This window comes from Parafrankia sp. BMG5.11 (assembly GCF_004337455.1).
Map to the genome: position 1 here is coordinate 1 of NZ_SJXI01000015.1, position 56937 is coordinate 56937.

Annotated in this window: 55 protein-coding genes and 1 riboswitch; of the genes, 28 read left to right on the forward strand and 27 right to left on the reverse strand. The window is 63.3% G+C overall.

The window, feature by feature from the left end; translation table 11 throughout:
• Nucleotides 1-364: 364 nt before the first annotated feature.
• Complete coding sequence (locus E0504_RS10910) at nucleotides 365-1063, reverse strand: hypothetical protein (protein ID WP_131623972.1); 699 nt, start codon at nucleotides 1061-1063, stop codon at nucleotides 365-367.
• A 34-nt stretch (nucleotides 1064-1097) separates the two neighbouring features.
• On the reverse strand, nucleotides 1098-1367 hold the full coding sequence (locus E0504_RS54150) for an HGGxSTG domain-containing protein (protein ID WP_373693891.1): 270 nt from the start codon (nucleotides 1365-1367) through the stop codon (nucleotides 1098-1100).
• Between the two features lie 64 nt (nucleotides 1368-1431).
• Between E0504_RS54150 and E0504_RS54155 the strand changes: the two genes are divergently transcribed.
• Nucleotides 1432-1779 (forward strand): hypothetical protein, encoded by a 348-nt coding sequence (locus E0504_RS54155; protein ID WP_373693892.1) that lies wholly within the window; start codon nucleotides 1432-1434, stop codon nucleotides 1777-1779.
• Nucleotides 1780-1982: 203 nt separating this feature from the next.
• Here E0504_RS54155 and E0504_RS10920 read toward each other — a convergent pair whose 3' ends face one another.
• The 7 genes from E0504_RS10920 to E0504_RS10950 all read right to left on the reverse strand — a co-directional run bounded on the left by E0504_RS10920 (nucleotide 1983) and on the right by E0504_RS10950 (nucleotide 8181).
• On the reverse strand, nucleotides 1983-2450 hold the full coding sequence (locus E0504_RS10920) for a hypothetical protein (protein ID WP_131623976.1): 468 nt from the start codon (nucleotides 2448-2450) through the stop codon (nucleotides 1983-1985).
• Complete coding sequence (locus tag E0504_RS10925) at nucleotides 2450-3985, reverse strand: YfjI family protein (RefSeq protein WP_131623978.1); 1536 nt, start codon at nucleotides 3983-3985, stop codon at nucleotides 2450-2452. The genes E0504_RS10920 and E0504_RS10925 overlap by 1 nt, the downstream gene beginning before the upstream one ends.
• Nucleotides 3982-4944, reverse strand: coding sequence for a CHC2 zinc finger domain-containing protein (locus E0504_RS10930; RefSeq protein WP_131623980.1), 963 nt, complete (start codon nucleotides 4942-4944; stop codon nucleotides 3982-3984). Before E0504_RS10930 ends, E0504_RS10925 begins: the two co-directional genes overlap by 4 nt.
• Nucleotides 4941-5378, reverse strand: coding sequence for a hypothetical protein (locus E0504_RS10935; RefSeq protein WP_165938482.1), 438 nt, complete (start codon nucleotides 5376-5378; stop codon nucleotides 4941-4943). Before E0504_RS10935 ends, E0504_RS10930 begins: the two co-directional genes overlap by 4 nt.
• 263 nt (nucleotides 5379-5641) lie before the next feature.
• Nucleotides 5642-5845 carry a helix-turn-helix transcriptional regulator gene (locus tag E0504_RS54160; protein WP_373693893.1) on the reverse strand — a complete coding sequence of 68 codons (204 nt, stop codon included), beginning with the start codon at nucleotides 5843-5845 and terminating at the stop codon, nucleotides 5642-5644.
• A 159-nt stretch (nucleotides 5846-6004) separates the two neighbouring features.
• Nucleotides 6005-6736, reverse strand: a complete 732-nt coding sequence (locus E0504_RS10945) for a hypothetical protein (RefSeq protein ID WP_131623986.1) — start codon at nucleotides 6734-6736, stop codon at nucleotides 6005-6007.
• Between the two features lie 194 nt (nucleotides 6737-6930).
• Nucleotides 6931-8181 (reverse strand): site-specific integrase, encoded by a 1251-nt coding sequence (locus E0504_RS10950; protein ID WP_131623988.1) that lies wholly within the window; start codon nucleotides 8179-8181, stop codon nucleotides 6931-6933.
• Between the two features lie 836 nt (nucleotides 8182-9017).
• Here E0504_RS10950 and E0504_RS10955 point away from each other — a divergent pair.
• The 3 genes from E0504_RS10955 to E0504_RS10965 all read left to right on the forward strand — a co-directional run bounded on the left by E0504_RS10955 (nucleotide 9018) and on the right by E0504_RS10965 (nucleotide 9829).
• Nucleotides 9018-9218 carry a dodecin family protein gene (locus E0504_RS10955; RefSeq protein WP_131623990.1) on the forward strand — a complete coding sequence of 67 codons (201 nt, stop codon included), beginning with the start codon at nucleotides 9018-9020 and terminating at the stop codon, nucleotides 9216-9218.
• 18 nt (nucleotides 9219-9236) lie between these two features.
• Nucleotides 9237-9413, forward strand: coding sequence for a DUF1508 domain-containing protein (locus E0504_RS10960; protein ID WP_131623991.1), 177 nt, complete (start codon nucleotides 9237-9239; stop codon nucleotides 9411-9413).
• A gap of 143 nt (nucleotides 9414-9556) precedes the next feature.
• Nucleotides 9557-9829: a hypothetical protein gene (locus tag E0504_RS10965; RefSeq protein ID WP_131623993.1), complete on the forward strand. Its 273-nt coding sequence runs from the start codon at nucleotides 9557-9559 to the stop codon at nucleotides 9827-9829.
• 73 nt (nucleotides 9830-9902) lie between these two features.
• On the opposite strand, the gene E0504_RS10970 is transcribed toward E0504_RS10965, so the two are convergent.
• Both E0504_RS10970 and E0504_RS10975 read right to left on the reverse strand, forming a co-directional pair.
• A complete protein-coding gene (locus E0504_RS10970; RefSeq protein WP_131623995.1) occupies nucleotides 9903-10352 on the reverse strand; it encodes a MucR family transcriptional regulator in 450 nt (149 codons plus the stop codon).
• Between the two features lie 84 nt (nucleotides 10353-10436).
• Nucleotides 10437-10868 carry a hypothetical protein gene (locus tag E0504_RS10975; protein WP_131623997.1) on the reverse strand — a complete coding sequence of 144 codons (432 nt, stop codon included), beginning with the start codon at nucleotides 10866-10868 and terminating at the stop codon, nucleotides 10437-10439.
• 130 nt (nucleotides 10869-10998) lie between these two features.
• Here E0504_RS10975 and E0504_RS10980 point away from each other — a divergent pair, with 130 nt between their 5' ends.
• Together E0504_RS10980 and E0504_RS10985 are read left to right on the forward strand one after the other, a co-directional pair.
• Nucleotides 10999-11322, forward strand: coding sequence for a YnfA family protein (locus E0504_RS10980; RefSeq protein ID WP_131623998.1), 324 nt, complete (start codon nucleotides 10999-11001; stop codon nucleotides 11320-11322).
• A gap of 230 nt (nucleotides 11323-11552) precedes the next feature.
• Nucleotides 11553-13268, forward strand: a complete 1716-nt coding sequence (locus E0504_RS10985; RefSeq protein ID WP_131624000.1) for a serine hydrolase — start codon at nucleotides 11553-11555, stop codon at nucleotides 13266-13268.
• A gap of 222 nt (nucleotides 13269-13490) precedes the next feature.
• On the opposite strand, the gene E0504_RS10990 is transcribed toward E0504_RS10985, so the two are convergent.
• Entirely contained in the window at nucleotides 13491-14600 is a 1110-nt protein-coding gene (locus tag E0504_RS10990) for a sensor histidine kinase (protein WP_131624002.1), read from the reverse strand.
• A 429-nt stretch (nucleotides 14601-15029) separates the two neighbouring features.
• On the opposite strand from E0504_RS10990, the gene E0504_RS10995 reads away from it, so the two are divergent.
• The 5 genes from E0504_RS10995 (at nucleotide 15030) to E0504_RS11015 (ending at nucleotide 19798) form a co-directional block, all read left to right on the forward strand.
• Nucleotides 15030-16082, forward strand: a complete 1053-nt coding sequence (locus tag E0504_RS10995; RefSeq protein ID WP_165938483.1) for a PAS domain-containing protein — start codon at nucleotides 15030-15032, stop codon at nucleotides 16080-16082.
• 83 nt (nucleotides 16083-16165) lie between these two features.
• On the forward strand, nucleotides 16166-16516 hold the full coding sequence (locus E0504_RS54165) for a HAMP domain-containing sensor histidine kinase (RefSeq protein ID WP_131624006.1): 351 nt from the start codon (nucleotides 16166-16168) through the stop codon (nucleotides 16514-16516).
• A 560-nt stretch (nucleotides 16517-17076) separates the two neighbouring features.
• Complete coding sequence (locus E0504_RS11005) at nucleotides 17077-19182, forward strand: ATP-binding protein (protein ID WP_131624008.1); 2106 nt, start codon at nucleotides 17077-17079, stop codon at nucleotides 19180-19182.
• Nucleotides 19179-19535: a response regulator gene (locus tag E0504_RS11010; RefSeq protein ID WP_131624010.1), complete on the forward strand. Its 357-nt coding sequence runs from the start codon at nucleotides 19179-19181 to the stop codon at nucleotides 19533-19535. The genes E0504_RS11005 and E0504_RS11010 overlap by 4 nt, the downstream gene beginning before the upstream one ends.
• Nucleotides 19532-19798, forward strand: coding sequence for an Hpt domain-containing protein (locus E0504_RS11015; protein WP_131624012.1), 267 nt, complete (start codon nucleotides 19532-19534; stop codon nucleotides 19796-19798). Before E0504_RS11010 ends, E0504_RS11015 begins: the two co-directional genes overlap by 4 nt.
• Nucleotides 19799-19801: 3 nt before the next feature.
• On the opposite strand, the gene E0504_RS11020 is transcribed toward E0504_RS11015, so the two are convergent.
• The 5 genes from E0504_RS11020 to E0504_RS50325 form a co-directional block, all read right to left on the reverse strand.
• On the reverse strand, nucleotides 19802-21241 hold the full coding sequence (locus tag E0504_RS11020) for a glycosyltransferase (protein ID WP_207912465.1): 1440 nt from the start codon (nucleotides 21239-21241) through the stop codon (nucleotides 19802-19804).
• Nucleotides 21241-22272 (reverse strand): HEAT repeat domain-containing protein, encoded by a 1032-nt coding sequence (locus E0504_RS11025; protein WP_131624014.1) that lies wholly within the window; start codon nucleotides 22270-22272, stop codon nucleotides 21241-21243. The genes E0504_RS11020 and E0504_RS11025 overlap by 1 nt, the downstream gene beginning before the upstream one ends.
• Nucleotides 22269-23291: a YaiO family outer membrane beta-barrel protein gene (locus tag E0504_RS11030; protein WP_131624016.1), complete on the reverse strand. Its 1023-nt coding sequence runs from the start codon at nucleotides 23289-23291 to the stop codon at nucleotides 22269-22271. The genes E0504_RS11025 and E0504_RS11030 overlap by 4 nt, the downstream gene beginning before the upstream one ends.
• On the reverse strand, nucleotides 23288-23671 hold the full coding sequence (locus E0504_RS11035; protein ID WP_131624018.1) for a response regulator transcription factor: 384 nt from the start codon (nucleotides 23669-23671) through the stop codon (nucleotides 23288-23290). The genes E0504_RS11030 and E0504_RS11035 overlap by 4 nt, the downstream gene beginning before the upstream one ends.
• Nucleotides 23672-23764: 93 nt before the next feature.
• Nucleotides 23765-23923, reverse strand: a complete 159-nt coding sequence (locus E0504_RS50325) for a hypothetical protein (RefSeq protein WP_165938484.1) — start codon at nucleotides 23921-23923, stop codon at nucleotides 23765-23767.
• Nucleotides 23924-24048: 125 nt separating this feature from the next.
• On the opposite strand from E0504_RS50325, the gene E0504_RS11040 reads away from it, so the two are divergent.
• The 9 genes from E0504_RS11040 to E0504_RS11080 all read left to right on the forward strand — a co-directional run bounded on the left by E0504_RS11040 (nucleotide 24049) and on the right by E0504_RS11080 (nucleotide 35063).
• Complete coding sequence (locus E0504_RS11040) at nucleotides 24049-25038, forward strand: metalloregulator ArsR/SmtB family transcription factor (protein ID WP_131624523.1); 990 nt, start codon at nucleotides 24049-24051, stop codon at nucleotides 25036-25038.
• Nucleotides 25035-25940 (forward strand): methylenetetrahydrofolate reductase [NAD(P)H], encoded by a 906-nt coding sequence (gene metF, locus E0504_RS11045; RefSeq protein WP_131624020.1) that lies wholly within the window; start codon nucleotides 25035-25037, stop codon nucleotides 25938-25940. The genes E0504_RS11040 and metF overlap by 4 nt, the downstream gene beginning before the upstream one ends.
• The gene (locus E0504_RS52035; RefSeq protein WP_131624021.1) at nucleotides 25937-26983 is read left to right on the forward strand and encodes a homocysteine S-methyltransferase family protein; all 1047 of its coding nucleotides are present in this window, start codon (nucleotides 25937-25939) and stop codon (nucleotides 26981-26983) included. Before metF ends, E0504_RS52035 begins: the two co-directional genes overlap by 4 nt.
• 19 nt (nucleotides 26984-27002) lie before the next feature.
• Nucleotides 27003-29627, forward strand: a complete 2625-nt coding sequence (gene metH, locus E0504_RS11055) for a methionine synthase (RefSeq protein WP_131624023.1) — start codon at nucleotides 27003-27005, stop codon at nucleotides 29625-29627.
• A 51-nt stretch (nucleotides 29628-29678) separates the two neighbouring features.
• A riboswitch (glycine riboswitch) is annotated at nucleotides 29679-29782 on the forward strand.
• 169 nt (nucleotides 29783-29951) lie between these two features.
• Complete coding sequence (gene gcvT / locus E0504_RS11060; protein WP_131624025.1) at nucleotides 29952-31127, forward strand: glycine cleavage system aminomethyltransferase GcvT; 1176 nt, start codon at nucleotides 29952-29954, stop codon at nucleotides 31125-31127.
• Entirely contained in the window at nucleotides 31124-31495 is a 372-nt protein-coding gene (gene gcvH, locus E0504_RS11065; RefSeq protein WP_131624027.1) for a glycine cleavage system protein GcvH, read from the forward strand. The genes gcvT and gcvH overlap by 4 nt, the downstream gene beginning before the upstream one ends.
• A 120-nt stretch (nucleotides 31496-31615) precedes the next feature.
• Complete coding sequence (gene gcvPA, locus E0504_RS11070; RefSeq protein ID WP_131624029.1) at nucleotides 31616-32980, forward strand: aminomethyl-transferring glycine dehydrogenase subunit GcvPA; 1365 nt, start codon at nucleotides 31616-31618, stop codon at nucleotides 32978-32980.
• Nucleotides 32977-34572: an aminomethyl-transferring glycine dehydrogenase subunit GcvPB gene (gene gcvPB / locus E0504_RS11075; RefSeq protein WP_131624031.1), complete on the forward strand. Its 1596-nt coding sequence runs from the start codon at nucleotides 32977-32979 to the stop codon at nucleotides 34570-34572. Before gcvPA ends, gcvPB begins: the two co-directional genes overlap by 4 nt.
• A gap of 5 nt (nucleotides 34573-34577) precedes the next feature.
• Complete coding sequence (locus E0504_RS11080) at nucleotides 34578-35063, forward strand: ABA4-like family protein (RefSeq protein WP_131624033.1); 486 nt, start codon at nucleotides 34578-34580, stop codon at nucleotides 35061-35063.
• Nucleotides 35064-35123: 60 nt separating this feature from the next.
• Here E0504_RS11080 and E0504_RS11085 read toward each other — a convergent pair whose 3' ends face one another.
• Both E0504_RS11085 and E0504_RS11090 read right to left on the reverse strand, forming a co-directional pair.
• Nucleotides 35124-35252, reverse strand: coding sequence for an entericidin A/B family lipoprotein (locus E0504_RS11085; RefSeq protein ID WP_131624035.1), 129 nt, complete (start codon nucleotides 35250-35252; stop codon nucleotides 35124-35126).
• A gap of 70 nt (nucleotides 35253-35322) precedes the next feature.
• Nucleotides 35323-36231, reverse strand: coding sequence for a DMT family transporter (locus E0504_RS11090; RefSeq protein WP_207912468.1), 909 nt, complete (start codon nucleotides 36229-36231; stop codon nucleotides 35323-35325).
• 55 nt (nucleotides 36232-36286) lie between these two features.
• On the opposite strand from E0504_RS11090, the gene E0504_RS11095 reads away from it, so the two are divergent.
• On the forward strand, nucleotides 36287-36520 hold the full coding sequence (locus tag E0504_RS11095) for a hypothetical protein (protein WP_131624039.1): 234 nt from the start codon (nucleotides 36287-36289) through the stop codon (nucleotides 36518-36520).
• Nucleotides 36521-36561: 41 nt separating this feature from the next.
• Here E0504_RS11095 and E0504_RS11100 read toward each other — a convergent pair whose 3' ends face one another.
• The gene (locus E0504_RS11100) at nucleotides 36562-38094 is read right to left on the reverse strand and encodes a CpaF family protein (RefSeq protein ID WP_131624041.1); all 1533 of its coding nucleotides are present in this window, start codon (nucleotides 38092-38094) and stop codon (nucleotides 36562-36564) included.
• A 229-nt stretch (nucleotides 38095-38323) separates the two neighbouring features.
• On the opposite strand from E0504_RS11100, the gene E0504_RS11105 reads away from it, so the two are divergent.
• The 4 genes from E0504_RS11105 (at nucleotide 38324) to E0504_RS11120 (ending at nucleotide 43251) form a co-directional block, all read left to right on the forward strand.
• Nucleotides 38324-38569 (forward strand): ribbon-helix-helix protein, CopG family, encoded by a 246-nt coding sequence (locus E0504_RS11105; RefSeq protein ID WP_131624043.1) that lies wholly within the window; start codon nucleotides 38324-38326, stop codon nucleotides 38567-38569.
• A 2-nt stretch (nucleotides 38570-38571) separates the two neighbouring features.
• Entirely contained in the window at nucleotides 38572-38937 is a 366-nt protein-coding gene (locus E0504_RS11110) for a type II toxin-antitoxin system VapC family toxin (RefSeq protein ID WP_131624045.1), read from the forward strand.
• Nucleotides 38938-38952: 15 nt separating this feature from the next.
• A complete protein-coding gene (gene glmS, locus E0504_RS11115) occupies nucleotides 38953-40776 on the forward strand; it encodes a glutamine--fructose-6-phosphate transaminase (isomerizing) (RefSeq protein WP_131624046.1) in 1824 nt (607 codons plus the stop codon).
• Nucleotides 40777-40887: 111 nt separating this feature from the next.
• On the forward strand, nucleotides 40888-43251 hold the full coding sequence (locus E0504_RS11120) for a bifunctional diguanylate cyclase/phosphodiesterase (RefSeq protein WP_207912470.1): 2364 nt from the start codon (nucleotides 40888-40890) through the stop codon (nucleotides 43249-43251).
• On the opposite strand, the gene purQ is transcribed toward E0504_RS11120, so the two are convergent.
• From purQ to E0504_RS11135, 3 genes are all read right to left on the reverse strand, one after another.
• Nucleotides 43248-43925, reverse strand: a complete 678-nt coding sequence (gene purQ, locus E0504_RS11125; RefSeq protein ID WP_131624527.1) for a phosphoribosylformylglycinamidine synthase subunit PurQ — start codon at nucleotides 43923-43925, stop codon at nucleotides 43248-43250. The two genes, E0504_RS11120 and purQ, sit on opposite strands and share 4 nt — an antisense overlap.
• Nucleotides 43925-44164 carry a phosphoribosylformylglycinamidine synthase subunit PurS gene (purS, locus tag E0504_RS11130; protein WP_131624048.1) on the reverse strand — a complete coding sequence of 80 codons (240 nt, stop codon included), beginning with the start codon at nucleotides 44162-44164 and terminating at the stop codon, nucleotides 43925-43927. The genes purQ and purS overlap by 1 nt, the downstream gene beginning before the upstream one ends.
• Before the next feature lie 72 nt (nucleotides 44165-44236).
• Nucleotides 44237-47059 (reverse strand): pitrilysin family protein, encoded by a 2823-nt coding sequence (locus E0504_RS11135; protein ID WP_207912471.1) that lies wholly within the window; start codon nucleotides 47057-47059, stop codon nucleotides 44237-44239.
• A 51-nt stretch (nucleotides 47060-47110) separates the two neighbouring features.
• Here E0504_RS11135 and E0504_RS11140 point away from each other — a divergent pair, with 51 nt between their 5' ends.
• Nucleotides 47111-47986: a diacylglycerol kinase family protein gene (locus E0504_RS11140; protein WP_131624050.1), complete on the forward strand. Its 876-nt coding sequence runs from the start codon at nucleotides 47111-47113 to the stop codon at nucleotides 47984-47986.
• Between the two features lie 4 nt (nucleotides 47987-47990).
• Here E0504_RS11140 and purC read toward each other — a convergent pair whose 3' ends face one another.
• Nucleotides 47991-48797: a phosphoribosylaminoimidazolesuccinocarboxamide synthase gene (purC, locus tag E0504_RS11145; protein ID WP_131624052.1), complete on the reverse strand. Its 807-nt coding sequence runs from the start codon at nucleotides 48795-48797 to the stop codon at nucleotides 47991-47993.
• Nucleotides 48798-48960: 163 nt separating this feature from the next.
• Nucleotides 48961-51798, reverse strand: coding sequence for a PAS domain S-box protein (locus tag E0504_RS11150; RefSeq protein WP_131624054.1), 2838 nt, complete (start codon nucleotides 51796-51798; stop codon nucleotides 48961-48963).
• 398 nt (nucleotides 51799-52196) lie between these two features.
• Between E0504_RS11150 and E0504_RS11155 the strand changes: the two genes are divergently transcribed.
• A complete protein-coding gene (locus E0504_RS11155) occupies nucleotides 52197-52682 on the forward strand; it encodes a hypothetical protein (RefSeq protein ID WP_131624055.1) in 486 nt (161 codons plus the stop codon).
• A gap of 551 nt (nucleotides 52683-53233) precedes the next feature.
• A complete protein-coding gene (locus E0504_RS11160; RefSeq protein ID WP_131624057.1) occupies nucleotides 53234-53836 on the forward strand; it encodes a hypothetical protein in 603 nt (200 codons plus the stop codon).
• Here the strand turns inward: E0504_RS11160 and E0504_RS11165 are convergent.
• Both E0504_RS11165 and E0504_RS11170 read right to left on the reverse strand, forming a co-directional pair.
• The gene (locus E0504_RS11165; RefSeq protein ID WP_131624059.1) at nucleotides 53811-54122 is read right to left on the reverse strand and encodes a hypothetical protein; all 312 of its coding nucleotides are present in this window, start codon (nucleotides 54120-54122) and stop codon (nucleotides 53811-53813) included. The genes E0504_RS11160 and E0504_RS11165 overlap by 26 nt on opposite strands.
• A 1252-nt stretch (nucleotides 54123-55374) precedes the next feature.
• On the reverse strand, nucleotides 55375-56928 hold the full coding sequence (locus E0504_RS11170) for an MFS transporter (protein WP_131624061.1): 1554 nt from the start codon (nucleotides 56926-56928) through the stop codon (nucleotides 55375-55377).
• Nucleotides 56929-56937 lie beyond the last annotated feature (9 nt).

The window sequence follows — 56937 nt, forward strand, 5'->3', positions numbered from 1 at the left end:
ACAATTTTCTTCAGGCAGATCGGTGGCCCGAAGTTTCGACCGTGGCCTTCACGGTTAGCCTAGCGTCTGCTCTCCACCCCAAAGGTGGACGTTCGCGCCCGCTGATGCATTTGCCAGAAGCGGACCGGCTGCTTGCTGACCGTCGAGCCCGAAAGCGGATCGGGCAGCAAACGGCCCACTAGTGGCCGTATGAGCTGTCAGTGTAAGGTCTGCCCGCCACCTATTTTTGGACCTTAGCCCGAGAAGCAGCCCGCGCCAGTATGGCCGCCAAAAGTATCCTGTCCTTCCCAAGTCAGCCGTTCTCGCGAATGGCGCACATGGAGCGGCTCCCTGCAGCGCTATAGGGGCCTTCTCATTGGCTCACCTACATGCCGGTGCAGCGGGTAGTGCCATATGCGGTGGTGCAGGTTGCCGACCAGAGGCTGTTCTCCGGCGCGCTGTAGGAACTCAACGCAGCACCAATCGCGCCGAATATGCGGGCGCGGGCCTGACGGCGAGAAGCGTCCTCCTGACCTTTGGCCTGGAAGTAGGACCCCAAGTTAGCATCGACGAGGGTAAGCTCTTCCACCTGCCCCTGAAGCGTCGCGGCCATGATCAGCGCAGCGATCGTGTCGGTGAAGTAGCTGTCAGTCTCCCCCTGGCCCGCAGCGCTTCGCCTTTTGAGGTCAGCAAACTTCCCGTCCAAATCGCTCGATTGGGTGCGGACTGAATCCGCCTTCTCCTGCATCCAGAGATCAGTTCGCGCCGCAGTGGGTTTCTTGACCATGTGGATGCGCAAATCCCTGAGGATCATCCCACGCCCGTCGACGTAGGAAGCGGCCTTGATCGCCGCGATCATCTTTTCCAGCCGCGCCGCCGATTCAGCGGAAGCAGGATCTGCGTTGTCGAGGAAGGCAGCCGTTGCTGCGCGCGCTTCCTTATCGAGTGCGGCGTGCTTCTCGACATAGCGGGCGTCGCGCTCGGACCACGCAGTGGCGAAGTCGTCAAACGTCGACGACGCCGAAGCTGGCGCAGCAAATACCAACGCGAGCCCCACGGCGATGAACAGCCACAGATTGCGCATAGGTCCCTCCCGATTCGAGGGGCCAACGTCCACCTTATCCGGGGTCGAGGCAATCCCGGGCGGCACGCTGGAACTGACGGATCAGCGCCATCGCCTCACGGTGCGCCCGCGAATGGCGTCCGTGGACCAACCGGTTCTTGTTACCCACCGGAGCGCCGCCGCCTTGTGTTTTCCCGCCGTGGAGCTTGCAGCGGGTCCGCCCCCGGAGAGCCGGACACTGACAGAGAGTGCCCCGCCGCGTACGTGCCAGGCACCGGGGCGATGAATGCGCCTTGTTCATGGGGTTTGAAGCCGAGGTTTTCATTCTGAGGCCCCCCTACGTTGACCGTCTCAGCGACCACAGCTTGGCCGCCCTCATAGATATGCAGGTGACGAACAACCTGTTCACCGCCGCGGCGCCAGTCCGACAGGGCTTTAATCTGCGCTGTCATGGTGCGCTGAAGTTTCGTTGCGATGTTGCCGAAGTCGCGCATGAGCTCGGCTTGCTGCGCCGTTTTCGTCCGGGCGATCATTGCCATGCTCAGGTCGTGCGTTGCCGCGATCTGCGCCGCGAGGGCCGCTTCGAGCTCGTCCCGCGGAGCTATGGCGCCGATCAGCGCGAGGCTGGTGTTGATGCCCGGCACCGATGGCGCGCCGCCCTGGGCGGTTGCGTTGGCCAGGTGCATCAGCGTCGTGGATACGAAGTCGTCCGACCGGGTGGCGAACGTCTCGGCTAGGTGTACCGCGTTGCCTTGTTCATCGTCGTGGGGGCTCCCGAGCGCAAGAACGGTGCCTTCGGTCTCAGGCCGCTGTTGCACTTGTGCGTGGGCACCACGCTTGCCTCGTTCAACGCGAGCCCGTGCTATTGCAGTTTTCTCGGCTGGGTCGGCATCGCGCCGTGGCGGAAGCGGCTCGATCGGCGCGGCTTTTTTCTTGGTCATCAGTTTAGCTCCCACAACGGCACGCAGCCCTGGCCAATGCCCACGCCAATGTTGAGGGGCGCGCCGAATTGCGACCAGTACGCCTTGCCCCCGGACACCTTCAGGTTGCGGGCGCCGTCGAGAAGATCAGCAAGACCGCCGCGCTGCGGAAACCCGGGGCGGACGCCAAACAGGTCCAGCGCAGTCCAGCCGTGGCGCACCGCGTAACTTGCGTGTCCTTCATACAGCCATAAGGCTGTGTCGGTGAGCTTCAGCCAGTCACCCAAACTCCACTCGGGCGGCGTCACGAACTGGTCGATCTTCGACAGGTTCGCGTGCCACTCGCGCAGGAGCGCAGCCGGTTGAGGCGAAATGTGGACTACAGGGCTACTGACAGAACCGACAAAACCGGGTTCTGTCAGTTTTGTCAGTGCCTCATCGGGCGCATTTTCGGAAACGAAAGCCCGCAGTTCGTCGAGATAGCCCATTAGCCCCTCACCGCTGGATTGATGATGTAGGTAGGAAGCGCCGGGCGTCCGCCTCGCTCGCCAGGCTGGTCGGCGGGAACCTCGCGCAGCCAGCTATAGTCGACCAGCAGCCCGAGCCCGGCTTGGATGCGTTCAACGTTGGATTGAAGGCCCGCCCACCCGCGGCGTTCGATCTCGCGGCGGTTGAAGCCGTTCTCGAGATCGCCCGCTCGGATATGCCGCAGGATTGCCTTCGCAGCTTGGGCTGTGTCGTTGACCGCGGAGCCATAGATACGCCGGGCATGGCCCTCTAGGTAATCGCTCCAGGCGATACCCGACAAAACCGACAAAAGCCCGACCGACCCCGTCTTGCCGCTCATCAAATGATGCAGCAGGGCCATCGACGGGACCAGCGAACGGTACTTCGCGAAGTGGCTTTCGAGTGCCGGGTGCATGTCGTCCGCCCGCAGCCGTCGCATCAGGTCCGACAACCACACCTTGAACCGCTCGCCAGCTTCCGCATCGAAGCGCAGGTAAGGAAAGCGGGCATCATGTTCGTCCGTCACGGCGCCGACGCTGTCGGGCGTCAGACGGTCCAAGTGATCGAACACGTCAAAGGCTGCCTGCCGGTACTCGGCCCGGGGGAGACGGTCGACGTACTCCCACGATGGTGAAGCGTCCGGCCACACTGCGAGTGAGAACCGCTGCAACAGGCCATCGTCGCCGGACCCGCTCACCACGCCGTCGACGTAGCTCTGTATCTTCGCGGGCTGCGTCGACCCCAGCACCGAGATTGTCAGAGCCGGAACGTGAAGGTTCGCGCCTCGGCCAATGCGGTCAAAAGTGTAGCTGCCATCACCGTTCCAGCCTTGCAGGTAGAACGCTCGGGCCTCGCTGTTTTCCTCACGGTCGAGTGGCTTGAGCAGGCCCATGAGCTCGTCCTTGTACACCAGCAGGCCGTTGGTGTTGTGCCGCAGCAGATCGCCCAGCGCCTGGTAACTGGAATCGTTCGTGCTGTAGCGACGGAGAGTCGGGCCTTCCTCGTCGACAAAGCGAAGATTAGACACGTCCGCTTGAGCGTTGGTCGATAGCGCCTTCTTCATGGCCGCCTTGGACGCTTCTTTGCGCAGGTCGCGCTCCATATCTGCGGCATCGTATTCGGCGCGCTCCCGCTCGAAGCGTTCACCGGCGAAAGCGGAGAGCCGGTTAAGGGGCTTGAGCGCCTGGCCGATGGCGGGGGACTTCATCACACCAGGCCGACCGATGATGCAGCCCCACAGGTTGGGGACTTCCTTCCAGTCGTCTTGCTGCTTGGGACGGATGGCCAGCTTGCGCCCGACTACCGTGGCCGCGCCCACCATGGCAGGGATCGCGACATATTCAGGCGGGGTCTGCATCCGCTCCGAAATGTCATCCACCCAGTCCCGCAAGTGGGCCGGAAGTAACTCGCAGCTAAACTGCTCCACCGGATGAAGGCCGCCTGGCAGTTCCCGAGGCTCGCACCACAGATTGATCGTCTCGGCGCTCGCAAACGCCTCCTTGATGGCGGCAGTCATGCGCGCGCCCCTTCCATAAGCTCGTGGTTGAAATCTTTGCCGATGCGCGGGAAGAACACTCGCGCCTCGATGCCTCGGGCAACGTACGCGCGTGCCGCCTTGTCCGCGGCTTGGCGCCCGGCGTCGTCGTTGTCCCCACCGATCGCGACCGCTCGGATCTCCTGAGGAAACCGCATAGCAGGCAGCATCGACGCGCCAGCCGAGACCCACACCGGGCGACCGAGCGCTTGAAGCAACGAGAGGCCATCTTCTGCGCCTTCGCAGACGATAAGCTCGCTACCATCGAGCCCAGCCAGCCGTATGGCGCCCCCTGACACCTTGCCCAGGGACAGCTTCGGCTTGGGCACGCCGGCTTTCCCGCACCCATCCGAAGCGAGGTACGTACGCTGGATGCCGATGAGCGGGCCCTCGGCGCTCGATACGCACGCGACCAGGCACGGGTACACCGGCCCGCGGGCTCCGTACGGCAGATCGGCAAAGCGCAGTGATATTGGGGCAGGGATCGTGATCCCGCGCCAACGCAGATAGCGCTCGGCGACTGTGCCTTCGACTGGTCCCGCGCCCTGCCAGATCGCTAATGCCGCAGGCGTACGGTCGCTGTCGCGATTATCCGCGTGTTGGCCTGGTGCCACTTCAACCACAGGCAGGTCGCCGCCGCCGAGCATGTCAGCGGCATCGCGCAGACCCACCCCGTGAAGCCGCATAACGAAGTCCAGCACATCCCCGGATGCCCCGCAGCCGAAGCAATGGAAGCGCTTACCGCTCGAGAAGATCGTGAAGGATGGCGAACGATCGCTATGGAATGGGCAGCACGCCTTCCATTCACCGCCGAACGCCTTGAGCTTGACCACCGCGCCAGCCACAGCCGGGAGCGGGTTGTCGCGCCGTATGGCGTTGAGATCGAGCCGCGGGGGCGGGGAGCGTCCTTCGCCGCGGTAAACGCGCTGTGCGAGGCTCACAGCGGCACCCGCCCCAGCCGCGAAGGCTGGCCTTTCCCGTTGGTATACTGTGCCAGCACTTCGACAGCGAACAGCATGGCGCGCTTGCGATCAGGTGCCCGATAGCGACGAAGGAGTGCGAACGAGTTTCCGCTAGCCGACTCCTGCGTGACTTCGAGGCAGCCATCGTCCCGCCGGTCAACGTGCACCAGGCCGCGACCATCCATTTCGCCCTGACCGGCTGGTACATCGAGAACACGGGTTGCGGGGTCCACTGCGACGTATGCGCGAGCCCGATCGACTGCGCCTTCGTAGTCGAGAGCAGCGCTCAGGCCGTACGGGCCACCAGTCTTGGCCCACATCATTGCGGCCCAACCGGACGAAACCGGCGCGACGCAAACATGCGTGAAACCTAGGCGGACTGCGGCGGGCAATGTAAGGACGTGCGCGCTCATCGGGCGCCTGCCCCGGCGAACACCTTCCGCCAGACTGACTCTGCTTCGCGGCGGGTGAGACGGCGATCTTCGCCGAGCTTGCCGTGCGTCATGCAGCTACGCGCCGCACACGCAAGTCGGTTGCCCCAACGGGTAGTATCGCCTACATTGAAGCCCTCGATTGCAATGGCCGCCACAGCCGCAGTCACGAGAGGGTCGGACACCGAAAGGGTCCGACCCTTCTGCCTTTCAGGAGGCAGTTCCCTGTTGCGGTTGGTCAAGGCTCAAGCCGCCTCCGCCGTAGACTGAAACCGGTTCGCCTCTTTCCACGCCTCAATGTCAGCGGGGTCATAGAAGACCCGCTTACCGGCCTTGATGAAGCGGGGGCCCGTTCCAGCGACGCGCCAGTTCTCAAGCGTGCCGGGGGTAACTCCGACGCGAGGGGCCGCGTCCTTAGTGTTCAGGAGATCGTGCATCGCCGTTGCCATCCGTTGGCCAGCGCGAGCGTGCGTGGCCTTCAATGGGCGCGGTTGAACGCGGAAAGGCCCACCGCCGCGAATTGCCGGAGGATCACGGCCAAAAGTGCGGCGAAGTCAGGCGCGAATAATCAATGGTTTAGGGCTGATGCATGGCGAAGTGAGGCGACGCTAGTCCGGCGAATGGGTGAGGCCCTTGCCGTCCGCCCGGACCCTCCAGCCATCTTCGTACCGATCAAGTTGTTCCTTGAATGCCGACCGCACGAAGGGGCGAGCGTTCGGATAGTTCTTCTGAAGCCAACTAACGTACCTCGACCACAACTGTGCTTGGTTCAAAACCTCAGAGCCTCCAGCCAGGTGGCGTCGCGCACGTCCGAAGAAGTCATAAGCCAGCTTTGCTTGTGATGACGGCACCATGCTCGTCCAGCGGCCAGTCAGTCGGGGGGCTTCCGCAATCAGCCGCTCGGCGTCGGAGGATACAACAGCACGCGCGTCTCGACCGAACAGGGCGACCATGTCGTCGCGACCTACTCGAATGTCATAGTACCGAACGATAGGCGCCTCGCCGGAGAGAATGGCTCCCAAGGAGCCTTCTTCGCGGCCTCGCCAACCCTCTACCGCTAGGTTGCAGAACCGCGTGTTGAATACGACTTCGGCGCCATCCCAATCAAGGGGGCCAAGTTCTTTCCACTCGTTGCTCTCTGCCTGTTCCCGCCCCCAACTTGCTAATCTGCCAGCCTGTAGATGACGAAGCAGGGGCTGCTCGGCAGCGCGGAGCACTTGTTCTCGATGGGCGTCGTTGTCGTCAGCGCCAAGGCATTCGGCAAGGAAATGCATCGAGGCTGTCGCAGTATACTCTGCGATCCCGTGCAGGTGGTAGCTGTCGAGAACCTCGGTTGCCACGCGAAGAGCGTCCGCCCGGATTTCATCGTCTAGCGTGTATGCGACAGCGATTGGCCAAGCCCATTGAGGCCGATCCAAGCGCGCTCTCACATCGTCATTCATAGCCGCTCCGCCGCGGTTACCGCATTTATGATAATGGCGCGGCAAGCGGTGCGGAGCCGCCGTTCGGGAGCTACCCTAGCCGCGCCACCTGCTCAGGCTCGCGCTTCCGCGAACTGAACCACGTTCGACTCGTCAAATGGGGTCAGCAGCCCCTCAATGTGATCGGACCAGGACTGCAAGGCGCGCACCTTTTCGGCGGCCCAGTCGTGTCGCTGATAGACACCAGCCACGCCGGAGCGGGAGCCCGAAACATGGTTGAGTATCGCTTCCGTGACTTCGAAGCGCACCCCAAGGCGCTGCATTCCCGTCGCCAGTGTCCGCCGCAGATCGTGTAACGTCCAGCGCTCTAGCGCTTCACCTGCGTTGAGCTTAGCAATTTCGGCATCGAGGCGCTTCTTCGCCTTGGAGTAGCCCGAGAATGGCACCTTCCCGGTAGTGGAGATCACCCAGCCGCGACGGGGCCATTTCTCCGACTTGGCGAGCGCGCTCAACAGAACGACCGCCGAGGTCGAAAGGGGTGTATCAACCGGCTGGCCGTTTTTCGCGCGATCGGCTGGCAACTTCCACATCGCATCGGCCTGGCGCAATTCGGACCAGGGCAAGCCAGCTACCTCTTTGCGGCGTTGGCCCGTGAGCATCAGCAGCCGCACCATCGAGCCGAACGGGTCACCCATTGCGACGGCACCCTCCCATATCAGGGCAAGTTCCCAGTCCTCAAGTACCCGGTCGCGGGCGGCGGGAACGGAAGGGGGCTTCATTCCGTCTAGCGGCGAGCGGACCAGATCGCCCTCACTGACCGCGTGGCGGAACAGGTATCGAAGCACCGCGAACAGCTTGCTGGCGAGAGCGGGCCGCGCTTTCACCGAGCGCATGATTGCTGCTACATCGACGCGGTTGACCTCCGGCAGCGACTTTGAACGTAGGGCGGGCAGGGCGTAGCGCCGAAGCATCGCCTCGACCTCGCTAGCCGAACCCTTCCAGTTCGCAGCAAGGCAGTCCTTCACGAAGGCGTCGAGGTAGGTTGGAAACGCCAAGTCGATCGACTGGCGCTTGCGCTCGACCTTGTCCGACTGAGGGTCGACCCCTTGGGCTACCAACATGGACAGCCTGTTCGCTTCGCTGCGCGCTTGGTCGGGCGTCAAGGCGCCGTGCCTGCCAATCGTGTAGCGCCGAACCTTTGCGCCGCGGCCCCCGTGCAAGCGAAATTGGTAGAGGTAGACCCGCGCCCCGGCTGGCGTGACCTTGAGCCCGAACCCGGGGATCTTGTCGTCCCAGAGGAACACGTCCTTCAGTCCGGCCCTGACGCCGTCAACGCTGCTTTTGTTGATCCGGGTAGTGGGCATCGTGATTGCTAGCCTCGTTTCTAGCAATCACATTAGCGGGAAGCTCCGTGAACATCAATGGAACGCGGGGAAGTTTATCGTCGGAAACCATAGGCGTTGGAGCCAAGCCGCCGAGTGACGGGCCACGACATTCGTAATGATGGGGTCACAGGTTCGAGTCCTGTAAGCGGCACCAGCCTCTCAGCAGGCAAATACAGAGGGATAAGCGCAACGGTCTTTCGGCTGGATCGACGCTTGGGTCCTATTTGGGGCATTTTGGGCCTTATTCAGGCATCCACCCACGCTATACCCACTTACAATAGGCAGCAGAGCTCGTTCCAAGGTTTGCGAGCTTTTGGCGTTGGCTCGCCGGCAGCATCTTGGATTCCTGTCGCGTCCGAGATTGGGTCGAAAGCCGACATTCGCAGCGATCAACCCTTTTTGGGCAGGTTACGATGGTTTGAGGCACTGAGTATGAAGCCGCTACTCCGACGTTCCTGACCTACGAGTCTACCGAGGACTACACTGCGCGGTGTATGATTGGGCTGATCGGCTAACGTGGTTTGCTCAGGTACTCGGCGATGAGAAACGCTAGTAGCGCGCCAACTAGAAAGATCGCCAGCAACACAATGAGCGTCTTGGACACGAGGCCCTCCCACCCCTCTCTTTGCACTCAAATGTTAAGTTTAACGAGTCATTTTCGTTGCGATCCATGACTCACAAATGCCAGTCGCAACAGCTTACGGCTTGCCGTGAACAAGCCCGCGGGTCTAACATTCATCAGCATGTCCGTTCGACACCTGCGGAGGAGTGGGGGCATGGCTGCACTTGACATCCCCGCCTAACGGAGAACCGACATGGCCATTGCCAAAACGATCGAGGTGATCGCGAGCTCCACCCAAAGCATCGAAGCCGCGGTCCGCGACGGGATCGCGAAGGTTGGCGAAACCGTCGACAACATCGAGGGCGCGTGGGTGAAAGACACCAAAGTCGTCGTTCGGGAAGGCAATGTCGCGGAATGGCGAGTGACCATGGTAGTTACGTTTATCGTCCACTGAGTCCGGGGAGGGAAACCAATGCCGCACAAGTTCGAAGTGCACAAAGACAAAAAGGGCGAATTCCGCGTCCGCTTCAAATACAATTCCGAGGTCATGTTTTCGTCGGAAGGCTACACCAGCAAGTCGTCCGCAATGTCTGCCATCGAATCATTCAAGAAGAATGGGCCTGGGGCGGAGATCGAGGACAACAGCTGATAGTCATCAGATCCGCGCCATGCCAAGAGGTTGCGGAGAACTTAAATCACTCACCAGGAGTCTGGGAATGAAAGCGAAAACGATTGGAATCCTTAGCCTGTGCGTAGCGATCAACTTCTAAACTGGACCCAGCCAAGTTCGCGGTGATTTACGGAAGTCTGAAGGCGCTCGATGCCAAGCTGGCAAAAGACCGTGTCAACAAACACGACCGAGCTCAAGTTCTGATCAACGAGTGCATTGCCAACGGCATTGTCACCGGCCCATCTATTGTTGGTGTGCTGGTTAGTCTTGGCTTTAATGGGAAGCATGCCGGCATGATGCTGCAAGACGGTCTACGGGCTCGGCCTGAAGGCCTGAACTGGGGCCGCAGCAACGACGGCAACTATTACGTGCCGAAGTCTTCGCCGAGTACCTGAGCGCCACCCCCACTTAGCTTTTGAGCTAGGTGGGGGCAGCTTCTCGGATTATTTTTTTTCGGCGTGCGGGAGGCTAAGTCGCTGGTGCTGCCTTAGGCTTGCGCCCGCGCTTCTGTCCCGGCTTGCGGCCCAAGCCGATCTTCACGGCAAGATCGCGGCGGGTCTCCGCGTACTCGGGCGCCACCATCGGGTAATCCGCCGCGAGGCCCCAACGCGCCCGGTAATCTTCAGGGGTCATGCCGTGCTCGGTCATCAGGTGACGCTTAAGCATCTTCATCTTCTTGCCGTCTTCCAGGCAAACAAGGTGATCCCGCTTGATGGAAGCGCGTACGCTGACTGCGGGCTCCGGACGAGCTTCCACGACTTCCTGGACTTCGCCCAGACCTGAGAGCGCCTGATGTACGGTCTCGATCAGCGTGGTGACTTCGGAAACGGGTACGTTGTTGTTGCTCACATGCGCAGCGACGATGTCAGCGGTCAGTGTGATCAGCATCTCGCTGGCGTCGGTTTCGGTGTTGTCCATTCAGTCCTCTTGTAATCAGTTGAGCTCCTCCGGCTTTGGAGCGAGCTTTGAAACAGCGTACGGTCAAAGCGCTAACTGACCGGCTCAGCTAGTCGGCGCTTGCTTTTGCGGTGTCTTAAGCCGGGTATCTTCTTTGGGCGGAATAGTGCGGATTATTGCGGCGTACTCCGCCACCAGAACAAAAAACCAGAACTCGCATCCCGCCCACTCATTTGTGGTGATCCCTCTCAGGATATCAAGCAAGAGCAAGACTACCGCCAACAACCGGAAGAACATGAAGCTGATCGTCGGGCTGTCGGCGCGCCGCGCAGCCGAAAGCATCATCAACAAGCTCACAACGCCCCACAGAATGGAGCCCAACAGCGTCTCGGCGCGATAGAATCCGTCTAGGGCCGCGATGAACCAGAAGAGGCGTGACACGGCGAACTGGGTCTGCCGGGTTAATTGGCAGAACTTGACGATTGGCGGGACGAACAAGGTCCGGCCGATCCAATGATCAATTTTGGCGAAGATCATAGGCTGCCAATAGCGGCACCCGCGGAAGTTGCCAGCAGAGCACTCCTCCGATGATAGGTCGCAAGCGAACGGGCCAGGCGTTGCGGGGACTGCCGTTGCAGACACGGATCACCGGTGCGACAAGCTTCGAGTGACGGTCGTCGCCTACATCGGAGCCGCGCTGGCGGAGATCGCGGGCTGCTTCGCCTTCTGGGCCTGGCTGCGGCTCGACAAGTCGCCTTGGTGGCTCGTACCCGGCGCCCTGTCTCTGTGCCTGTTTGCTTACCTTCTTACCCTTGTGGATGCTGAGCAGGCCGGTCGCACTTATGCTGCCTATGGAGGTGTCTACATAGCATCGGCATTGGTGTGGCTTTGGCTCGCCGAAGGGGTGAAGCCAGACAGGTGGGATCTTATCGGCGCCGCGGTCTGTCTTGGTGGAGCAGCCATCATCTTGTGGGGTCCACGGTCAGCATAGCGGCACCACCATCGCTGGAACGGCTGAAGCTAGGCCGGTAGCGGACTGACCGCTCTTGGGGGCCCGAGCACCGTAAGCTGCCTGTCCGCTAACGCCCCCATTGCGGACATCGGCCAACTCCGTGGATTCTCTGCTCAGCCGGTCCTAGTTGTAGATCCTGTTAAGATAGTTTCTCCGCTCGCTGCGTTCTGATACCGTTTGTTTCTGCTCCTTTTGAACTGGGGGGAAAGATGCAGAGACTCCTTCGCCAGTTTTTGTACTTCGCGACAGTTGCCGCATTGGCGTCGGTACCGGCTAGCGCGCAGGTGTCGCGGCGCCCCCCTTTGGCCGGTGCCATTGATGCTGTGTTCAAGAGGTACGACAGCAATCGGACGCCCGGCTGCAGCGTCGCGGTGATCGAAGCTGGGAAGGTCGTTTTCGAAAAGAGCTACGGCATGGCTGATCCGGCGCTTGGTGTTCCGATGACCAGTAGTACCGCGAGCTGGATTCCGTACTCGGAGGCGCGCGTATTCGTCGGCCTGGCAGTCGCGATGCTCGCAAAAGACGGCATGTTCACGTTGGACGATCCAGTTCGTCGGCACGTACCGGAAGTGCCATCCTACGCCGACGCTGTAACAATACGACAGCTTCTGCACCATACGAGCGGGCTAGCCGATTATGGCACCCTCGCTGGCCCCGGTTTCGAACTATCCGACCGGCTTTCCGAGGACGAGTTCTTCCGCATCCTCTCCCGGTGGGGCAATCTTGGGTTCGTTCCCGGCGCGGACCAGATGTATAGCAACACCGATTACGCTCTTCTCAAGATACTGATCGAGCGGGCGAGCGGTGGATCCTTCCACGATTACCTTAGCCAAAAGCTGCTTCGGCCCAATGGAATGACCGCGACGCGCATTGGCTTCAACCAGTCGCAAGTGGTGCCGGGTCATGCCTTGTTTCATGAAAGTGACGGCGATGGCTATCGCAGGCTACTCCGCTATCGAATTTCCCCGGTAGGCACGATCTCAGTGACGACCAACCTCGACGATCTCATTCGTTTCGAGCAAGCGCTTCGCGACCCGCGCCAAGGGCTGAGAGCGATGCTGAATCAGCTGGAAAATGACGCTCCGCCACCGCCAAACGTCGCCGATGACACCAGTTATTCCTTCGGCGTGGAAAAGGGGGCGTTGTCAGGATTCCCCGTGCTGAAATATCATGGCGTTGGAGATTTTACTTACCTCGTTCAGCTCCCCACGGCCGACTTGTCCATCGCTACTCTGTGTAACACTTACCAAGGAATGGACTCTTTCGCCGTTGACGTCGCCCGTTTGTACGCATCCCCTGAGGCACGCGTATTGGCGGAAACCCAGCCGCGAACTGCGGGCGCTGCTGAACTCGCCCAGACGGTCGTTGTCCCGCCGGGTGAACTTCAAGCGTATGTCGGTCATTATCAGGACACTCGAGGCGCCGCCGCTGTCGAGGTGGCAGTGACTGACGGCCGGTTGACAATTACGCCGCGCGGCCGCCCTTCCTTTCCCACGTTGAGACCGGTGGGTTCTGGGAGGTTTGTCACCTCTTTGGGAGGAATTCCCTTCGCTTTGCAGTTCGACCGGGTGGAAAACGATATGGTTCTAACCTCTTGGGACCTTGCTGCGAACGAGTCCGGGGGGGCGCCGCTAAGGCGCACTGCTGTGTTGCGACCGACCGCAGAGACACTGCAGCCTTACGCTGGCGTCTATGTCGGTGAGAATGTCGACATCACCATGTACGTCCGTCAGAAAGACGGTCGGCTGCTGCTCGCGACGTCCGGCTATGCCGAGTCTGAACTCAGTGCGACGCAAAGGCCCGACGAGTTCCGTCTCCCAGACATCTACACAGCCAAGTTTGAGCGCGAGGCTTCGGGAGAGGTGGCAGCTGTAGTGTTGAATGCTAGCCGCGTGAAAGGAATGAGATTCAGGCGTGCGCAGTAATTTTGTAAGCGCATGCCTGAGTCGCTGTGCGTTAGTCAGCGCGTGGTCACCATGTCTGCTTGCCACCCAATATCGGACGTAAGCGAGGAGCGGTCGCACCCCTGAGAGCGGACGGTCTGCTTTTTTGCTCAAGCGGCCAAAAGTGGACTGGCAGCAATCGACCCCAAAGGGGACAACACATGGCGCGGTCGCTGGCCAATGTGAGCGACGCTCCGGTCGACCTTAGCTCGCAGCCAGTTCACCCAACGTCTCGGGAAGGGTAAAGCAAACTGATGCTCCTCCGTCAGGCAAGTTGGTAGCGGTCATTCGGCCTCCGTGCGCCTCGACGATCGTTTGTGAAACTGAAAGCCCTACTCCAAGACCCTCCGCTTTGGTCGAGACGAAAGCTTCGAAGATCTGGGTCATGATATCTGCCGGTATGCCTGGGCCGTCGTCAGACACGCAAACTTGGACATATGAGCCCGTAGACCGCGCCTCGATGCCAATGTGGCAGGCATTACCCGCAGCCGCCTCGCACGCGTTGCGGATCAAATTGATCACGACCTGCTGAATCTGAATGCGATCTGCATAGACCGTCAGACCGGAGGAGACATCCCGAGACACGGTAAGGTGCTCGATACCCGCGGTCGCAAGAGCAGTGGCTTCTTTCAATACCGGGCCTAGTTCTACTTCCGTCTTCTTGCCGTCCCCTTTGGCGCTCATTGCCCGGACTGAGCGAATGATATGGCCTGCTCTATGCGCGGCTTCCAAGGCCCCCTCGATGCATTCGTCGAGGTCGGAACCAGCTGTCTCACGAGGCGCGATCCGGCGGGCGGCAGAAAGATAAGCGGAGACCGCAGCAAGCGGCTGGTTCAACTCGTGCGCGATCGTGGAAGCCATGGCCCCCATGGCGCTCCCACGAGAGAGGTGAATTAGTTCCGTCTGGAGCGAGTGCAGCTTGTCGCGTGCCGCGATCTCACTTGTCACGTCCTGCTTTGTGCCGAATATTCGAACCGACTTGCCGGCCTCTTGTTCTACCTGCGCGGTTAAGCGGACCCAGCGGGCTCCGTTTGCCTTAGGCTTGATCTGAATATCCAGCGTGAAGCCTGTGCCGTTGGCAATCGCTTCGCTGCGTAACCGCTCCATTTCGCACCGAGAATTGGGCTCGTAGAGCTGGAGCGTCATCTCGCGATCAATCGCCAGACCTCGCCGCACTCCGAAGATGTCATAGACCATGTCGGTCCACGCAAGCTCACCTGTTGCAAGATCGCATTCCCACACGCCGATCCGAGCCAAGGTTGAGACCCGGTCATACATCTTCTTGTAGTGGGCGGCCGATGTTTCCTGGGCCAATTTGGGTCCTCTAGCTGGAAATGCCGCGACCCAGCTTCGCTTTGGATACACCCCTCATCAGGAGAACGCTAGACGAACCGGTCCAGTTGCGAAGCCAGTTAATCCCGCGCCGGATGACGCTATCCACCCATTGTAAGCCGCTCGCTCGGCTGGTAGCGCAGTCCGAAAGGGGGCCGGTAGCAATCTACCCGTTCCCGACACTGGAATTGTAGTGGATTGCTTCGGTTCACAGTGAGTCAGTGGAGGTAAGCCCCCCACCGCTGATCAGGGCATCTGCGAAACCGCGTGGCATTTCCGTGCTGTATCTGCTTTGCGTTCATGTGCCTATTGCGCCGCCGCGGTCGGCAACAGCGCAAAGGATGGATGGTGTCTGCAGGACTGCTCAGCGAACCGCAACTGCGGGATGCGTCACCGCTTAGAGCGACTGCGATGGAAACCCTCCACGCGCTGTTTGAAGAATCTCATAGCTTTATGTGCGTGATCATCGGGCCCGAATATCGCTACGGCTTCTCAAACAGGAAGAACCGCGATCTCCTTGGCGTGACGGAGATTGTCGGGAAGACGGTAGCAGAGGTTGCACCCGAACTGATTGAGCAAGGCTTTGGGGACCTTGTGGGGGAGGTATATGCGTCGGGTCAGCCGTTCATCGGCCACGCGGTGCCGATGCATCCCAAGGGTAGCGACAGGCTGCTCTACATGGACTTTATTTACCAACCGATCCTTGGCGCGGATGGCGGTGCGATCGGGATAGTTGCAGTCGGGCATGATGTCACCGAGCACCGGGAAGCACTTCTGGCGGCAGACACCGCCAAGTTCACTCTCGAGTCCTCTGCGCGAGATCTAGGCAACGAGAACGCACGACTTCGGCAAACCCTCGACAATCTTCCTCAGATGGTGTGGCTGACTGGCGCAGACGGTCAGCCGAACTACTTCAGCCAATACTGGTGTGAGTTTACGGGTGCCACGCGGAGAGAGATTGATGAAGGCTGGGCCGACCTGTTTCACCCCGATGACCGCGAGCCGGCCTGGGACCTTTGGATGCACTCGGTTCAAACCGGAGAACCTTACCAAATCGAGTATCGCCTCCGGCATCACAGTGGCGGCTATCGGCATGTTCTGACACGCGCCCGACCAGAAAGGGACCAAGCGGGCGAAGTGGTTCGGTGGTACGGCACTTGCACTGATATCAACGAACGCGTCGCTGCAGAGCAGCGGATTTTGCACCTCCAGAATGAACTGGTCCATGCGTCCCGGCTAAGCGCCATGGGCAGCATGGCTGCAACAGTGGCACACGAGGTAAATCAACCTCTTCAAGCTATGTCCTCCTATGTCTTAGGCATGGAGAGAATGCTTGAAAGCGCGCTCCGCTCAGTGAAACCAAGGCGGTTTTGTCCGAGATCAAAGAGGTGTCGATCCGAGCGGGATCGATCATCAAGCGATTGCGCCAATTGGCTCTGGGCCAAAAACCCGTGCGTGCTCTGACCCCGGCGCCAGAGATAATCAGTCAATCAATCACCTTAGCCACGGCGGGTCGCCTTCACGGGGTTGATGTGCTCTCCAAATGCATGGACGGTCTATTCGTCTACGCCGACCCCGTCCAGGTCCAGCAAGTCCTGACCAATCTCGTGCGTAACGCGTGCCAGGCAGTGGCAGGGATCGAGAAGGGCAGGGTGATCGTGACTGCGCGTAGGGTGAACGATCACATCGTGTTCAGCGTCGAAGACAATGGACCTGGTTTGCCAAAGGACACGACCTCCAGCATCTTCGATGGGTTTGTGAGCACCAAGCCCGGTGGAATGGGAGTCGGGTTGGCCATCAGCCGGACTATGGTCGAGGCTGGCGGGGGCCGAGTGTGGGCCCAGAACAATCCCGGTGGTGGAGCAAGATTCTCATTTGAGCTGCCTGCAATAGATTAGCGGAAGGGATTTAGAGCAACGTCCGCTCCCCACCCCTTCTCGGTCATTCGCTGGGGTCGGCCAAAGCCTCGGAAGCAGACGCCGTTATCTGGCCTCATGAAGCAGGGGGCACCAGCGGCCAACACTGGTCGCCTGCCGACATTGATGCACAGGCTTGCGAGCCGGCCATGGTCCGCGCCCGGTCTTGGTGGGTATAGAACGGGTCGCATTCCGGCGATCCATCCTACCAAAGTTCTTTCAATAGGAAGGTGGCCTGGGACGGTATTCGCGCGACTTGGGACAGGCTTGGGTCAGCAGTAAAACCCTTGTCCGTCTGGTGTACAAACATCTGAAATTGCTGTGATTATCGTAGAGCGATACTTGCTTTCGTAATGATGGGGTCACAGGTTCGAGTCCTGTAAGCGGCACCAGCTTCCCTCTTTGGCCGAAAACGGCTGCAACGGTACCAGCGCAACCGACCGAACTGGCGATGATCGCCGCGTCGAGACGTAGGTGGTGTTTACTTCAGGGAAACCATATTCGGGCAGCGACACAGCGCCAATATTGCGGGTCTTGCACCGATGAATAAACTTCAGATCCGGCGCGTGCTTTCTACGCTCATGCTGATGGCGATCCCGCTGGGTCTGCTGGGGTTCTTCTTCCTGATGCAGAACCAGTTTCGCGATATCAGCGAACTGCGGCAACTGGTTGATGAGTCGGTGGAAACGCGAGCCCAGCTCACCGAGCTGATGGTCGAGCACCTTAACATGGAAACCGGTCAGCGCGGCTATGTGCTGACTGGACGGCAAGAGTTCCTCGATCCCTATCTCGACGGAAAGGGGCAAATCGGCCGAACGCTCGAAAAGCTGGCCAAGCGCGACGAGGAGCGTCTGGCGCCTGGCGTCGCGCGGTTGCGCGAGCTTTCACGACAAAAACTCATCTTCGCCGATGCCACGATCCGTCAGGCGCGGGGTGGCAATTCGGCCGCAGCACGCGAAATGATCGCCGAGGGCCGGGGCAAGCGGCTGATGGACGCCATGCGCGATGAGGTCGAGCAGCTCGACGAAATCGAGCGCGCGCACCTAAAGCTCGCGACCGAATCGCGCGATCTTTCCCGCGAACGGGTTGAGAAGACGACGTATCTGCTGCTGGCGGCGTATTCGCTGCTGCTCGCTTTAGTGGCGATCATCACGGCGCGCGCGGTTCGAGAACGCCAGCGGGAGTTCGCCCGCGCGAACGAACTAGGCGAGCGGCAGACGGCGATCCTCAATGGCACGGTCGACGGCCTGCTGCTGCTGGACCAGGACGGCTACATCCGTGAGATCAATCCCAGCATCGTCCGCCTGTTCGGCTACGATGATGACTTCCTGAGGGGGAAGCATAACACCTTCCTGATGGCTAACCCACCACCGCTGGAGGACAGCCTGGCTTGGCTTCGTAGCGTCGGCAGCGCGGGCCGGCGCGGTGCAGGGCGGAGGATGGAGTTCACCGGTCTGCGCCAGGATGGCACCACTTTCGAAACGGACGTGGCAATCAGCCGGATCACCCCGGGTGCCAGCGGATATGTCGCCATCATTCGCGACGTGACCGAACGCAAGCGCATCGAAGGGCTGAAGACTGAATTTGTCTCCACGGTGAGCCACGAGTTGCGGACGCCGCTGACCTCGATCGGGGGAGCGCTTGGCCTGTTATCCTCGGGCGCGGTCGGACAGCTTGGCGAAAAGGCCTCACGCCTGGTGCAGATTGCCCACAGCAACTGCGAACGCCTGATCCGCCTGATCAACGACATCCTCGACATCGAGAAGATCGAATCGGGCAATATGCACTTCGACATGCGCCGCCTGCGGGTCACTCCGTTGATCGAGCGCGTGGAGGCGGCCAACGCGCAATTCGCGGCCAGTCACGAGGTCGCGTTGCAGTTCACCCATCCCGCCTGGCCTCTGGTGATCGAGGGCGATGCCGACCGGCTGGAGCAGCTCGTCACCAATCTGGTATCCAATGCGATCAAGCACTCGCCGCGCGGCGGGACGGTGGAACTGATGGCTAGCCAGCACGGCCAGAACGTGCGGATCGATGTCAGCGACCGGGGGGCAGGAATACCGGACGCGTTTCGCAGCCGCATTTTTGGCAAGTTCGCGATGGCCGACAGCTCGGACAGTCGGGCACGCGGCGGGACGGGACTGGGACTTTCGATAGCGCGGGAGATCGCCCAGCGGCATGGTGGCACCATTGGCTTCACCGACCGGCCGGGCGGAGGCACCACGTTCTCGGTCGACCTGCCTCTGATCTGCGAAGCCTCAAGCGAACAGTCGGCCGCTTCCGGCCTTCCCGCGGTGCTGCATGTCGACGACGATCAGGACTGTCTTGATGTGGTGGCCGCCGCGTTCGATGGCACCGCGCATATCGTGTCCGTGGCGACGCTGGATGAAGCACGAGCCGCTCTGAGCCAGAACACCTTCGCTGCCGCGATCATCGATGTCGGAATCGCGCCGCACAGCGGGCTGGAACTCGTGCCCGATTTGCGCGCGGCGGCGCCTGGTCTCAAAGTGCTGCTGTTCACCGCATTGGACGAACCACACGCCGATGGACAGGTCGATGCGGTGCTGGTCAAAAGCCGCAGCTCAGTCGACGATCTGGTGCGGCTGACCTTGCGCCTCGCGGGCGAAAGCAGGAAGGATAGCGCATGACCCGGGTGCTGTACGTCGATGATGAACCCGACATTCGTGAAATCGCCGAGCTGTCGTTGTCACTCGACCCAGGGTTCGACGTGCGCACCGCCGCTTCGGGGGAAGAGGCGCTGGCGCTGGTCGCCGAATGGCAGCCCGACGTGATCCTGCTCGACGTGATGATGCCGGTGATGGATGGCCCCGCCGTGCTCGCTCGACTGCGGGAGCGCGAAGTCCGCACTCCGGTCGTGTTCGTCACCGCGCGCGCCCAGCGGTCGGAAATGCAGAGCTTCGCCACGCTCGATGCCAAGGGCGTGCTTGCCAAACCCTTCGACCCGGTCACGTTGGCGGCGCAGGTACGCGCACTGCTGTGAATTCGCTCGAACAGAAAATGGCCGAGTTGTCGGCCCGCTTCGCCGCCCGGGCAGCGGATGAACGCGATGCGATCGCCGACGCCCTGCAAACGGGTGACCGGGCTGCGATCATCGACCGGGCGCACAAGCTGGCCGGCATTGCAGGCATGTTCGGTCATTCCAAGGTTGGCGAGGCTGCGCTGGCATTGGAACAAGCCGCGCTGGCGGGCGAGGACTGCACCGCCACGGGAGACGCACTCCTGGAGCAGCTCAGCGCGCTTTGAGGATCAGGTCGGGGACGCGCCGCCGAACCCCTTGCGGGTCATCGTGCCCCAGCTCTGCTGCTTGCGCAGGAACTGCCACCAGCCTTGCAGCCGCCAGATATTCGACAGTTGACGGTAGCCGAAATTCTCCACCACCGCGACCAGTGCCAGGATCGCAAGTTCGCGCGCCCGCGGGAATCGGCGCAGCTGTATCTCTTCCAGGATCAAGGTGGCGACGCTGACGAACACGCCAAAGGTGAAGGTCACCGACAGGAACGCGAGCAGCCACGGCAAGGCGAGCAGTCCCAGTGCGTAGAGCAGCGGCACCAGGATGTAGCCGAGCACCTCGATCAGCGGTCCGACGACATCGACCAGCAGGATCTGTCCGAAGCCGACAAACCCGATCCGGCCGTAACGGGGGTTGAAGCACATCGTCTTGTGCTTGACGAAACATTCCAGCGCGCCGCGCTGCCAGCGGCTGCGCTGGCGGCCCAAGACCTTCGCGTCTTCCGGACACTCGGTCCAGCAAACCGGTTCGGCGATGAACTCTATGCGATATGGCTGCTTCAGATCGCGCATGTGGCGGTGCAGCTTGAGCACAAGTTCCATGTCTTCGCCCACGGTGCCGTGGCTGTAGCCGCCGACTTCGACCACCTGCTGCCGCTTGAACAGTCCGAACGCGCCGGAGATCACCGTCAGGGCCTGCATCTTGCCCAGGGCCAACCGCGCCATCAGAAACGCGCGGAGGTATTCCATGATCTGGACCAGGGCGAAGAAGTTGGACGGCAGGCGCACATCGGTGACCCGCCCCGCATCAATCGTGCAGCCGTTGGCGATGCGGATCGTCCCGCCGGCGGCGATCGTCAAATCAGGGTCGTCGATGAAGGGCCGCACCACGCGCAGCAGGGCATCGGTCTCCAGAATGGAGTCAGCGTCGATCGCACAGAACAGCGAGGTGCGGCACGCGTTGATCCCGGCGTTGAGCGCATCCGCCTTGCCCCCGTTCTCCTTGTCGATCACCAAGAGCCGCGGCAGCGCCGGGCTGGCGTAGAATCCCCGGATGCGAGCGTGAGCGACCCGGTCGTCGACGAACCGTTCCACTCGGCTGAGCCCGAATTCATCGATCACCCGCGTGAGGGTGCCGTCCTTGGACCCGTCGTTGATCAGCAGCACTTCGAAATCCGGATACTGCAGCGCGAGCAGCGAGCGGACGCTTTCGACCACCGTCACTTCCTCGTTGAACGCCGGCGCCAGCAGGGAAATCGCGGGCGCCTGGTCGGAATAGCGGCGCCATAAGGTGGCTCCACGCGGCACCGGTGGCCGGTTCGTGAGCGCGAAGGCTGCGAACACGAGCTGCAGGATGTAGAACGCGACCTGCAGCAGACCGGTGACGATCACGACCAGCGCGATGCCTTCGGCGGCGCTGGTCATCCAGCTTTCGGCTGAGGCAATCGCCGGCAGCATCAGGCTACGCCCCGCTCGGCCAAGGTGGCCTTGGCCGCCGCGCGCGCGGCGGGCGCGGACTCGATCGCCGCCCGATGCAGCGCCAGGCGGCCCGCCGCCCCGAGCCGGGCGAGTGCCTCGCCGGCGCGGAAGCGGACCCACCATTCTTCGTCGTCGAGCATTCCGGCAAGTTTCGGCACGGCTCTGCTCAGCGCTGACCGTCCCGCCGCCTCGGCCGCCGCCGTGCGGACCTGCCAGGAAGGACTGTCGAGACCGCCCAGGATCGCTTCGTGGCCGGCCGGGTGCCCGATCCGCCCGAGCGCGCGGAAGATCCGGGGCTGCAGATCGCTGTCTTCGCCCGCGGCCTCGGCCATCCATGAAACCAGCGGCGCATGATCAACCGCGCCGCTCTCCGCCAGGGCGTCGGTTGCGGCAAGCTTCGCCTCGTCCGGCAGATCGAGATCGTACAGCAATGCCTCGACCGAATGGGGATCGGTCTTGACCAGGTCGCGCATCAGCGAAACCACCAGGAGAGAGTGTTCCCGGGTGCCGATCCCGAGCGCGCGGACAAGCTCCCCGGCAGACGGCGCGCGGCCTTCCTGGGCCAAGGCCAGCGCCGCGCCTAAGCGTACATCGGGGCTCGGGTCGGTGAGTGCGACTTTCGTGACAGCATCGACATGATCGGGGAACATCGCCAGCGCCTCTGCGGCGATCAACCGGTCCTGTGGTGCGCGGGAGCGGAGCCGCCGGCGCAGTTCCTCACCCGCTCCAGCTGAGCTGGCAGCCGTGATCAGCGCCTCCCGATCAGACCCGCGGACGAGTTCAGTCAGCTCCAGGGTAAGCGTCGCGGCAACGCGGCGTGCAAGCCGCGATCCGCCAACATCGATGGTTTCCCCGCGCATCATGGCGGGCAGCAGCTTGCGGCGCCAATCGGCGCGGTGTTTGCCTCGCCACTCGCCAATCACGCGCGCCAGCAGCAGGCCCGCGATCGCCGTCAGCGCGATCAGGCATAGCAGCAGTGAAAAGTCCCAAAGCGAGACGAGCGTAGTCAAAAGCGAGCCTTCAATCCCAGCCGAAACTCTGTCCGGTCAAGCGGCCCGTCCCGCCACTCTCGCGCCAGCGACCCCGTTACGCCAAAGCGAGGGCTCAGCGGAGCCTCTACGCCGCCGAAAAGAGCCTTCACGCGGGTGACGACACCCAGATCGGTGTCCGGCCCGTTGGAGGCGCCGGCGAAAACGCGCCACCCCGATGCGGGCACGAAGTCGCCGCGCGCCAGAGCGCCAAGTTGGAGTGGTCCACCATCGTCCACCGTGCCGATCCCGCGCAGCGTCAGCCAGGCCTTTCCGCCGGCCAGATACTGCACCACGCCAGGGTTGACCGTGATCACGTCCTGCAACGGAAACCGCTGGTAGGACGCATCGAGGGTCAAGACGGTCGCGTTGCCGTGGGCGACCCGCCAGTCGATACCGCCGCCAACCGCCACTTCCGGGCGAAAATCAGCATTCGGAGTTCCGCCCACGAACGCGCGTAGCCACACGTCGTCCGAAGGATGCAGACCGATCCGGCCGACGACCTCAATGTCCTCGCGCGCGAAGCGCCGGTAATACGCCGCCCGGGCGCCGATGGTCGTGCGGGGCGAAATGGCGGTCTCGATATCGGCGGCAACCTCGCTCCAGCCGCGCGCACCGCCGCCGAGGTCGCTTAGCGCGCCTTCCACAATTACCGACCCTCGAGCATCCGGGGCAGGCGAAGCACGACGCGCCGCTACTGCGGCCAGCCCGTCACGCGCGTCAGTATAGTCCGGCGCCTGCCGCAGGACGGATTCGAAGCCGGCCTCCGCGGCATCCACGTTTCCTAGCGCGAGGTCGGTATAAGCGAGCTGGAGCATCGCGTCGGCGTCGTTCGGATGGTCGGCCAGCCAGGCCATGAGCAAGCGACGCGCCTCTGCCGGCTGACCCGCCTGGCGGGCCGCGACCCCCGCCTCATACGCATTCTGCTGCTGCGCCGCCTCGGCAGGTGAAGCGAACAGTGCAAACGCGGCGGCAACCAGCCCGACGATGCCGGCCTTCACGCCTTCTTCCCCGCTAGCAGGCGGCTCAGCCGGACCAACAATTCTTCCGGAAGAAACGGCTTCACCAGGTAATCGTCCGCGCCAAGCTCCAGCGCACCGACCACGTCCGCCTCTCCGCGACGAGCGGTCAACATGATCACGGGGGTCGCGGCGTGTTGCGTGCTGGCGCGCATCCGCCGGAGAACCTCGAACCCGTCATGCACCGGCATCATCATGTCGAGCACCACGGCCGCCGGGTTGGTTTCGTCAAGCTTTGCCAGCGCCTCACGCCCATCGTGCGCGACCACGGTGTCGTATCCCCGCGCTGACAAACGAAATTCGAGCAGCTCCGTCATCAGCGGTTCGTCGTCAGCGATCAGTACCAAGGGAGCGGGTGTCATGCCTGGATCTGTATAGGGCCGAAAATGAGGTTTGGGTAAATATCGATCTAATGAAGATCGCCGATGTCGTGCGCATAGACCAAACCTGCGGTCTCAGCGGCCTTTGCGAAAGGAGCTCGTGGTCCGCGTAGCAGCCCCGTCATCAAGCGCCCGCAGCAGATCGCGAAACGCGTCGTCGCGCGCAGGCTCGAACACCTTGGGCAGGCTATCCTGCAGCATCGAGAAACTGGAGTGGCGGGGCAGCGGGTACATCTGTGGCAATCTGGTTCGAGGTAGCCCCCAGACGCTTCATTCGAACGCCCGTTCCCAACTTAACTTCGGCGCAAGCAAGCAGCGGTCGCTTGACTTTCGCATATAACAATATCTTTATATGTGGGATGGGCATCGAGACCACCATGCGCGCGTTGGGCGACCTCACCCGGCTCAGGATCATGCGCCTGATCGCCGCGATGGAGCTTGCGGTTGGCGAACTCGCGCATGCATTGGGGCAGAGCCAGCCCCGCGTGTCACGCCACGTGGCGATCCTGTGCGACGCTGGCCTGGCCGAGCGCCGCCGGGAAGGCAGTTGGGTATTCCTGCGCCACGCGACTTCGGGGGCTGCGGAAGCAACGGCAGGCGCGGTTGCCGGGTTGCTTGCCGCGGCTGAGGAAGATGATCCGAATTTCGCCCGCACCTGCGCGGAGGACCGGCGCCATCTGGCGGCGATCCGAGACGCCCGGGAGAAGAGCGCAGCCGAGTATTTCGCGCGCCATGCAGGTGAATGGGATCGCCTCCGAGCCATCCTGGCGCCAGCGGAAGCGGTCGAGCAGGCGTTGCTGGCGTCCCTCAGTGACGAGGGCTTGGGCGAGGTGCTCGACGTCGGTACCGGCACCGGACGGGTCGCGGAATTGCTGGAACCGCTGGCGCATCGGGTGACCGGCCTCGACAAGAGCCCGGAGATGTTGCGGCTTGCCCGCGCGCGCTTGCAGGGTCTGCCATCAGGACGGGTGGAACTGGTGCAGGGCGATTTTGCGGCGCTGCCGTTTGCGCCTGGCACCTTCGACACGATCGTCTTCCACCAAGTGCTGCATTACGCGACTGAACCCGATTTCGCGCTGGCCGAGGCGGCGCGGGTGTGCCGTCCCGGGGGGCGGATCGCTATCGTCGATCTGGCGGCGCACGCACGCGAGGAATTGCGGCGGGCTCATGCCCATGCGCGGCTGGGTTTCGGCGACGAGCAGATGAGCGAAATGCTGGCCCGCTTCGGCTTCGAGCCCGCCGGTTGCGCGGTGATCGAAGGTGGCGAGCTTGCGGTCAAGGTATGGACCGTCCGCCGCGTGTCTGACGTTCCCAGGATCGGCACTGCTCGTCGGAGGGCCGCGCGATGAACGAGGAAATTGCCCACTCAGCGCCGCTTTATGCCTCGCTGCCCGGCGACATCGGCGTCTCGTTCGAATTCTTTCCTCCGAAGACAGAGAAAATGGCCGAAACGTTGTGGGATAGCGTGCGCACGCTGGAACCCCTGCGGCCGGATTTTGTCTCCGTGACCTACGGCGCGGGTGGCTCGACCCGCGAGCGGACCCATGCCGCGGTTCAACGGATCATCCGCGAGACCGCGATCCCGGCAGCCGCGCACCTGACCTGTGTGGACGCCACGCGCGAGGAAGTCGATGCGATCGCGCGCGAATACTGGGACAGCGGAATTCGCCACATCGTCGCTCTGCGCGGTGATTCCTCCGATCCGGCGGGTGGGTATCGCCCGCATCCCGGGGGCTACGAAAATGCCGCCGCCTTGATCGAAGGGCTACTGAAGATTGCCCCGTTCGAGATTTCGACTGCGGCGTATCCGGAAACCCATCCAGACTCAGTCGACGAACAGGTCGATCTCGACAATCTCAAGCGCAAGCTCGACGCCGGGGCGACCCGCGCGATCACCCAGTTCTTCTTCGAACCCGAGTGCTTCTTCCGCTTCCGCGACAAGGCGGCCGCTGCGGGCATCACTGCCGAGATCATCCCCGGCATCATGCCGATCCTGAGCTTTGCCAGCGTCCAGCGGATGAGCGGCTTGTGCGGCACGGCCATCCCGGGGTGGTTGGAGACCCTGTTTCGGGGACTCGATGAACGCCCCGCCGCGCGGCAGCTGGTTGCCGCCACCGTGGCGGCTGAATTGTGCCGGCGGCTTTACGCCGGTGACGTGCGCCAGTTCCACTTCTACACTCTCAATCGTGCCGAGCTGAGCTACGCCATCTGTCACCTGCTCGGCCGCCGACCTGCCGGAGAAGCCGCATGAGCAAACGCGACGACCTGATCGCCGAAGCGAGCAAGCGCATCCTGATCAAGGACGGCCCATATGGCACCGCAATCCAGGCGGCCAGGCTGTCCGAGGAAGATTACCTCGGCAGTACCGGCCTGCCCCGCGACCAGAAGGGCAACAACGACCTCGTCAACCTGACCCGGCCTGACGTGATCCGCGCGATCTGCGAGCGCTACATCGAGGCGGGCGCATGCTTGCTGGCGACGAACACCTTCAACGCCAACCGGATCAGCCAGAGTGACTACGGGGCTGAAAGCCTGGTCCGAGAGATGAACGTGTCCGCCGCGCGCGCCATCCGCGAGGCTGTCGACGAGGCTACGGCGCGCGACGGCATCAACCGCTTCGTCGCAGGTGCCATGGGCCCGACGAACAAGACATTGTCGCTGAGCCCGCGGGTAGAGGATCCGGGCTACCGCGAAGTCACGTTCGACGAGGTCAAGGAAGTCTACCGCGAACAGGCCGCCGCGTTGATCGAGGGCGGGGCGGACTTCATCCTGGTCGAAACGGTATTCGACACGCTCAATTGCAAGGCAGCGATATCCGGGGTTCGCCAGCTGGCCGACGAGCTTGGGCGCGATGTGCCGCTGATGCTGTCTTTGACGCTCACCGACCTGTCGGGCCGCAACCTGTCTGGCCATACGGTCGAAGCGTTCTGGCACGCGGTGCGCCACGCGAAACCCGTGGCCGTGGGGCTCAATTGCAGTTTCGGTGCCGAGCAATTGCGCCCCCACGTGCAGGTCCTTTCCGCAATCGCCGACACGCTGCTGATGGCTTACCCAAACGCGGGCCTGCCGAACGAGTTGGGCGCGTACGATGAAGCGCCGGAGACCACCGCCAGGCTGGTGAAGCGCTGGGCGGACAGCGGCCAGATCAATATCCTCGGCGGCTGCTGCGGCAATACTCCCGAACACATCGCGGCTATGGCGCAAGCGGTCCGCGGCCTTGCTCCGCGGCAAGTGCCTAAGCCTGACATCGCCACCCGGCTTGCGGGACTGGAGCCATTCACGCTCGCCGCCTGATCTCCATCGAAAGTCTGTCGTGACCCAATCCGCATCCTCTCGTTTCGTCAATATCGGCGAACGCACCAACGTCACCGGCTCCGCGGCGTTCAAGAAGCTCGTCATGGCCGGCGACTATACCGCGGCGGTCGAGGTGGCGCGCCAGCAGGTCGAGAACGGCGCGCAGATAATCGACGTCAACATGGACGAAGGCCTGCTCGACGCGGTCGAAGCCATGACCACCTTCCTGAAGCTGATCACCGCGGAGCCGGACATCGCCCGCGTGCCGGTGATGATCGACAGTTCGAAGTGGGAGGTGATCGAAGCCGGGCTGAAATGCGTTTCGGGCAAGCCGATCGTCAATTCGATCTCCATGAAGGAGGGGGAAGAGGCGTTCCTGGCCCAGGCCCGCAAGTGCATGGATTATGGCGCCGCGGCCGTGGTGATGGCCTTCGACGAAACCGGTCAGGCCGACAGCAAACAGCGCAAGGTCGACATCTGCCAGCGTGCCTATGCTCTGCTGACCGGGATCGGCTTCCCGCCCGAAGACATCATCTTCGATCCCAACATATTCGCCGTCGCCACCGGGATCGAGGAGCACGACCGGTACGGCCTGGATTTCATCGAGGCGGTGAGCGAGCTCAGGCAGCTGTGCCCGCACGCGCACTTTTCGGGCGGGCTGTCGAACCTCTCGTTCAGCTTCCGCGGCAATGAGACTGTGCGGCGGGCGATGCATTCTGTGTTCCTCTACCATGCGATCCCCGCCGGGTTGGACATGGCGATCGTCAATGCCGGTCAGCTCGATATTTACGACCAGATCGACCCGGTTTTGCGTGAGGCGTGCGAGGACGTGATCCTGATGCGCCGGCCGGATGCGACAGAACGGCTGATCGCACTCGCCGAAAGCTACAAGGGCAAGTCCGCGGCCGACGAAAAGGCTGCCGAGGAGTGGCGCGGCTGGCCGGTCGAACGCCGGATTGAACACGCGTTGGTCAAGGGCATCGACGCCTATGTGGTCGACGACACCGAAGAAGCGCGCCAATCCCGCATGGCGCAGGGCGGGCGCCCGATCGAGGTGATCGAGGGTCCGCTGATGGACGGCATGAACGTGGTCGGTGACCTGTTCGGCAGCGGCAAGATGTTCCTGCCGCAAGTCGTCAAGTCGGCCCGCGTGATGAAAAAGGCGGTCGCCCACCTGATCCCCTTCATCGAGGCGGAGAAAGAAGCCAGCGGCCTGGCCGATCAGTCCAAGGGCCGCATCGTGATGGCGACGGTCAAGGGCGACGTGCACGACATTGGCAAGAATATCGTCGGCGTGGTTCTCCAGTGCAACGGCTACGAGGTGATCGATCTGGGCGTCATGGTGCCGTGGTCGAAGATCATCGCCACCGCCAATGACGAACAGGCTGACATGATCGGGCTGTCCGGCCTGATCACCCCGTCGCTCGACGAGATGGTCACCGTGGCCGAGGAGATGACCCGCGCCGGCATGACCATGCCGCTGCTGATCGGCGGCGCGACGACCAGCAAGGTCCACACGGCGTTGCGGATCGATCCCGCTTACGATGGGCCGGTGATCCATGTGCTAGACGCCAGTCGCGCGGTCGGGGTGGCCAGTCGCCTGCTGTCGGATACCCAGCGCGATCCGTTTGTCGCCGACACTGCGGGCGAATACGCCAAGGTGCGCCATGCGCGCGAGGGCAAGGCGCAAAGCGTGCTCTTGAGCATCGACGAAGCGCGCGCGAACTTCTACGATCCGCGGTACGGCGACAAGCCCGCCCCGCCGCTGCGGCCGGGGCTGCATTCCTTCGCCGACTGGCCGCTGGAAGACTTGCGCGAGATCATCGACTGGACCCCGTTCTTCCGCGCGTGGGAACTGCATGGCACGTATCCATCGATCCTGGACGATGCCGTGGTCGGCGACACCGCTCGCAGCCTGAAGGCCGACGCCGACGCGATGCTCGACCGGATCATCGGCGAGAAATGGCTGACCGCCAAAGGGGTCGCTGGCCTGTGGCCGTGCGCCCGCGATGGCGACGACGTGACGATCCACCTGGTGGAGGAGGAGCGGCACGTCACGCTGCCGTTCCTGCGCCAGCAGGTGAAGAAAAGCCGCGACCGGGCGAACATGTGCCTGGCCGACTTCATCGACCCGTCGGGCGACTGGATTGGCGGGTTCGCTGTCGGCATCCACGGGATCGAGCCGCATTCAGAACGTTTCCGCGCCGACAAGGACGATTACTCTGACATTCTGCTGAAGGCGCTGGCCGACCGGCTGGCGGAAGCCTTTGCCGAAAGCCTTCACCGCCACGTGCGCACTGATCTGTGGGGTTACGCTCCTGACGAGCAACTGACCAACCAGGCGCTGATCCGCGAGGAATATCGCGGCATCCGCCCGGCGCCCGGCTATCCTGCCTGCCCCGATCACAGCCTGAAGCCGACGCTGTTCGGATTGCTGGATGCGGGCAACACGGCCGGACTGACGTTGACCGAGAACTACGCCATGTATCCGACATCCGCGGTTAGCGGGTTTTACTTCGGCCATCCCGAAAGCGAGTATTTCGGGGTCGCGCGGATCGGCCGCGACCAGCTGGAAGACTATGCCCGGCGGCGGGGCGTGGATATCGCGACCGCCGAACGTTGGCTGCGCCCCAATCTCGATTGACCGCGCCAGCGGACTCGCGCAGGGCAGAGTTGTCGTTCGGAAGCGATTCCGGCGTCCGCCATGGGAGAGCGTCCCGCCGTCTGCTTGTCAGGGGCGGGGCCGCCGAAGGAGCAACCGCCCCGGAAACTCTCAGGCAACCGGACCGTGGCGGGCCATGCGGCACTCTGGAAAGCGCCTCGTCGCCCGATAATCCGGGGGCGCGGCCACCGACGGTGTAAGCTGCGTGCCGCAAGGCGCCGGCCAAACTCTCAGGTTTCCCGACAGAGGGGGCAGCGGTTTCGAGATGGCCTTGCCGGCCATCGGCCGCGCTGTCGGAGTGTGCGCGTGAGCGAGAGCGAAGAACCCATCGAGATCGAGGCGCTGCCGCTGGACGCGTGGCACCGCGCGCGCGGTGCGCGGATGGTGCCTTTCGCCGGGTACGAGATGCCGATCCAGTACGCCGGTCCCCAGGGTGGGATCATGGCCGAACATCTCTGGACCCGTGAGCATGCCGGCCTGTTCGATGTCAGCCACATGGGCCAGTTGATCGTCGAGGGGGAAGGCGCGGCCGAAGCGCTCGAGGTCATTCTCCCCGGTGATATCTCGGCGCTCAAGCCCGGACGGATCCGGTATTCGCTATTGCTGGCCGAGGATGGCGGCATTCTCGATGACCTGATGGTGACCAACGTCACGCCGCCGGGAGGCGAGACGCCGCGCTTTTACATTGTCGTCAATGGCGCGACGAAGTGGGACGACATCGCTTTCTTGCGCGAGCATCTGCCTGACGAGATCACCCTGACGCATCTCGACGAACGCGGCCTGCTTGCGCTTCAGGGGCCTGAGGCGGCTGCAGTGCTCGAGGCAATCGCCCCCGGCGCAGCGGATGGCCTGTACTTCATGCAGGGCACCTCGGTCGAATGGCGCGGCGAGCAACTCGGCATTGGGCGGGGCGGTTATACCGGCGAGGATGGCTTCGAGCTGTCGTTCCCGGCCGAACGCCTGGCTGAGCTGGCTGATACGCTGTGTGCGGATGATCGGGTGCGACCCGTCGGCCTGGGCGCGCGCGATTCGCTCCGGCTGGAAGCAGGCTTGCCGCTCTATGGCCATGACCTCGACGAGAACATCGACCCGGTTGAAGGCAGCGCCGCGTTCGCGATTTCAAAACGCCGCCGCGAACAGGGCGGCTTTCACGGCGCCGACCGGATCCTTCGCGCCCTGACCGATGGTGCCCCGCGCAAGCTGGTCGGCTTTACGGTGGAGGGGCGCATGCCCGTACGCGAAGGCGCGTCGATTTATTCTGACGAAGCGCTGATCGGCCGCATTACCTCTGGCGGCTTCGCGCCCAGCGTGGGTGCGCCGATCGCGATAGGGTACGTCGATACCCAATACTCCGCGCCTGGCACTCCTATGGAGGCCGAGGTGCGCGGCAAGCGCGTTCCGCTGACGGTGGAGACGATGCCGTTCATTCCCCACCGCTATCACCGCCAACCCCGCAATCAGGCGACCGGAGCATCGAAATGACCCGTTATTTCACGCAAGACCACGAATGGATCGAAGTCGAAGGTGACACCGCCACCGTCGGCATCACCGATTATGCGCAGAGCCAGCTAGGCGATATCGTGTTCGTCGAAGTGCCTGGCGAGGGTGCGGCCGTCACCAAAGGTGATGAGGCGGCCGTGGTCGAAAGCGTGAAGGCGGCGAGCGATGTGTACTCTCCCGTCAGCGGCACCGTGATCGAAGGCAATCCGGCGCTGGAAGAGGATCCTGCGCTGGTGAACTCCGCCCCCGAAGGCGACGGCTGGTTCTTCAAGCTGACGATCGCCGACGCCGGCGAACTGGACGGCCTGATGGACGGGAGCGCCTACAAGGACTTCGTCGCCGGACTGTGAGCCAATTTGGCGCGCCTTCGCCGGCCCATCGGCGCGCCTGCTGGCCGCGACCCCTATGTACGGTTGGTTTTGCCACGCGCCGTACACGCGCCACCTTCTTCACTGCAGAGACCTGAACCCATGCGCTATCTCCCCCTGACCGACAGTGATCGCGCGGCGATGCTTTCCGTGATCGGCGCGCCCGACGTGGACGCGCTGTTCACGGATGTCGCGGCCGAGCAGTACCTGAAGCAGCCGATCGAAGGGCTTCCGGCCCACGCGAGCGAGATGGCGGTCGAGCGGCACATGCGGCGGCTGTCGAGCAAGAACCTGGCTGCGGGCGATGCGGCGTTCTTCTGCGGGGCAGGGGCCTATCGCCACCATGTCCCGGCGACGGTCGACCACCTGATCCAGCGGGGCGAGTTCCTGACGGCCTATACGCCCTACCAGCCGGAAATCGCGCAAGGCACCTTGCAGATGCTGTTCGAGTTCCAGAGCCAGGTCGCACGGCTTTATGGCTGCGCGGTGGCCAATGCATCGATGTACGATGGCTCGACCGCGTGCTGGGAAGCAATCAGCATGGCCGGACGGGTAACCAAGCGAAACCTCGCGATCCTGCACGAGGGGCTGCACCCCCATTACGTGTCGACCATCCGCACGATGGCGAAGTTCACCGGCGACAGCATCGCCGACCGCGCGCCGAGCCTCCAGGCCGATGGCGGGATCGGTGAATTGATCGCCGAGATCGAGGCCAATGAACCAAGCTGCGTGGTGGTGCAGTATCCGGACGTCCTTGGCCGGGTATATGACCTGTCGCCCATCGCCGAGGCCGCCCATGCCAAGGGCGCGTTGCTGATCGCGGTTAACACCGAACCCGTGGCCTTGGGCGCGCTCCGCTCGCCAGGCGAGATGGGAGCGGACATCGTCGTCGGCGAAGGCCAGTCGCTCGGCGTCGGCCTGCAATTCGGCGGCCCTTACCTGGGCCTGTTCGCGGTGCGCGATCCCAAGCACGTCCGCCAGATGCCGGGCCGGCTGTGCGGCGAAACCGTCGATGCCGAGGGCAAGCGTGGGTTCGTGCTGACGCTCTCCACCCGCGAGCAGCACATTCGCCGCGAGAAGGCGACCAGCAACATCTGCACCAATTCCGGGCTGTGCGCGCTGGCGTTCACGATCCACCTGACCTTGCTGGGAGAAGCGGGGCTGCGCGCGCTGGCGGCGGAGAACCACCGCCTGGCCTGCGTGGCTGCCGACCGGCTGGCGAAGGTGCCGGGGGTCAAGGTGCTCAACGACAGCTTCTTCAACGAGTTCACCATTCTGCTTCCCACCGACGCGCGGCCCGTCGTCCGCGATCTGGCGCACCGCAACGTGCTCGCCGGGGTTTCGCTTGGCCGTCTATATCCCGCGGAGGATCAACTGTCGCACGGCCTGGTCATCGCGGTGACCGAGACCGCCAGCGAGGAGGACATCGAAACCCTTGCCTCCGCTCTCGAGGAGTCGATCCGATGAACGCACCTAACCAAAGCGGCTGGAAGCCCGCGATGACGCCCGTATCAGGCGACGCGACCCAGACGGTGACCGGCAACCGTGCGCTGATGCTGGAAGAGCCGCTCATTTTCGAGATCGGCACCTTCGCGACCACTGGGGTTGATTTGCCCACGCCGGTGGACGGTGCGAACCGCTTGGGCGGGTTGGCGCGCGACGGCGAGATTGGCCTGCCCGGTTTGTCGGAGCCTGAAACGATCCGTCACTACACCCGGCTCAGCCGCCAGAACTACGCGATCGATCTGGGGCTTTTTCCGCTTGGCTCGTGCACCATGAAGCACAACCCGCGCCTCAATGAAAAAGTCGCACGGATGCCGGGCTTCCTCGATGTGCACCCCTTGCAGCCGGTCGACACCGTGCGCGGCGCGCTGGAGGTGATCGACGAACTGGCGCAATGGCTGATCACGCTTACCGGCATGCACGGCGTCGCGATGACGCCCAAGGCCGGAGCACACGGGGAGCTGTGCGGGATCCTGTGCATCCGTGCCGCGCTGGAAGCGCGCGGCGATCCGCGCGAGGTGATCCTGGTGCCGGAAAGCGCGCATGGCACGAACCCGGCGACTGCCGCCTTTGCCGGCTACCGGGTGGAAAACATACCGGCGACCGCCGAAGGGCGGGTCGATCTGGCCGCGCTGAAAGCACGGCTGGGTCCCGATGTCGCCGGGGTGATGATTACCAATCCCAACACCTGCGGTTTGTTCGAACGCGACATGAAGGCGATCTCCGACGCGGTCCATGCGGCCGGAGGATATGTGTATTGCGACGGCGCGAACTTCAACGCCATCGTCGGCCGGGTGCGGCCGGGGGACCTTGGCGTCGATGCCATGCACATCAACCTGCACAAGACGTTCTCCACGCCGCATGGCGGTGGCGGTCCGGGCTCGGGTCCGGTGGTGCTGTCCGAAGCGCTGAGCCCGTTCGCCCCGCTGCCGTTCACCACGCGCCGCGCTGATGGTACGGTTGATCTGATCGAGGAGGAGAACGCGGGGGAAGAGCATCCGCACACGTTCGGCCGCATGTGCGCCTTTCATGGACAGATGGGCATGTTCACTCGCGCGCTCGCTTACATCCTGAGCCACGGCGCCGACGGGCTGCGCCAGGCATCGGGCGACGCGGTGCTCAACGCGAACTACCTGCTGCGCAGCCTCGACGACGTGCTTGACGCGCCGTTCGGCGCCAGCGGGCCGTGCATGCACGAGGCGCTCTTCAGCGACAAAGGTTTCGCCGGGGGTCTGACGACGCTCGACCTTGCGAAAGGCATGATCGACGAGGGGTTCCACCCGATGACGATGTACTTCCCGCTCGTGGTGCACGGAGCGATGCTGGTGGAACCTACCGAAACCGAGAGCAAGGCCGGGCTCGATCAGCTGGTCCTCGCGCTGCGCAGTCTTGCCGAGCGGGCGCGCGCTGGCGACGAAAGTCTGAAAACCGCGCCTCACTTCGCGCCCCGCCGGCGGCTCGATGAAACGCTGGCGGCGCGAAAGCCGGTGCTGGCGTGGGAAAAGCCCAAGGCCCCGGCGGGCGAGCCGACGCTCAACGAGCAAGGCGGGCGGTAAGCGCCATGTGGCAGGGGCTGTTCACCGCCACTAACGTGGTGGCGCTGCTGGCCTGGACAGTCCTGCTGTTCGCGCCGCGCCGGCCGGCGCCGCTGGCACTGGTGCTGTACTTGGGCGTCGGACTGCTGTGCCTCGCCTACGTGGCGATGGCGGCGGCGTTGGTCCTGGGATGGGCCGACCCCGTGCGGGACCCGGGCCTGGCGGCGATCGACTTCGGCAACTACTCGGTCGCTGGGTTGAAAGACGCGTTCCGCTCCGAAGGCGCGATTGCCGTGGGTTGGACCCACTATCTCGCGCTCGATCTCTTTACTGGCCTGTGGATTGCCCGCGATGCCGATGCGAAAGGCTTTCCGCGGATCGCGCAGGGAGCAATTCTTTTACTGACGTCCCTGGCCGGGCCGGCCGGTTTGCTGGTCTGGCTCGTAGTGCGCGAGCGGCGCGCGCGCGGACCCGGCGGATGGAGCCGGAAAGGAAAAACGCCCGCCGGTTAGACCGACGGGCGCTTCCCTGCGACCACGAAAGGCCCGTGGGCCCTGTGGCTGTTGATGGGGTCAGATGGCCCGGTCGCCGGCTTCGCCAACCGACTCGACGTCGCGACCAAGGCCTTTGACGGTGTTGCAAGCGGTCGTGGTCAGCGTGATGGCGGCCACGCCCAGCGCTAGGATCAGTTTCTTGGCCAAGGGATCAATTCCTCTGTCTTGGTGAGAGAGCGGTCGAGAAGCTCAACGGCGTCACGCGCGGCGGGTTCCCTTATTCCCCCACCATCGCGCGCGCCTTTTGCAGCGACAGGCGATGCTCGCGCCAGGCGATCAGCAATCCGGCGCCGACCACAAGCGGCGCGCCGAGCCACGTCGTGTGCGGCGGCAGCAGATCGAACACCCACCAACCCAGCAGGGTCGCCCAGATCAGCGAGCTGTAGTCCATCACGATGACGCTCGCCACGGCGCCGAACCGCAGCGCCGCGGTGAGCAGGAACTGGCCGAGCAACCCGAACAATGCGAGGCCACCCAGGAGCGACCACTGGTACAGGGTGTGCGGCACGATCACGAACGGCAGCGCGATCGCCAGCGGCACCACGCTGAACGCGGCAAACCAGAACACGATCGTCAGCGGATGTTCTGTCTGCGCAAGATCGCGGATCTGGATCGAGATCAGCGCGATCATGAACGCGGCACCGAGAGCGACCGCGGCGCCCAACAGGGGAATATGGCCACTACCGGGTTGAGCGATCACCAGCACCCCCGCAAACCCGAGCAGGACCGCGGCCCATCGCCACACGCCGATCCGTTCGTGCAGCAGCAGCGCCGAGAGGATGACGGCCCAGATCGCAGAGGTGAAGTTGAAGGTGGTCGCCTCTGCCAGCGGTAGCAGGGTCACTGCTCCGAAGTTGAGGAACATGCCCATCAGCCCGGTCATCGCGCGGCCACCGTGCGCTTTCAGCCGCGTGCTGCCGAGCGTCGACAACTGGCCGCGCGCGGCGAACCAGGCGAGCAGGATCGGCACCGTCGGCAACTGGCGCCAGAACAGCGTTTCGGTCAGCGACACGCCCGACTGGGTGACCAGCTTGACGAACACTAGCATGATCGACAGCACCAATGCCGCGCCGAGGCGGATCAGGAGCGCCATCTGCGGGCGGTGGTATCGGATCGGCTCGGCCACGCTCCGCGCCATAAGCAGACTGGTCGCGGGCGCAACGCATCCCATATTGGCGCGCGTGAAGCTGACCGAAGAACTGCTGTTTGCCAGCACCGCCGAATGGGCCGCGATCGGCGGAGTCCTGTTCCTGCTGCTCGCCGCGATCACCCGCTATGGCGAACGCCGCCGCATGCGGAGGGAGCGGATCGACAGTGTCGGCTGGGTCCCGTGGACCGGCCTGTTCCTGGTGTTCTCGGTCATCGGCGTCACGCTGCTGGCGCTCAGCGTGCCGGGCTTGCTGAAGGGCCAGTAGGGCGGACGATCCATGTGCGCGCTGCGGGTGCAGGATGCCCGTTACAGGCAGGCTTCCAGATATGCTTGGTCGAAACCGAACTGGCGGGCCTTCTCCAGGGTATAGGGACGCAGGCCGCTCGAGCGGAATTCGCCGAGGATCTTGCCGTCCTCGCTCTCGTCCAGATACTCGAACTTGAACAGTTCCTGGGTGACGATCACGTCACCTTCCATGCCGATCACCTCGGTCACGTTGGTGGTCCGGCGCGAACCGTCGCGCAGGCGCTTCACCTGCACGATCAGGTCGACCGACTCCGCGATCTGGCGGCTGATGGCTTCCTTGGGGATCTTGATGTCGCCCATCAAAATCATGTTTTCCATACGGCCCAGGCATTCACGCGGGCTGTTGGCGTGGAGCGTGCACATCGAACCGTCGTGGCCGGTGTTCATCGCGGCGAGCAGGTCGAAGCACTCGGCTCCGCGGATTTCGCCCAGGATGATCCGGTCAGGCCGCATACGCAGCGCGTTCTTGACGAGGTCGCCGATGGTGATCGCGCCCTGGCCTTCAAGGTTCGGAGGCCGCGTTTCCAGCGGCAGCCAGTGAGGCTGCTGCAACCGTAGCTCGGCCGCGTCCTCGATCGTCAGCACGCGCTCGCCCGGGTCGATCATCTTCGACAGGGCGTTGAGCATCGTCGTCTTGCCCGAGCCAGTACCGCCCGAGATGACCACGTTCATCCGGCATGCACCGGCGATCTTGAGTGCGGTCGCCATCTTGTCGCTCATGCTGCCGAAGTCGCGTAGCATGTCGATGGTGATCGGCTTTTCGGAGAACTTACGGATCGAGATCGCGGTGCCGCGCAAGCTCAATGGCGGGACGATCACGTTGACACGGCTACCGTCCTTGAGACGGGCGTCGGCCAGCGGCGTGGTCTGGTCAACGCGGCGGCCGACCTGGTTCACGATGCGCTGCGCGATCTGGAACAGGTGCTGTTCGTCGCGAAAGCGGATCGGCGCGATGACCAGCTTGCCCTTTTTCTCGATGTAGGTCTGGTCCGGGCCGTTGACCATGATGTCGGAGATGTCGGGGTCGTTGAGCAGTTCTTCCAGCGGCCCGAAGCCGAGCAGCTCGTCAATCAGCACCTTTTCCAGTGCGAACTGTTCGCGCCGGTTCAGCGTCACTTTCAGTTCGGCAAGAACCTCCAGGATGATCGGCCGGAATTCTTCGCTGAGCTCGTCCTTGGTCAGCGTCGCCGCCGCTTCGGGATCGACCCGCTCAAGCAGGCGGGGGAGCACCTGCTCCTTGATCTTGTGAACGCTGGCCTCGAACCCGCCGACCTGGCTGTTCGGATCGTGAATCGCGTTCGCGCGATCGGTCAGGCGCGTCATCGCGTCGTTCTTGTTCGGCGCTGAATCCGGTCCACCATCGGCGAATACGTCGGGAGCACCCGGGAGAGGGGGGAACTGATCGCCCCCCGGCACGGGCGCAGGAGCGCCCGCAGCGCCGCCGCTGCCCTTCATGGGTCGAGCCACGCCAAAGGACGGGCGCGCGCCCGGAGCCATTCCCCCGGGTCCGTTCCTGCGTCCAAAAGCGCTCATTTACTGCCCCCCAAGGCCTTTGCGAAGTTCATCTGTCGCAAACGATGCCCCTCCGCCTGCGAAAGGGTCTTTGCGATGATTGGTGAATATGCCGGAAACCTTATTTTTTCCTAAACCCAGTCCGTCGCGGGTGCTGCGACCGCCGGACGATGGGCAGCGGCATCCTCAGAAACGCGTTTCTCTACCAGGACATCTTGCCAATGATATCAAGTGACGATATCACGCGGCGGTGACCCGAATTCTGGCCGATTTGCATGATGACGACATCCAGCGGCTAGACCGGATGGCTGCCGATCAGGGAAAATCCCGGGCCGCGATGCTGCGCGAGGCCGTGCAACTTTACCTGCTGCACCGGGGCGACGATCGCAGCTGGATCGACCGGGGATACGGGCTGTGGTCGGATCGTCCGGACATCCGCGATGACTTCGACGATCGGCGTGCTGGTAAGCGTAGCCGCCATGATGAGCGGCACTGAACTTGTCGGCGCCATTCTTCGACACCAGCATCATCGTCGACTGGCTCAAGCGCCGCCCCCAGGCTCGCGCGGAGATCGCGCGATACGCGCGGCACCAGATCAGTCGCATCGTATGGACCGAGATCATGGCGGCGGAGGCGCTGGAGGCGCGCCAGGTTCTGCAAGAAGCGCTCGCTCATTTCGAAGTGGTGGAATTGGACCAGCGGATCGCTACAGCGGCGGCCGACGTCTGTTATCGGACCGAAATGAGCCTCCCCCACGCGTATGTCCTGGCGACCGCGCAGGTGAATGGCGCAATCCTAATTACACGAAACACCAAGGATTTTCCGGCAGAGCTGCCGGGGATCCGCGTTCCCTATACTCTCTGACAGGATACTAGACCCATGTGCGGCATCATCGGCATCGTCGGCAAGGAATCAGTCGCGGACCGGCTGGTCGACGGACTGAAGCGAATGGAATACCGCGGCTATGACAGCGCGGGCGTGTGCACCGTACACGAGGGCGAGCTTGTCCGCCGCCGGGCCGAGGGCAAGCTGGTGAACCTGGTGCGCGAACTGGCCGCGCATCCGGCGCCGGGCGACATCGGCATCGCACACACCCGCTGGGCGACCCACGGCGCGCCGACCGCGCACAACGCGCACCCCCATGCGACCGAACATGTCGCGCTGGTCCACAACGGCATCATCGAAAACTACAAGCCGCTGCGTGACGAACTGATCGCCGCCGGACGTGCGCTGGAGAGCGAAACCGACAGCGAAGTCGTGGTCCATCTCATCAGCCGCGAAGTCGAGAACGGCGCCTCTCCGGAAGACGCGGTCAAGGCCGTGCTTCCCCGCCTGCGGGGCGCATTCGCGCTGGCGATCGCCTTCCGCGCCCATCCCGACATGCTGATCGGCGCGCGCCTCGGTTCGCCGCTGGTGCTCGGCTATGGTGACGACGAAACCTATCTCGGCTCCGACGCGCTGGCGCTGGCGCCGCTGACGCAGCGGATCGCTTATCTCGAGGAAGGCGACTGGACCGTCGTCAGGCGCGACGACGCGCAGGTCTATGACGCCGACAACAATCCGGTGACGCGCGAGATCACCACCTCCGGTGCCTCCGCCGCCTCGGTGGAGAAGGGCAATTACCGCCACTTCATGCAGAAAGAGATCTACGAGCAGCCTATCGTCGTCGCGCAGACGCTGCGCAGCTACATCCGTCAGGTCGACAGCACCGTGGCGCTGCCACAGATCGACTTTGACCTGTCGACGATCCGCCGGATCACCATCGTTGCGTGCGGAACGTCGTTCTACGCAGGCATGGTGGCAAAGTACTGGTTCGAGACCTTCGCCCGGGTGCCGGTCGACATCGATTACGCGAGCGAGTTCCGTTACCGCGAGCCGGTTCTGGAGGAGGGCGGCCTGTCGCTGTTCATCTCCCAGAGCGGCGAGACGGCCGATACGCTGGCCGCGCTGCGATATTGCAAGCAGGCGGGCCAGACCATCGCGGTGGTGGTCAACGTACCGACGAGTTCCATGGCGCGTGAGGCCGACCTGCTTCTGCCGACGCACGCAGGGCCGGAGATCGGCGTTGCCAGCACCAAGGCGTTCACCTGTCAGTTGGCCGTGCTAGCCGCGCTGGCCGCGCACCTGGCGGTGAAGAAGGGACGGATGGACCGCAGCGAAGAACAGGAAGTCGTTCGCCACCTGCTCGAAGCACCCGCCGCGCTCAACGCAGCGCTTGATCATGATGACGATATCGCAGCGATGGCGCACCTGATCGCGCCGGCCCGCGACGTGCTCTATCTCGGCCGCGGCCCGGACTATCCTCTGGCTCTCGAAGGCGCGCTGAAACTGAAGGAAATCAGCTACATCCATGCGGAAGGTTATGCGTCTGGCGAAATGAAGCACGGGCCGATCGCGCTGATCGACGAAGCCGTCCCCGTCATCGTCCTCGCGCCCTCGGGACCGCTGTTCGAAAAGACCGTCTCCAACATGCAGGAAGTGCGCGCGCGAGGCGGCAAGATCGTGCTCATTTCCGACGAAGAAGGCCTGGCCGAAGCAGGCGAAGGCTGCCTCGCCACCATCGCGATGCCCAAGGTTCACCCGCTGATCGCACCGCTGGTCTATGCCGTGCCGGTGCAGTTGCTTGCCTACCATGTGGCGTGCGTGAAGGGCACCGATGTCGATCAGCCGCGCAATCTGGCGAAGTCCGTGACGGTAGAATAACAGCCGCGCGTGCGGGTGATGGTTAACATCGTCTTGCACGCGCGTACGCTTTTTCCCCTTTCATTATCGCGGTTTACCGAGCCATAACCTTTGGCGCGGTAACTGCGGCGGGTGAGCGACAGCACCTCTCCTACCCCGCAAAAGCCGGCCGACTTGCCGCTCCTGGCGATCCTTGGCCTCAAGGATCCCGACGGTGAGGATTGGGGCCGGCTGCGCGGTCTCCAGTATTCGCAGCTAATCGGCACCGCCGGGCAGCGGACTGCGGTTCACGCTTTGTGTGCGCTGCTGACGCTGGCAATTTATGCGGGCACGGCGCCGATCTGGTTGATGGCGGTGTTCATCGCCGCTCTTGGCGTGAGCCTGGTCGTCAACCGGCGGGCCAATCGGGGTGTCGCCGTCGGGGACCGGCCCCGCGTCACCCGGGACGAGATGAACCGCAAGGCGCGAGCGACGTTTGTTGTCTCCGCTGCATGGTGCATCCCTATCTTCGGATTTGCGATTTTCGGGACCGACGTCGAGCGCGCCAGCCTGGGGGTGCTGTTCAGCGTGCTGCTGATCGGATCCTCCCTGGCGTTGGGCGCCGCGCCCCTGGCGACGATCATCATGGGCGCCGTCGCGGGCGGCGCGATGATCCTGAGCTTCCTGTGGTTCGGACAGTTCTCTCTCGCCGCAGGCATCGCGATCATGCTGGCGGCGGTGGCCAAGGGCGTGGCCAGTGTCTCGCGCGTGCATCTGACCGCCTGCCTGGCCGAGGCGGGGAACGCGGAGAAGAGCGAGGTCGTGTCGCTGCTGCTGCGCGAATTCGAGGAAAACCAGGCAGACTGGTTGTGGCAGGTGGACACCAACCGGATGGTCCGCGGTGCCTCTCCCCGGTTCGCCTTCGCGCTCGGGCGTCCGGTCGAAGAGGTCGAAGGCCGGCCGTTCGTCGAGCTGATCGCAGGAGAGGCGTGGGAGACCGGCCAGTTTCCGCCCTCACTGCACGATCTGGCCGAGCGCCTGAAACGCCGCGAAAGCTTCTCCAACCTGCTGGTAAAGGTCGCGATTGGCCGCGAGCATCGCTGGTGGGAGCTGTCGGGCACACCCATGCTGGACGATAACGGCGCGTACCTGGGCGTGCGCGGGGTCGGGTCCGATGTCACCGAACAGCGCGAATCGAGCGAGAAGATCGCTTATCTTGCGCGCTACGACACCCTAACGGGCTTGCCCAATCGGCTGATGCTGACCGAGGCGCTGGGCGATGCGCTGCGGTATGCCGAACAATGGCGCACCCGCTGCGCGTTCCTGATGATCGACCTCGACCGCTTCAAGGCGGTCAACGATTCGCTCGGTCACCTCGTGGGCGACAAGCTGCTGGCGCAGGTATCAGCGCGGCTGAAGGCGCTGATGGGCGACAACGAGATGTGCGGCCGCCTTGGCGGTGACGAGTTCGCGATCGTCGTGCGTGACGCTTCGGAACGGGGCTGCATCGAACGCGTGGCGAAGAATGTGATCGCGCGGCTGTCGCAGCCGTACGAAGTTGATCACCACACGCTGTACGTCGGTGCTTCCGTAGGCTCGGCCATCGGTCCGCGGGATGGCAAGTCGGTCGAGGAACTGATGCGCAACGCCGACCTCGCGCTCTACCGAGCCAAGGACGACGGCGGCAACGAGCACCGCAATTACGAGCCGCTGCTGCACGCGAACGCCGAGGAGCGCCGCCAGCTGGAATTCGCGCTCCGCCAGGCGCTGGAGAAGCGTGAGCTGGAACTCCACTACCAACCGGTGGTCGATGCCAATTCGGAAAACGTGGTCAGCTTCGAAGCGCTGGTCCGCTGGAACAGCGCCGATCACGGCCCGATCAGCCCCGGCAAGTTCGTGCCGATCGCCGAGGATACCCGCCTGATCGTGCCCATCGGCACCTGGGTCATGGAACAGGCTTGCCGCGAAGCGACCCGTTGGCCCGACCATATCCGGGTGGCGGTCAACGTCTCTCCGGAACAACTGTTCGAACCCGATTTCGCCACCACCGTGGTGCGCGCGCTGACCGCTAGCGGACTGGAAGCGCGGCGGCTTGAGCTGGAAGTGACCGAGAGCATCTTCCTGCGCGACGCCAGTATCGCGCGCGCCTCGCTGGAGCAGGTGATGGCGCTAGGCTGCACCGTCGCGCTCGATGACTTCGGAACTGGCTATTCCTCGCTAGGGTACCTTCGAAAGATCAAGTTCTCGACCATCAAGGTCGATCGCAGCTTCGTGCAAGGCGCGGCGCAGGACAGCAAGGAGAGCCTGGCGATCATCCGCGCGGTCGTCGCGATGGCCGACAGCCTGGAGATGAGCACCACCGCGGAAGGTGTCGAGACGGCCGAGGAAGCCGAGATGATCCGCCGGATGGGGTGCACCAAGATCCAGGGCTATTACTTCGGCCGGCCGATGCGGGCCGACGATGCGCTGCAACTGTTCCGGCGGCGGGCGGCGGTTCCCGAACGCCTGCGCGCCTAGGCGCCGACCAGCGCTCCGACCGCGCTGGCGAACAGCGCGCGGCCATGGGTGCCGCCAAGCTCAGGCTCGATCGCCCGTTCGGGGTGCGGCATCATGCCCAGGACCGTGCCGGTATCGTTGAGTATCCCGGCGATCCGGCGCTGCGATCCATTGCAATCATCGGCATAGCGGAACGCCACCCGGCCTTCGCCTTCAAGGCGGTCCAGCGTGTCCGTGTCGGCGAAAAAATTGCCGTCGTGATGCGCCACGGGAAGACTGATCGTCGATCCCGCTGCGTACCCCGCGGTAAACAGCGACTGGTTGTTCTCGACGGTGAGCGGCGCCACGCGGCAGGTGAAGTTGAGCTGCGCATTGCGCATCAGCGCGCCGGGCAGCAGCCCCGCCTCGGTGAGCACCTGGAACCCGTTGCACACCCCCAGCACCGGCACGCCGCGACCCGCGGCCTCAACCACCGCACGCATGATCGGACTGCGGCTGGCGATGGCACCGCAGCGCAGGTAATCGCCGTACGAGAACCCGCCCGGCACTGCGATGAAATCGAGCCGATCGGGTAGCTCAGCATCACCATGCCACACCCGCAGCGACCGTTCGCCGGAGACCTTCTCCAACGCGACCGCCATGTCGCGATCGCAGTTGGAGCCAGGGAAGGTGATGACCGCGCCGCGGAACGCCATCACGCGGTCTCCAGCTTCTCGATACGATAGTTTTCGATCACCATGTTGGCGAGCAGCTTGCGGCACATCTCGTCCAGCGCGGCATCGGTGGTGCCACTCGCCACCTCAAGTTCGATCAGGCGGCCGACGCGCACGTCCTCCACGCCTGAGAACCCGAGACCTTCCAGCGCGTGATGAACGGCACGGCCCTGCGGGTCGAGCACCCCTGGCTTCAGGCTGACGTGAACGCGGACTTTCATGGGCTACGGCCCTTTCGCTGGCTGGCGGGGTCGCCGGCAGCCTATGGCCGAGGCCGCCCTGTGCGGCAAGGCTTAGCCGCCGCTTTCCCCGGCCGGCAGGGCCAGCACCTCGACCGCCGCGTCAGGCGCCAGGTACCGCGCGGCCAGCGCCTGCAGGTCTGCGGGAGTGATCGCTGCAATCTGCGCCTGGGCGGCATAGAACCGGTCGATCCGCTCGCGCTCGCTCTGTGCGCGGCCGGCGAGGCGCAGCCAGCCACCGTTGGTTTTCAGCGCGCTGGCATAGTTTTCGAGCAGCGGACGCCGCGCGCGCTCCAGCGTATCGGTGCTGACCGGCTGTGCGCTGAGTTGCTCCAGAACCGTGCGGATGGCTGCGCGCGTCGCCGCCACATCGCCCACGTCGATCGACGCGGCAAGGGAGAACGTGCCGTATCCTCGCCACACTTGCGATGGCGAACTGGAAGCCCCCGGTGAATAGGCCTTGCCGAGCCGCTCGCGGATCTCGTCGGTCAGTTCGATCCGCGCCACCCGCTCAAGCAGTTCGAGTTGCTGGACGGTGACGGCGTCGCGGTCGTCGGTGGTAGGCCAGGTGTACTGCAGCAACGCCTGGTCGGCTTCTCCGGTATGGCGGACGACCCGGGCTGAACGCTGGGCAGTGAAAGCGCGTTCTCGCGCCGCTTCCCGCGGCTGGAACTCAGGCTCGCGCGGGGGCAACGCACCCAGCGTGCTGCTCACCAACGCGATCGCCTGTTCTTCGTCGACATCGCCGACCAGTGCCAGCTCAAGCGCGCCGCGCGCCAGGCGGTCGCCGATCGCGGCGCGCAGCTTATCGAACGACAGCTTCTGGTAATCCCCTGGCGGCTGAGTGGTGAAGCGCGGGTCGTCATCCGACAGGATTCCGCCGATACGCGATCCGACGGCGCCGCCGGGGGTGGCGTCCTTGCGCAGGAACCAGTTGGCAGTCTCGCGCCGGTAACGCACTTCGCCTTCGCGCCGGTAACCCGAATCGCTCACCGCCGCGGCGAGGAGTTGCAACTGAAGTTCCAGATCGCGGGACGTGGTGACGCCGCCGCTGGTGAAGACATCGCCTGCGGTTGCGAAATTGAGGCTGACCGAGCGTCCCGCCATCAGGCTTTCGAGTTCGTCCTGCGAATGCCGGCCCAGACCGCCCGCCGGCAGCATGGACGCCATCGCGGTCGCCAGCGGGTCCTCACGGGTCGCCAGCAAGCTGCCGCCGTCGATCGACATGGCAAAGCGTACCCGGTCCGCTTCGAGGACGGTACGCTTGAGGTTGAGGCGCACACCGTTGGCAAAACGCACGATGCGAATGCCGGTGCGGGGTTCGACCATATCGGTGACCACCGCGCTCGGGCTGCCAAAGTCGGTGTAGGCGAACTCGTTGGCGGCGGTGGCGGTCGGCGATGCGACAGCCTCGGCCATCAGCGCGTTCCAGGCCGTTCGCAGAGCGTCCGCGCCGCCCTTGGGCGCGACCCGGCCCTGGAAGCGGATCAGCGGATTGTCGAGCGGAGCGGCATCGGCGGTCAGAGCGGCCATCACCGTGGCCGGGGTGATCGACGGCGCGAATGCGTTGAACCGTTCCAGTGCGCTTTCTGGCGTGGCTGGCACCAGGTCGTCGGCGATCAGCCGCTCAACCGCATTGACGAGCACCCCGTTGCTGCGAGTGGCGGCGGCCCGTGCGGCGTTCTCCTGGCTCTGCCGGGTGCGGGCCACCTGTTCCGCGATCTCGGCATCGGTGAAGCCGTGTTGGAGCGCGCGCCGCCACTCGCGCACCGCGGCTTCCAACCCCTCGCGCCATTTGCCGTCCAGCGCGTCGACGATGAGGTTGGTGGTTCGCCCATCCTCGAACACATCGCCGGTGCCGAAGCCCGCGCCGCGATAGGGCGCGTCGGGCCGGCGGGCGATCGCTTCGAACCGCCGATTGATGGCGGCGTAGCCGATACTTTCCAGCAGATCCGTGCGGCGCTGGGCAATCGTGTCGGGTTCTTGCCGCCAGGGCGACAGGCGGGTGACGGTGACTCTCTCCGACAATGCGGGATCGAGGTAGATGTCGGTTTCGCCCTGCCGCGAAAGGTCAACCGGGCCGGCGCGCGGCTTGGGCGGAGCGGGGGGCCCCGACCAGTCCCCAAACCGCTTCCGGATCGCACTTTCGACCGCGGCAACATCGATCGCGCCAATGACCACCAGCACCGTGTTCGCAGGAACATAGGCGCGGCGATAGAATCCGCCGATGCGAGCCGCGTCCGCTGCCTTGAGCGTCTCCTCCTCGCCGATCGGCAGCCGGTCGGGGAACCGCGCGCCGGGTTGGACGAACGCCCATTCGTCCTGCGTCTCCTTCAGCGTATAGGTAGTGCGGTCGCGCTTCTCGGCCAGCACCACCCCGCGCTCCCGCTCGATCGCTTCGTCCGAAAGGGTCAGCTCGCTGGCAGTCTCGCGCATCAGCATCAAAGCGGTGTCGATCAGCTTGGGATCGTTCCGCGGCAGATCGAGCTTGTAGGTGGTCGCCTCGAAGCCGGTCGAGGCATTGGTATCGGCCCCGAACGCCAGCCCCTCGCGCTCCAGCAACCTGATCATCTCGCCCTCGGGCACGTTGCGGGAGCCATTGAACGACATGTGTTCCAGAAAGTGCGCCACACCCCGCTCCTGGTCGGTTTCCTCCAGCGATCCCGATCCGATCCGCAGGCGCACCAGCACCGTGTCTTGCGGCGTGTGGTTCTCGCGCAGGACATAGCGCATCCCGTTGGGCAGCGTGCCGAAAGTAAACGCCGGGTCGACCGGCACGTCGCTGGCTGCGAAGCTCCACCCGGCCGGTGCCGGTTCTTCAGCGGAGGCGGGAACGGCCAGCAGGGCGGTGCAGGCGAGCAGCAGGAAACGCATCATCGCGCCCTTCCTTGCCGGCGGAAGCTGAACCGGGCAACAACCGCGGCGCGCATGAACCTCGATCTGGTCTACAACCCCGTCGCGGGCAGCTTTCGGCCGGAGCGGTTGGAGGCGCTGGTGCGGGCATTCACGGCGCGCGGCGCGCGAGTAACGCCGGTGGCGACGACCTTGCGAGGGGTGACGATTTCGCCTGACGCCGAGCTGGTCTGCGTCCACGGCGGTCACGGTACCTTGCGCGACACGGTGCAGTCGCTGGGCGCAAGGGCTGGCGCGGTGCCGCTGTGCATCGCGCCGGCGGGCACCATCAATCTGGTGGCGCGCGAGATCGGCTATGTCCGCAAACCAGGGGCGCTCGCAGATCAGGTCATGCGCGCGTGGGACCGGCCAGAGGGATGGGTGCGGGCACCGCTTTACACGCTGGGCGATCTACCGGTGGTGTCGTGCCTGTCGATCGGGCCCGACAGCCATGCCGTGGCGCGGGTCTCGCCCGCATTGAAGCGGCGGCTGGGCCGCATGGCGTACGTCGTGGCGCTGCTCCGCGTGCTGCGCGAATGGCCCCGCGAAACGATGTCGTTGTCAGGCGAACTGACCGACGGAACGCCGTTCAAGTGCGAAGCGGCGGCTGTGATCGTCAGCCACGGCGCACTTTACGCAGGGCCGTTCCGCCTGCCGCCGGGCGCCTCACTGGCAGCGGATTCAGTGGAGCTGATCGTGCTCGAACGCCCGTCGCGCCGCGGGGTCGCCGCGTTCACCGCCGCGGCGTTCGCCGGCTGGCCGCTCGACCGGCTTGGCCTCGCCAGCTTCCGCAGCGTGCGCCGGGTGGCGTTCGACCGCTGCGTGCATCCGGTGCAGGTGGATGGCGACCACATCAGCGACTGCGGATTCGCGGTCGGGCCAAGCGGGATGACCCTGCGCTACGTGATCTGAGCGGTTACTTCTTGGGCTTGGGCGTTGAGCGCAGGCGGGACCGGTGCGCGCTCATGTCGAATACCTCGCCCGGACCCGCGCCATCGTCCTGCAGCAGGCCGAGCCGGCGCGCGACTTCCTGATACGCCTGCTCTTCTCCACCGAGATCGCGGCGGAAACGGTCCTTGTCGAGCTTCTCCCCTGTGGCGATGTCCCACAGCCGGCACCCGTCAGGGCTGATCTCGTCCGCCAGGATCGTGCGCGGGAAATCGCCATCCCACACCCGGCCGAACTCCAGCTTGAAGTCGACCAGCCGGATGCCGATCGCGGCGAACATGCCGCACAGAAAATCGTTGATGCGGATCGCCATCGACGAAATGTCCTGCATCTCTTCGTGGCTGGCCCAGTTGAAGCAGGCGATCTCTTCTTCCGAAATGAACGGATCGCCCAGGGCGTCGTCCTTGTAGCAATACTCGATCAGCGTGTGCGGCAGCGGTTCGCCTTCTTCGATGCCCAGCCGCTTGCTGAGCGAACCCGCGGCGACGTTGCGCACGATCACCTCGATCGGGATGATCTCAACCTGGCGGATCAGCTGCTCGCGCATGTTCAGCCGCCGGATGAAGTGCGTCGGGATGCCGATGTGGCCGAGGCGCGTGAAGACGTACTCGCTGATCCGGTTGTTGATCACGCCCTTGCCGTTGATCGTGCCCTTCTTCTGGGCATTGAAGGCCGTGGCATCGTCCTTGAAGTACTGGATCAGGGTGCCGGGCTCCGGCCCTTCATAGAGGATCTTGGCCTTGCCTTCGTAAACCTGGCGGCGGCGGGAGGACATGGGCGCTTACCTTCTTGGAACAGCCGTGAACGCGAGCGCCCCGGCGGCGGGTCGGTTGGAGACGCGCGGGGGCCGGGGCGTGGCCTGCGCCTTAGGGAAATCAGCGGGCGAAGGCAAATGCGCGGGCGGCCGGTATGCCAGCGGCCCGGCATCCGTCCGGCGCCTAGGGGCCGGCAACAAGCTCCTGCACGCGGGCGGTCAGGGCGTCCATCTCGAACGGCTTGGTCAGGAGATGCATCCCGGCGTCGAGCTGGCTTTCGCCGATCACTGCGTTCTCCGCGTAGCCGGTGATGAACAGGACCCTGAGATCGTTCTGGCGTGACCTGGCCGCGTCCGCCAGCTGGCGGCCGTTGACCCCATTGGGCAGGCCGACATCGGTGATCAGCAGATCGAGCGGGGGACTCGACTGAAGCAGGGCCAACGCCTGCACGCCGTCGGCGGCTTCGATCACGTTGTAGCCCATGTCCCGCAGGACTTCGGTTACCAGGGAACGGATGACGACCTCATCGTCGACCACCATCACGGTTTCACCGTGGCTGTTAGCCGGCCGTGCGCTGGCCGGCGCCACCCGATCGTCTGCCGCTTGTGCGGAGAGCGTGCGAGGGAAGCGCAGTTCGACCGTCGTCCCCTGACCCACAGCCGAACGGATGCGCACCTGCCCGCCCGACTGGCGCACGAAGCCATAGACCATCGACAGGCCCAACCCGGTCCCCTCGCCAGTCGGCTTGGTGGTGTAGAACGGGTCGAACGCCCGCTCGAGGGTCTGGGCGTCCATTCCGCTGCCGGTGTCGGTCACCGACACGAGCACGCAGTCGGCCGCCTCCTCGCCCTCAGCGAAGCCTTCCTCGAGGCGGCAATTCTCGGTGGCGATCCGCACCGTTCCGCCTTCCGGCATCGCGTCGCGCGCGTTGATGCACAAGTTCAGCAGGGCGTTCTCGAACTGGTTGGCATCGAGCAAGGTCGGCCACACTTCGTCCCCGCCATCAATCTCGACGGCCACGGACGGTCCCACGGACCGCTGCAGGAAATCGCCGATGCCCTGGATGACCTGGCGCAGATCGACCGGCCTGGGATCGAGCGTCTGACGCCGCGAAAATGCGAGCAAACGGTGCGTGAGGCTCGCCGCCCGCGAAATACCCGCCTCCGCCATCTCGAGATACTTGCCCAGTTCGTCGACCCGCCCCTGCTCGACCCGGCGGGTAATGAGGCTCAAGGCGCCCGAAACGCCCATCAGCAGGTTGTTGAAATCGTGCGCCAACCCGCCCGTAAGCTGCCCCACCGCTTCCATCTTTTGTGCCTGGCGCAGCGCGTCCTGAGTGGCCTCAAGTTCGTCCTCGCGCGCCTGAGTTTCGCTGAGATCGCGGCCGATGGCGATGAAGTTGATGCCGTCGGGCTCCGGTGTCACGGTCCATTCGATCGGCTTGAAGGTGCCGTCGCTGGCGGAGATGCGATTGCGGAAGCGGGTGGGCCGGCCCGTTTCCTGCATTCGGGTGATCGCCTGGAGCGTCGGGTCCGCATCCTCCGGATGCATGAAGCTTGCATACCCGCGTGATAGCAATTCGGCCTCGCTCCACCCCAGCACCTGCCCCCATGCGGGGCTCACCGCCGACATCATGCCGGTGAAGTCGGCGCGGGCGAGCATATCCTGCGACAGGTTCCACAGCCGCTCGCGTTCGGCCGACCGGGCGGCAACCTGCACTTCCAGCGTCTCGTTCAGCGCTCGCAGGCGCGCTTCGGCCAGTTTGCGGTCGTGAATATCGACAGAGGCGCCGAACCAGCGGGTGACCGCACCCGTGTGGGGATCATGGTACGGCTCCGCCCGCACCAGGAACCAGCGGTATGCGCCTGAGCGCGAACGTATGCGATGTTCGATCAGGAAGGTGGTTTCCGCCGAACGGGCAGCGTCGAAAGCGGTGGTTGTCTCTGCCGCATCGTCCGGGTGGACATAGTCACCGGCGATGCGGTGGGCGGTCGATGCCTGGTACTCGTCGCCCGTGTAGATGGTCCACTGCCGGTTGAAGAACTCGGTGCGGCCCTCGCCGTCGGTGATCCACATGATCAGCGGAGCGGCGTCCGCCATCAGGCGGAATCGCTCCTCGCTTTCGCGCAGCGCCGCTTCAGCAGCCTTGCTCTCGGTCACATCGACCACGATGCCGGCGGTGCGAACGGGCGTGCCGCACGCGTCCCGCTCGACCGCGCCGCGCGAAGCGATCCAGCGGACCTCGCCAGACGGCCGGACGATCCGGTATTCGCTGACCAGGTCGCTGCCGTCCTTCAGCGCTGCGGCGTATTCGCGCCAAACGCGGCCGCGATCGTCCGGATGGATGGTCGCGCTGCGCTGCTCCGGCGTGATGCCCGTGCCGTGGCTGGCGCCGAGGATTTCCATCGTGCGGGGCGACCAGTCACCGCGCATCGTGCGCAGGTCCCAGTCCCACGTGCCGATCCGCGCGCCCTCGACCGCAAGGCTCAGCCGCGCCTCGCTGTCGCGCAAGGCGCGTTCCGCAAGCACGGTCTGCGTAGTTTCCACCACGGCGCAGAAGATACCCTGAGCGGTGCCGCCGTCATCGACGACCGCCGAATAGGAAAACGTGAACCAGGTCTCTTCGTCGAACCCTTTGCGGTTCATCACGAAATGCTGGTTTTCGTGATACACCGGCTCGCCCCGTAGGGCGGATTGCACCAGCGGGAGCAAGTCCGGCCAGATCTCCGGCCATATCTCCTGGAACCGTCCGCCCAGGGCAGCAGGGTGCTTTTCCGCCAGGATCACGGCGTAGGCGTCGTTGTAGAGAAAGCCGAGTTCCGGGCCCCACGCCAGGAACATGGGCAGCCGCGACGAGAGGATCAGATTGACGGCCTGCACCAGCGGTTGAGGCCAGGTGCCGGGCTCACCGAGCGGCGATGTGGACCAGTCCCGCGCGCGGATCAGGCTCGCCACTTCGCCGCCGAACGCCATGAAAGCCGGGTTTGAATAGAGCGGCCCACCGTCCATCGCCGTGTTCATATCCACTCGATCAGTACGACGCGAGCAGAAACCGCCGCATTTGCAGGTCAGGCTGTGCGATCTTGGGAAGTGGTGCCTCGGGGCGGAATGAAGCCAAGGCACAAGATCAACAACTTGGAATTGTCCAACCCTCCCCCGAGACCCAAGGGCTCCTCAGGGAACCCGCCGGATGGTTGTCCAACCAGTCTCGAGGCCCACCATACCTCGGAAACGCTCAAAAGGAGCAGCCGCGAATAAGTAGTCGCAGCTCGTAGGCACGCGCCTGTCGCTTAGGATCGACCGGAGAGCTCCGGGTGAATCCCCCCTGAGGTACAAACAGCAAAGCGGAAGAGCTCACGGCTTTTGACCCATGTGAGAGCGGATCCATTCCGTATTGCGCTGACCAGAGGTTTTCCAAGATGGCCAACTATTTCACGCAGTTTTCGACCACATTACAGGTCAACAAAGAGGAGCGGGCAATGCTTGAGCAAGCCCTCGGGTTCGATTGGGATGACGACGATGGGGAACAGTTACCAACTCTCTTGCAGACGCTATTTTTGGACAGATCGGCAGCAGTAGGCGCGATCTTCCCTGATCCTGAGTGCCTCTCCTTCGAACTCGATTACGTTTCTTTGGAAGACGACGGCATCTCATTAGGTGGGGCAGACAGCCCTAACCTTGAAGCGATTGCCAATCTGATCCAGCTCATCTGCCAAGAAACGTTGAGCAGTGGAGCACTAGGCTTTGAGTGGGCCACCACATGCGACAAGCTTCGGCCAGATGCCTTTAGCGGGGGCTGGTGTGTAGTCTCGCTTCAGGAGATCAGATGGGAGACGACTTCAGAAAGGCTGGCTGCCGCTATGGCTGAAGCTGACTTTCAATTGCTGCTCAGGGATCAGTGCTGAAGGGGCCTGGCTAGGTCGGGTTCCGGCTCAACGCGGGCGATCCAAAGGCCTCCACTCGGCAGATTTGTCGATACGCGAACTGACTCATTGGGACCAAAGTAAAGAGCATGGTCGTCGAGGATGATCGCCATTCTCAATCGCGTGCGGTCAACCGCATTCTGCACAGAAGCGATGATCCACTGGATGCAATCTTCCGAGAGATGGCCCCCCCGTGAATAAGGTTCTGGAAAACGTATCCAGGGCGCGTCGTGCGCAATTCGTGCCTCCGGCCCGCCATGCCCAATGCAAAGTTCCCGGGCACCATACACCGCTGGCATGAAGCGAATGATCAATGGCAAGAATCGCGGTCGCTGCCTGTCCAAAAGATCGGAGATTCTCATGCTTTATTTAGTTTGTTGAGAAGGAGGACCCGAAATGATTTTCCATCATCGCGATGGCGTTGGAAATCTACGAACTTCGTTTTCGCTCGAAATTGGCAAAACTGCGGCGAGTACCTGGCTGGTTTGCTTTGACGGAACCTGGGCCGGAATCGTTCTCGGGGGCCAACACCAATGAGCGAACTGGTGCCCTCAGATGATGAGCGCTTCGAAGCGGCTCTTTTCAAGATTGCTTTGGATGAGGCGATGCCAGGGATTATTCTTGAATGGGAACGCACATATAGAAAGCGGGCTGATCCTGGAGTGCGGGCGTTTCGGGCACAGCTGACCCCAGCCCGAGACCAGCTCAAGATCCGCGTGTTTTCATATGAAGAGACTATCAGTGTAGCCTGGCTGCTCGGGGGAGGGCTGGGCAGACAGTTAGCCGCGGCATTGGTGGCTGAGGGCTTCGTCATAACTGGAAGAGAAAGCCATCCGGTAAGCGCACAAGCCCAAGATTACCGGTTGATTGGCAAGGCTTCGCTCAGTGATGGGTCCCGGTGGCAAATCGCACAGAGATTGGAAGCTCCTGCCGCGCTCGCCCACATAAGCCACTATTCCGTGGTGTGCTTCAGGGGCGCGCGCTTAATTGATCTTGAGTCCAACCCCTTTCCTTACGATTTGATTGCCCGACAAGGCTCAATGCCATCGTGGCTGCATGACCTTTCGAAAATCGCAAATGATGCCGGGGTGCACCTCTACTCGCCCATGTTCACGAGTGACCGAAGGACTTCTTAAATTCGGCTGCGTGACGATCGCCCTCATCCCCCTCGGGAAATATGAAGGCGAATTCCTCACCCATCCAGACAGCGCCTTTGATGCCGCGGCCTTTTAGAGCCTCGAAAAGCGCTGCGGTGAGAGGCTCAATAAATTTCTCTTCGAATTCGCCGTAATCAAATTCGGTGCTGTCTTGCTCAGCAACGCTACAAGCGGCTTCATAAGACTGCCCCAGCGTAAGCTCTACAGACGTGCTGCGATCGACAACGCGAGCTCGGTGCGGCCAGTCTTCATGTTCGAAGTGCATGGTACCGCCTCTCACGAGATGGGAGTTTCGTCAGCAAATTTATTTGAGTAGAATGCGATTTGTATCTCGTGAGCCAAGTATCTGAGGCGAACTGTCAACTTCTTTGGAGGCCGAGCTACGCTCGACCTGCTCCCTTCGCTACTCCTCGCTTTGCTCGTCGCATCGCTCGGGAGCGGGCTATTCCTGACGCCTTTGCTGATCGCTGGTGGATCTGTTTCAGCATCGCTAGACCCAATGCTGTTATCCCCCCCCACCTGGATCGATGATCTTGGGTCATGACCAGGGTGGGGGAGGATACTTGCTCGAGTGCTCCGCTGAGCCCTTTGTAAGCTGTTCATAGGCCGCTTATCGGTTCTACCCGAAGCCGGTGGTTTCCCGAGACCGGCATTGTCGGCCCGTATCCCGCTACATCACCTGTTTGCCTCTCGGCGTGCTGGTCGGGATGGTCTCATCATGTGGGATTACAGCGCAAGCTATCCAGTCGATGCATGAGGTCTTGCCCAGCGGGCATGTATGTTGCGAAAACGGTTAGGAGAGGTGGTTCTCTCCAGCGAGGCGGATCAGCATATGAACGAACTGTCCGCCCCAGGTGAGTTGCCCGGCATTTGGACATAGCTCACCTTCTTTTGAGTGCCTTTTTGCGAGAGCAGTGTCTCGCCGAGCAGCCGTATCATCGACAAGCGTGCGTGCGAGCTTGTCTGTCCGTCTCGTACGGTCGTTCTCCTCGCCTCGTGGGTCACCAAATGAAGGCCCCAGCGACGTTTTCGGGCGGGTCCACCCGGGTGATAATACCCTGAACGATGTTATGCAGGCATTGCTGCTGTGGACCTATTTATACGGGAGAAGCCGCACCGGGAGCAATTTGTTTCTCTGGGGTGGAGGCGCTCGGAGGCTTCAAAGCTAATTGCGCCAAAGCCCCGTCATCGTGGGCGGGCCGCCAGAATGACCGGTTTTGGGCCGGGAGCGGACAGGCAGCTTCTGGCGACCGAATATCTTAAGCGGCCGTTTCGCGTGACCAAAATTACCTGTGATGGGGCGCTACCAGGCGTCTTGCGGGATTCTGTCTAATGGTGGTCGCAGCGGGGACAACCTCACTCAGAGCAACCATTGCGCTCTCGAATATCGCGAGTACGTTAGTAGGACTCGCTCCAGCGACTGCAGTTGGGCCAAGAGCGAACCAGCCGCCATCTGAGTGAATGGCGCGAAAAGCATTGTGCATTCAGAAGCGCCACTGGCGGCTTGACGGCCGAAGCTAAACAATAGCGCGGCCGGTCGGATTTCGCGCGTCTTCGCTCTCGACCGCCTGCATCTCGGCCGCGGCTTCGCGTGCTTCATCCTGAGCAGCGATCTCGCGCAAGTTTTGCTCGTGACGGATGCGCGAAATTGGATATGCCAGGACGAACAGGAGCGAGATGACCTGCAACGATGCGAGTACGGGAATCTCGACCAGTGCCATGTCGGTGAGCACCGACTGCGGGACAGAGCCGACCTCGGCACCTTCTGGAAAACTCACGAAGTCGAGGATCAACCCAGCGCCGAACACCCCGACGCCCGAAAGCGACTTCAGGACAAAACTATTAGCCGAGAAGAACAGCCCCGCTGAAAACTTGCGCGTGCGCGAGGCGTAATCTTCAACGATGTCGGCAATCATTGAGGATCCTATGACGCCGGAGCTCATGGACAGGATGGTTCCTATAAAGCTGGTGGAAAATAGGATCACGACCAGCATCGGATCGCCGTTTTCGGGCAGTACACCCAGCAGTCGGCCAATGTAGGCCAGCGGGCTCATGAAGATGGTCAGGACAGCGAACAGAATCGCGGCCGGTTTCTTGCCGATCCGGGACGCCACTCGCGGCGCAAGAAACAGGGCGATGAAAACTGAGGCAAAGTTGCCGAACAGCAAGATCGAGATCTGGTCGCCGGTGAGCTCCCAGAAATAGATTCGGAAGTAGGTTAGGATCGATCCCGCCACCCCGGCAGCCGCATAAGCGAAAAACGTTGCGCCAAGCATGATCATGAACGGCTTGAAGGTCAGGGTGGCGAAGATCTCGCGAGCCGACTTGGAGAGGACGAAGGGCTCCTTGGGCGGAGTGGGACGGAACGTCGGGATATGGCGATGTGTGCCCACGGCTGACACAACGATGGCCGTCAGCATGATCAGGGAGGCCGTCAAACCGTAGAGGGAGTAGCCCTCAAGGTTGAGCTGGCCGTTCGGGTACTCGGGGCTCGGCCGCAGGAACACGCTGAAGGCCGCGACGGCCATCGTCAGCCCGCCGACCCAGCCGAAAAAGTAACGGAAGCTGAGGAACGAGGTCCGCTCGTCGTAGTCTTCTGTCATGTCGACCACCAGCGCGCTGCTTGGAATCTCATAAAACGTGATGAACGTTCGAATGGCGATCATCAGAAACAGCAAGTAGTAGAAGAGTCCGTCTCCTTGCAGGCCCGCGGGCGGGTTCCAAAGGAAGTAGTAGGAAATGGCAACGGGGAGCGCGGCGGCGTACATGAACGGATGCCGCCGCCCCCAGCGCGACCTGAGGTTGTCAGACATGCGACCGATGATGGGGTCGGAAATTGCGTCGCAGATCAACGCGATCATGACCGCAAAGCCGACCGCGGATGCGGCGAGCCCGAGAGCCTGATTGTAATAGAGCAGCAGGAGGACCTGGAACCCGTTGTCCTTCACGCCATAGGCAACGGATCCGAAGCCGTAGGCGATCTTGTCGAAGAAGGTCTTTTTACGCCGAGGCAGAGTTCCAGGGGCTGCGGTCATTGCAGGCGCCCCCCTGTTGCCGAACACGCTGCGCACGGCGCTGTT

Excerpts from the sequence above, each read along its gene's own strand:
- E0504_RS10910 (WP_131623972.1), bottom strand. The coding sequence starts at position 1,063 with ATGCGCAATCTGTGGCTGTTCATCGCCGTGGGGCTCGCGTTGGTATTT.
- E0504_RS54150 (WP_373693891.1), bottom strand. The coding sequence starts at position 1,367 with ATGAAAACCTCGGCTTCAAACCCCATGAACAAGGCGCATTCATCGCCC.
- E0504_RS10920 (WP_131623976.1), bottom strand. The coding sequence starts at position 2,450 with ATGGGCTATCTCGACGAACTGCGGGCTTTCGTTTCCGAAAATGCGCCC.
- E0504_RS10925 (WP_131623978.1), bottom strand. The coding sequence starts at position 3,985 with ATGACTGCCGCCATCAAGGAGGCGTTTGCGAGCGCCGAGACGATCAAT.
- E0504_RS10935 (WP_165938482.1), bottom strand. The coding sequence starts at position 5,378 with ATGAGCGCGCACGTCCTTACATTGCCCGCCGCAGTCCGCCTAGGTTTC.
- E0504_RS54160 (WP_373693893.1), bottom strand. The coding sequence starts at position 5,845 with ATGGCAACGGCGATGCACGATCTCCTGAACACTAAGGACGCGGCCCCT.
- E0504_RS10950 (WP_131623988.1), bottom strand. The coding sequence starts at position 8,181 with ATGCCCACTACCCGGATCAACAAAAGCAGCGTTGACGGCGTCAGGGCC.
- E0504_RS10955 (WP_131623990.1), top strand. The coding sequence starts at position 9,018 with ATGGCCATTGCCAAAACGATCGAGGTGATCGCGAGCTCCACCCAAAGC.
- E0504_RS10960 (WP_131623991.1), top strand. The coding sequence starts at position 9,237 with ATGCCGCACAAGTTCGAAGTGCACAAAGACAAAAAGGGCGAATTCCGC.
- E0504_RS10970 (WP_131623995.1), bottom strand. The coding sequence starts at position 10,352 with ATGGACAACACCGAAACCGACGCCAGCGAGATGCTGATCACACTGACC.
- E0504_RS10975 (WP_131623997.1), bottom strand. The coding sequence starts at position 10,868 with ATGATCTTCGCCAAAATTGATCATTGGATCGGCCGGACCTTGTTCGTC.
- E0504_RS10985 (WP_131624000.1), top strand. The coding sequence starts at position 11,553 with ATGCAGAGACTCCTTCGCCAGTTTTTGTACTTCGCGACAGTTGCCGCA.
- E0504_RS10995 (WP_165938483.1), top strand. The coding sequence starts at position 15,030 with ATGGAAACCCTCCACGCGCTGTTTGAAGAATCTCATAGCTTTATGTGC.
- E0504_RS54165 (WP_131624006.1), top strand. The coding sequence starts at position 16,166 with ATGGACGGTCTATTCGTCTACGCCGACCCCGTCCAGGTCCAGCAAGTC.
- E0504_RS11005 (WP_131624008.1), top strand. The coding sequence starts at position 17,077 with ATGAATAAACTTCAGATCCGGCGCGTGCTTTCTACGCTCATGCTGATG.
- E0504_RS11010 (WP_131624010.1), top strand. The coding sequence starts at position 19,179 with ATGACCCGGGTGCTGTACGTCGATGATGAACCCGACATTCGTGAAATC.
- E0504_RS11020 (WP_207912465.1), bottom strand. The coding sequence starts at position 21,241 with ATGCTGCCGGCGATTGCCTCAGCCGAAAGCTGGATGACCAGCGCCGCC.
- E0504_RS11035 (WP_131624018.1), bottom strand. The coding sequence starts at position 23,671 with ATGACACCCGCTCCCTTGGTACTGATCGCTGACGACGAACCGCTGATG.
- E0504_RS50325 (WP_165938484.1), bottom strand. The coding sequence starts at position 23,923 with ATGTACCCGCTGCCCCGCCACTCCAGTTTCTCGATGCTGCAGGATAGC.
- E0504_RS11040 (WP_131624523.1), top strand. The coding sequence starts at position 24,049 with ATGGGCATCGAGACCACCATGCGCGCGTTGGGCGACCTCACCCGGCTC.
- metF (WP_131624020.1), top strand. The coding sequence starts at position 25,035 with ATGAACGAGGAAATTGCCCACTCAGCGCCGCTTTATGCCTCGCTGCCC.
- E0504_RS52035 (WP_131624021.1), top strand. The coding sequence starts at position 25,937 with ATGAGCAAACGCGACGACCTGATCGCCGAAGCGAGCAAGCGCATCCTG.
- gcvH (WP_131624027.1), top strand. The coding sequence starts at position 31,124 with ATGACCCGTTATTTCACGCAAGACCACGAATGGATCGAAGTCGAAGGT.
- gcvPA (WP_131624029.1), top strand. The coding sequence starts at position 31,616 with ATGCGCTATCTCCCCCTGACCGACAGTGATCGCGCGGCGATGCTTTCC.
- gcvPB (WP_131624031.1), top strand. The coding sequence starts at position 32,977 with ATGAACGCACCTAACCAAAGCGGCTGGAAGCCCGCGATGACGCCCGTA.
- E0504_RS11080 (WP_131624033.1), top strand. The coding sequence starts at position 34,578 with ATGTGGCAGGGGCTGTTCACCGCCACTAACGTGGTGGCGCTGCTGGCC.
- E0504_RS11100 (WP_131624041.1), bottom strand. The coding sequence starts at position 38,094 with ATGAGCGCTTTTGGACGCAGGAACGGACCCGGGGGAATGGCTCCGGGC.
- glmS (WP_131624046.1), top strand. The coding sequence starts at position 38,953 with ATGTGCGGCATCATCGGCATCGTCGGCAAGGAATCAGTCGCGGACCGG.
- purQ (WP_131624527.1), bottom strand. The coding sequence starts at position 43,925 with ATGGCGTTCCGCGGCGCGGTCATCACCTTCCCTGGCTCCAACTGCGAT.
- purS (WP_131624048.1), bottom strand. The coding sequence starts at position 44,164 with ATGAAAGTCCGCGTTCACGTCAGCCTGAAGCCAGGGGTGCTCGACCCG.
- E0504_RS11135 (WP_207912471.1), bottom strand. The coding sequence starts at position 47,059 with ATGATGCGTTTCCTGCTGCTCGCCTGCACCGCCCTGCTGGCCGTTCCC.
- E0504_RS11140 (WP_131624050.1), top strand. The coding sequence starts at position 47,111 with ATGAACCTCGATCTGGTCTACAACCCCGTCGCGGGCAGCTTTCGGCCG.
- purC (WP_131624052.1), bottom strand. The coding sequence starts at position 48,797 with ATGTCCTCCCGCCGCCGCCAGGTTTACGAAGGCAAGGCCAAGATCCTC.
- E0504_RS11150 (WP_131624054.1), bottom strand. The coding sequence starts at position 51,798 with ATGAACACGGCGATGGACGGTGGGCCGCTCTATTCAAACCCGGCTTTC.
- E0504_RS11155 (WP_131624055.1), top strand. The coding sequence starts at position 52,197 with ATGGCCAACTATTTCACGCAGTTTTCGACCACATTACAGGTCAACAAA.
- E0504_RS11160 (WP_131624057.1), top strand. The coding sequence starts at position 53,234 with ATGAGCGAACTGGTGCCCTCAGATGATGAGCGCTTCGAAGCGGCTCTT.
- E0504_RS11165 (WP_131624059.1), bottom strand. The coding sequence starts at position 54,122 with ATGCACTTCGAACATGAAGACTGGCCGCACCGAGCTCGCGTTGTCGAT.